The sequence below is a fragment of the Thalassobacter sp. 16PALIMAR09 genome (genome assembly GCF_000765485.1).
GTDB classification, from domain to species: domain Bacteria; phylum Pseudomonadota; class Alphaproteobacteria; order Rhodobacterales; family Rhodobacteraceae; genus Thalassobacter; species Thalassobacter stenotrophicus.
This window is the reverse complement of record NZ_JHAK01000003.1, coordinates 344,683-401,342: the sequence shown is the minus strand read 5'-3', so window position 1 is coordinate 401,342 and position 56,660 is coordinate 344,683. Positions and strand designations below refer to the sequence as shown.

Below are 56,660 nucleotides of genomic sequence, written 5' to 3'. Positions count from 1 at the left end.
ATTGGCCATGCTTCCGGTGGAAAACACGACATATGGGCGTGTGGCTGACATGCACCGATTGTTGCCAGATTCGGGTTTACACATCGTTGATGAAGCTTTTGTGCGGGTCCGCATCTGCATGATGGCGATGCCCGGTCAGACCCTTTCACAGATTAAGGTCGCGCGAGGGCACCTGGTGATTCTGCCACAGTGTCGAAGCTTTCTGGCGGACAACGCGATCACCGCGGAACCCCACGCAGACAACGCGGGCGCAGCGGCCGACATCGCCAAAGAGGGCGAAATGGGGGCTGCTGCCCTGGCATCGGAACTGGCTGCTGAAACGTATGGGCTGGAGGTCCTTGCACGCGATATCGAAGATCAAGACACCAACACGACCCGGTTTCTAGTCATGTCACCCACGCCTGATCTGACGCATCGCGGCTCGGACCAGATGCTGACCAGCTTTGTCTTTCGGGTGCGCAACATCCCCGCCGCGCTATACAAAGCGATGGGTGGGTTCGCCACAAACGGCGTCAACATGACCAAGCTCGAAAGCTACATGGTCGGCGGCCAATTCACTGCGACACAATTCTATGCTGATATCGAAGGCCATCCTGAGGACCCCGCCGTGCAACGCGCCATGGAAGAATTGAGCTATTTCAGTTCAATGGTGAAGGTCTTGGGCACCTATCCCGCAGACCCCGACCATATCCGCCACTAACTCAGGCGTATTTCCGCCTCGGTCTCAGCCACATACTCCGCGATCCGCGCGCGGTACCGGGCCAGAATTTGGCCATGCGCCAACTTGAGCGATTGCATCATGATCCGGGCCGGAAGCGTTTTTGGCGCGCCTTGAGTTGTGACCGTCAGGCGTGTTGTGACCGCGTCGACGACTGCCAGCTCTACATCGACCGCAATATCAAAAGCCGCGCCATTGCCCCGGAACCGCATAAGCATGGGTGCCTCCAACGATGTGACGATAAAGCTAACCTCCCGAGAGGCCCCGCGAAAGGCGATCCGCGCGTCCCACTGCGTTCCCTTCTCCACCGGCCCGATTGGATTGCGCCGAATGATGCCACCCTGACCGCGAACCGTTTGTTCCAGCCGGTCAGGATCACACAAGCCGTCGAACGCCTGATAGATCGGCGCGGCGATATCTGCCTTGGCGGTGAGCTTCATTGCCGTAGCCTCATGGAGTTTGGGCGGCTTCGCCGCTTAGTCCAAAGTATCCGCAAGCCAGTTTTGTAACAAGAACTGCGCGATGGAGCCTTTGCGCGCGGGCTTGAGCGCCGGGTTCTCACCCGCGAAAGAGGCCATCATGTCCTCCTTGCTCACCCAAAGGGCATCCTCGATTTCGTCGACGTCCACCGTGATCTCATGATCCAGCGCCTCGCCCCAGCAGCCAAACATCAGCGACATGGGAAAGGGCCAAGGCTGGCTCGCAAGGTACTCAACACGGCCGACGCGCACGCCGGCTTCTTCCCACACTTCGCGGCGTACGGCAGCCTCAAGGCATTCGCCCGGATCCACAAAGCCCGCCAACAGCGAATACATCCCCTCTGGCCAACCGTGGCTGCGTCCAACCAAGACAGAATTTCCGTGCGTGATCAGCATGATTACCACGGGGTCCGTACGCGGAAAATGCATTCCGCCACAGGTGTCACACTTGCGTTGGAACCCTGCTTTGCGGGCCTGTGTCGCCCCCCCGCATTTTGAACAGAACCTATGGCTGCGGTGCCATTCCAAAATCGCCTTGGCCATCGCGGCCAACTCTGCGTCACGTGGGGTCAGGCCCGACATCACCTGCCGCAACTCCGCAAAGGCCGTGCCCTTGGGCAGATCGGGGTGGCTCTGCTCACTCGGGTCAACAAAAGCACCGATCTCAGGCTCATCCGCGCCCAAAGGCTCCCAGTCTGAGACATCGCGCGCGAACAACCCGCCCTGCGCATCCCGGCCCAAAAACACCTCTTCGGCACCTTGCATGGCAACAGGATGATCGGGCGACACCCATGCAAGCGCATCTCGCTCTGGATTCAAAAGGGGTTTGCCCCGCCACAACAGCAACATACGCGCGTCTTTGCGCAGCTTCGCCAATTCCTCGGGGGCCCGGCGAATATCCTCGGCTCGGTCCAAGCCCGAGCCACCAAAAGTCACTGTTTCCGCCAAGCGCATCGCCAATTCCCCCGTTTGGCCTCGGGATGGCACAGCCGATGGGCAGTGGCAACGGGCTTGCGCCGATGCAGCCCCCTGCCCCATCATTAGGACAACCCGTTTCGCCACAAGGAAAACCGTGATGATAAAGCTTGGCACCTATGCCCTTGTGTTGCTGACCTTGGCCGCCGCATTCACCAAACCCACGCCTGAGGCCGTGGAAGGTTTGCTAAAGGCGCGAACGTTGCAGGCCGTGCAAGACGCCGAAGTGAATCTAGCCGATATGGGGCTGGACGGCGCGATGGTGACACTGTGCAAGCTACAACCCAACGCCTGTTGGGACGTGCTGCGCGGCTTGACCGAAATCACCCACGAGGATCGGTACGTTTACGCCAAAATCGGGATTGATGGCCCCGGTGATCCGCAGGTGTGTTACGGGGCGTTTCGACAATTGATCTGCCTGTAGCTCGGGGCGGCTTGCAGAATCTTTGGGCATTGCTTAGGTGGGCGGTGAGGGGTTGGCGCGGGCAAGCGCCTCGCCAACCTGGTCAGGTCCGGAAGGAAGCAGCCACAACGAGCCCCGCTTGGGTCGATGTCCAATCCCTCACCCCAGCGCACAACGGTGCGCATCGCAGTTTCGCCGAAAAATCGGCTGAAACGACGCCATCGCACAAAATCACAAACACATACGCTGGACGCCCCACGCACGCGCCCCTATCCTGCGACCTAAGCCGAGGGAGCCACAATGTCCGATCAACCCGCCTATCAGGTGCTTGCCCGCAAGTATCGCCCTGCGACTTTCGCCGATCTGATCGGTCAGGAGGCGATGGTCCGCACCCTGCGCAACGCTTTTGAGGCGGACAGGATCGCGCAGGCCTTCATCATGACAGGTATTCGCGGCACCGGCAAAACCACCACCGCGCGGATTATTTCCAAGGGGATGAACTGCGTTGGCCCTGACGGAACGGGCGGCCCCACGACGGACCCTTGCGGGACCTGCGAACACTGCGTTGCCATTTCTGAGGGACGGCACGTCGATGTTATGGAAATGGACGCCGCATCACGCACCGGCGTCGGCGACATCCGCGAAATTATCGACAGCGTGCACTACCGCGCGGCTTCTGCTCGCTACAAAATCTACATCATCGATGAGGTTCACATGCTCTCGACCAGCGCGTTCAACGCGCTGCTCAAGACGTTGGAAGAACCCCCTGCGCACGTCAAATTCATCTTTGCCACGACCGAAATCCGTAAAGTCCCCGTCACGGTTTTGTCCCGGTGTCAGCGGTTCGACCTGCGCCGGATCGAACCCGAGGTTATGGTCGCACACCTGCGCAAGATCGCCACGGCTGAGAATGCAGAGATTGCGGACGATGCGCTGGCGTTGATCACCCGCGCCGCAGAGGGGTCTGTCCGCGATGCGATGTCCCTGCTGGATCAAGCGATCAGCCACGGCGCGGGCGAAACGACCGCGATACAGGTCCGCGCGATGCTTGGGCTGGCCGACCGTGGCCGCGTTCTGGACCTGTTTGACATGATCATGCGGGGCGATGCCGCCGCGGCGTTAACCGAACTGGCGCAGCAGTACTCGGACGGGGCGGACCCGTTGGCGGTGCTGCGCGATTTGTCGGAAATCACGCATTGGGTTTCGGTCATTCAGATTACGCCTGAAGCTGCCGAGGACCCCACAGTTTCACCAGATGAACGCGCCCGGGGCCAGTCCATGGCAGCAGGCCTGCCCATGCGCAGCCTGACCCGGATGTGGCAAATGCTGTTGAAATCACTCGAAGAAGTTTCTGCCGCGCCAAATGCGATGATGGCAGCCGAAATGGCGATCATCCGTCTGACCCACGTGGCAGACCTACCGGCACCCGACGACCTAATCCGCAAGTTGCAAAAGGACCCGCCCGCAGGCCAAGCCCCTGCGACCCGCGCCCCCAACCCACAAGGCGGCGGCCCACGCGGCCCGATGAACAGCGTCACGAATGTGGTGTCCGGCTCTGGCGCCCAAGCCGCACCCGCCGCAGCCCCCACACCGGGGCTGGAGCGGTACAACCAGTTTAGCCAAGTGGTTGAGCTGGTCCGTCAGCACCGCGATGTGAAACTATTGGTGGAAATCGAAAGCTATCTGCGGCTGGCCAATTACGCCCCCGGGCGCATTGAATTTGAGCCCACGCCAGAAGCCCCAGCCGACCTAGCTGCTCGGCTGTCTTCGCGGCTACAGGGCTGGACTGGCCAACGCTGGGCGATTTCGGTCGTGAACGCCGGCGGTGGCAAAACAATTGCCGAAGACCGCGACGCAGAAGCCGCCGCCCTAGAGGCCGAGGCCAAAGCGCATCCCATGATGGCCGCCGTTTTCGATCTATTTCCAACGGCCAAAATCCTTGAAATTCGAACCCCAGAGGCGCTGGCCGCACAAGCCCTCGCCGATGCTTTGCCGGAGGTACCCGACGAATGGGATCCGTTCGAAGAGGAGTGATCCTTGCCGCGTTTGCGGCCATACCCGCACCCGCACTCGCCGATATTTGCGCCCAAGTCCGGCCCAATTGGACCGGCTCAGAGGCCACAGCCCTAACCGAGGCCGTGGCGCTGTTTGGCACGCCACCCAGCCTTTTATTGATCGTAGCGACCGCGCTTGTGGTCCGCTTTCGCAGCCAGTGGGGCGGATTGGCGGTCGTTGTCGCGTGGGCGATGTGGACGTCTGCCGTGGCCTTGAACGGGAATGCGCAACTCGCGCAAGCCGCTATCGAGGGCTGCGTCGGGTCCCCTGCCCTGTTCCTGATCGGGGTCGCACTGATGTGTGCCGGGACAGTTTTGTATACGCTGCCAAAGTCCACCCGGCTCTAGGCGCAGCACAGCTTCGTCACTGCGACACCTTAATCTGTCTGTTTGGGCTGGCGAATGGGGGCGACGGGGGTTACCTTGTCAACCAACTTGGACACCCGGACAAAGAGGCAGTTTACGATGCTCAAAGGACTTGGTCAGCTTGGCGATATGGCCGGCATGATGAAAAAAGCGCAGGAAATGCAGACAAAAATGGCTGAGATGCAAGATAATCTCGCCAACATCACTGTGACCGGCGAAAGCGGCGCGGGCCTTGTGACAGCGACTGCCACAGCCAAAGGCGTGTTGACGGGTCTCGATATCGACCCGTCGATCTTTGACCCCAATGAAAAAGAAGTCGTCGAGGACCTGATCCTTGCCGCCATCAATGATGCGCAAACAAAAGCCGCCGCAAAGGCCGCCAGCGAAATGCAGGAACTGACCGAAGGCATGGGCTTGCCCGCGGGAATGAAGCTGCCATTCTGAGCCGCGAACCCTGATATGGCGACGGACGACCTGTCTGACCTCAACGCGCTGATCGAAATGATGGCCAAGCTCCCCGGGCTTGGTCCCCGATCTGCGCGGCGTGCTGTGCTGCATTTGATCAAAAAGCGTGACACGCAGATGCAGCCGCTGTCCCGCATGTTGACCCATGTGGCTGAGACCGCACGTGCCTGCCTAAATTGCGGCAACATCAGCACCTTAGAAGTCTGCAGCATCTGCGCCTCTGAAAAGCGCGCCAATGGTCAGATTTGCGTCGTAGAAGAAGTGTCGGATCTGTGGGCCATGGAACGCTCGGGCATGTTCGGCGGGCGCTACCACGTTTTGGGCGGCACACTGTCACCGCTCGACGATATCGGACCCGAGGCACTACGCATGCCCCGGCTCAAGGACCGGATCACAGGCGAAGCCGTGCAAGAGGTCATTCTCGCACTGAACGCCACCGTGGATGGTCAAACAACGGCGCACTACATCGCGGGTGAGCTGGCCCATACAGGCGTCGCAATGACCACCCTTGCCCAAGGCGTGCCCATCGGCGGGGAGCTCGATTATCTAGATGACGGCACCATTTCTGCCGCGCTTTCGGCCCGCAAAGAGATGCCTCGCTAAGCAGCACTGACAATTTTTTGACAACCACCGATTGTATGCGCACTATGCTCACGCATATCGTATCAAAAAAATCGTTGCTCATGTTGTTTATTATGGAATTTTGGACCCTCGTGCTGTTGGCAGCCCTTGGTGCATTAGCGTTAGTGGGCCTCGTGTACGCCATGCAACTGCGGGCACTGCTTGCGGATACGCGCACCCAAGTTGATGCGCTTAACTCGCAAAACACCGACCTTGTCGACGCGCTTGAGCGGGACGACCTGACGTCTGCATACTCCCGTAGCAAATTGTTTTCGCTCATTGAAAATGAAGGCCGGTCGGATGATGTCCACGTGTTGTGCATCGATCTCGACAATCTTGGCAGCGTGAACGACGGGCACGGGTTTGATACGAGCGACCGATTGCTCGCGGCAGTTTCCAGTGCCTTAATTGATCTGGTGGGGAACACCGGCACCGTTGCGCGCACGGGCGGCGATGAATTTTGCGTCGTCCTAAACACCCCCGATCTGAAGGAGGCGCAACTTACGGCGGTCAGAATTGGCATGGTGATCGCCAAAACGTCAGTGCCCAGCGGTGAGATTTTGGTAAGCCGCAGCGCCTCCATCGGGATTGCGCCCCTGTACCCCGATCAAAAGCTGATCAGCGCAGTAATCTTGGCCGAAGACGCGCTAGCACTGGCCAAATTGGAAGGGCGCAATCGGGTCAAGACCGCTGATGAGGAACTCCTGAAAACGCGAACAAAACGAGCGTCGAGGCCCACAATCGAAGAAATCCAAAATGGTTTGAACCGCGATGAGATGACTTATTACGTGCAACCCATTTGGGATATTCATGCTGGCAAACCCGTCGGGGTCGAGGCTTTGCTTCGTTGGGTGACACCCGAAGGCGAGGTTCACCTCCCCGAAAGCTTTGTTGATACGATGACGGATGCCCATCACCTTGATCTTAAACTCCCGCTTGAAGCCGCGAGCCGCACAGCCAACGCCTTTACCCAAGACCCCCCCGGCATGTTTTGCGCATTCAACGTGTCGAACAGCTTTCTTGAGCGCGGCAATGAGCTGGCGCCCGAATGGATCAGTGAACTGTTGAACGGCGTCCCGCCCGAGCGGATGGTGTTTGAGATTGTCGAAAGCGCCGTTATTCAAGACCCAGAGGGCGCGAAACGTATGCTTGAAGCGCTGCGTGAAGCCGGTGTTCGCGTCGCCCTAGATGACTTTGGACGCGGGTTTTCCAACCTTCAGCGCCTGCAAGAATTTCCGGTCGATATCGTCAAAATCGACCGCCATTTCATCACGGACCTCCACAATAACGCCCGCAATGCAGGGATATTGGATGGCCTGATGGAAATGTCTCGCACGCTCGAATTTGAAATCATCGCCGAGGGCGTTGAGACGGAAGCCCAGCTGGAAACCGTCCGCACCTCTGGCATCCACCTTGTGCAGGGTTACCTTTTGGGTCGGCCAGCACCCGTCGATGAATGGCTCAAAAGGCTGTCCTAACTAGCGCATCGGACTGAACAGGGCGTCATTTTGGCGACAATCGCGGATCACATCGGCCCCACATCTGCGCGGCTCAAGGTCCTTGGTCAGGCAGACACGGACCTCCTGAATGCGTCGGGCCTTGCAAGTGATCGTCACTTGATCGGCCCGCAAGGATGGGTTGGCCTGCAAAAACGCCTCCTCAACCAAACGCGCGGGCAAGGTGACCTCTCGGTCTAGATCACGCAGCATTTCAGGCCGCTGGATTGCGTCGTATGCCGCGCGTGATGCAGAAAAATACGCCTGAGGGTTCAACCCAGAACAACGCCCATGCTTTTTCCATTGATGCCACGCCAAACCAGCGGACCCCATGATATCAGCCATCCCGGCCGTCTCACTTCGGGTCGCCTCACGGTGAGGCGTACGGCAATAGCTGGGCCAGCCACGAGAATACTGGGGCCACAGCCCGTGCAAAGTGAACCCAAATCCACGCCCCTGATCGCACTGCGACGAGCCGCGCGCATCGCCTTCGAGGGCACACCACGTTGGCGTCCAACTCAGCGACAACACATAATAATCGAACACGCCAGCCTTTGGTTCATCAGCATGCACCACGCCTGCCAACATCAACAACGCCATGATCCAACGCATTTTTGCTTCCCTCCGGCCTATCTAGAGCATATATACCGCTCAAGTTCCCCAAAAAGCGAGAACCCGCGGTCGACAGATCGCCGCCCAGCCGGGCGACGGGACAGCTATGCCGTAAGGAGAGACACGAGATGAACAAACCGATCATGGCAAAAGCCACTGCCGTTTGGCTGGTGGACAACACCACGCTCAGCTTCAAGCAGATTGGCGATTTTTGCGGCCTACACGAGCTGGAAGTACAAGGCATTGCGGACGGCGATGTGGCCACCGGGGTCAAAGGGTTTGACCCGGTCACGAACAACCAGTTGACCCAAGATGAAATCGACGCGGCTGAAAAAGATCCGACGCAGAAGCTAAAGCTCAAGTTCAATCCCGCCGCTGTGGGTGAGGAAAAACGCCGTGGGCCCCGCTATACGCCGCTGTCAAAGCGTCAGGATCGCCCCGCATCCATCCTATGGCTGGTAAAATTCCACCCCGAACTTAGCGACGGCCAAATCTCGAAGCTGGTTGGGACGACAAAGCCAACCATCCAAGCCATCCGAGAGCGGACCCACTGGAACATCCAAGGTATTCAACCGATTGATCCGGTTGCTCTGGGGCTATGCAAACAGTCCGAGCTTGATGCAGCCGTTCAAAAGGCCGCCAAAAAGCTCGCCGCTGAGGGCAGCATCATGTCCGATGATGAGCGTCGCAAACTGGTTTCCACCGAGCAAAGCCTTGAGATGGACAGCGAGCCAAAGATCCCCGCTGCTATTTCCGGCCTAGAAACCTTTACGCTCTCTGATGATCCGCGTGAGGACGAAGGTCCTGAGCTTGATGCCGACAGCCTGTTCAACCTGCCGGAAGCGAGTGCAGACGAAGACGACGAACAGCCATAAAGCGCTGTTCTATTGATTGTATTAACGGTTAAACGCCGCGCGGTTCATCCTGCGCGGCGTTTTTGCGTGCCCGCATCCACACCGCGCGCACTTGCGATTTCATGCTCAAGCGCATCACGCAGAATGTTGCTATCGTCCTGAATGGATGCCAACTCCTTGCGCGTCCGCTCCTGAAAGCCGTCGAGTTGACGCATAATGTCGTCAATACCGCCGCCCTGTTGACCGATACGTGCACTTTCGATTTGGCCAATGATACTGGTCACCGAAAGCCCCGAGAGCGTCCGCGTCAACCGTTTGCACGTGTTGTGAAATTGCGTGATCTCTTCAACCATGTGTTGAAGCCCACTTTGCAGGTAACGTTCCTCTAACTCCGACAGGAACTTACCCTCTGCCTCAATCACGGCAGTGTCATCGCCAGCCTCAAAGATATCAATCACTTCGTTCTGGATTTGATTGGCGCATGTCACAAACAATCCATTGTGAATCTCAGCCGCAACCGTATCGGCGCGCGCTACAAATGTGGCAATTCCGTTCCGAATTTCTTCAATCATATCACTAAAACTCTGTGAAATTACGCTGAGCGGAAGCGCCTGTTGGCCCATCTGCGCCGCGACGACCCCCATGTTAATTGGCGATGTCTTTATGTTGGCAAACCCCGCAACGATTTTGGTGCTAGAGGCTTCAATCCGGCTTAGCGCATCCAACATATTGCGATAGCGCGTCATCGCAGGATTATCTGTGCGCGTCATGAAGGTGTTTCGCGCCTCAACCTCCTTGGACAAGGCATGGGCCATAAACGTCGGGTAATCCCTAAAGCCAAGTGCTTTGATTTCCTCCAAGAACAGTGCAGCGCTGGCCTGTGGTTCTAGCTTTTCAGCGTTTTCCTTGGCGCGTATACGCTCGTAAACCTCAATTACTTTGGGCTTCAACTCGCTCAACGGCTTTAGCCGCACGGAAAGGTACCCGCCTGAAATCGGTGTGATAATTGCAAATACCCAATAGGGCTGCCCATTCTTCGCACGATTTTTAATGTATGCCCCAATCGGCGTTCCCGCTTTCAAAGCCTCCCAAAGGATCCAGAAAACGGCACGCGGCATGTCGGGATGTCGTACGATTTTATGCGGTGCGCCGGACATCTCCTCCCACGGATAATGACTGGTGCGCAGAAACACGTCGTTGCCGAACAATACGACCCCGCGTTCATCCGTTCGTGAAAAGAACAGCTCATGCGGCTCAAAGGTGACTTCTTCCTCACGGGTACCGGAGGATTGGGGCGTGGCGTTTGACATGATCGACGACTCGAATGAGGGGCACGCCACATGCCTAGCGGACAAAACCTCTCAATCGGTTAACGGCAGCAGAAGCGCGCCAAATACGATCAGTGCGCCGCGCCATCCACGGGGTCAAGAAGCGTGCGCCCCCCATCCACTGTCAGGATTTGCCCCGTCATAAAGCCTGCCCCGTCACTGGCCAAAAACTGAGCAGCATCAGCAACTTCACTTGGCTTTGCGATACGTCCCATCGGCGTGCCTGCACAGATAGCGGGGCGTAGATCGCTGTCTTCTTTCAACGACGATTTCAACGATGCGGACATCACCGAACCAAACGCTACAGCATTCACGCGGATGCGCCGAGGCGCGAGCGCAACGGCTAGCGACCGCGTCGCTTGATCAAGCGCGGCTTGCGAGATCGAGTAGCCCAGCAAATCCGCCTGCGTCCGACGCGCGGCAATAGAGCTGATGTTGATGATCGAACCAATAATCCCTTCATCCCGCCCATCGTTTTCTGCCTGCGTTATCATACGCTTGGCCACCGCTTGGCTGAGCCTAAGGGACGTCATTAGGTTCTGCTCAAGCAAGGCCATCACAGTGCCGTCTTCTGGGTCTAGCGGGTCCGTTTTATCTACCTGCCGGGAGGCGTTGACCAAGATATCCACCTGATCAAATGCATCCACCGTTGCCGACAAAAGGTTGGCTACCGTTAACCTTTCGCGTAGATCCCCGGCGAAAAATTTCATGTTCTCAGAGCTGTCGCCGATCTGTTCAGCCAGACCTGCTTCATCGCGATCCGCGCACATCACTTTGGCGCCGCGTTCCTCAAAATGCCGCGCAATGGCCAGACCGACGCCGTTGGCCGCACCTGTCACGATTGCCGTCTTGCCACTGATGCTCAGCGCCATAATCTACCTCTTTACCGGTCTTTTGGCCGAAATCACCTTATAACCGCCCGTCTCGGCCAAGACCACAACCTCAGTAAAAGCGGTACGCAGCGTCGTCTCGTATGGCAGGTGGCGGTTTGCCACCATAAGGAACTGGCCCCGTGGCGCGATCAACCGCGCCGCCTGGGAGATAAAGGCCTGCCCCAGCGCGGGCACGGTGTCCCGGCCAATGTGAAACGGCGGATTCGAAATGACCGTCTCGTAACGGCCCGTCCAATCCCGCGCATCAGCCCAATGAAAAGCTGCACGCGCGTCCGTAACATTATCGCGGGCGCAGGCAAGCGCGGTCCAGTCAGCCTCGACCAAATCAATGCTGGTGACGGCGGGACAGTGCGCCAACACCTCTGCGGACAAATACCCCCAACCCGCGCCCAGATCACAAACTGTGCCCTTTAGCGGTGGCAAAGCCGCGACTAATGCGCGTGAACCGGGGTCGATCCCATCAGCCGAAAATACGCCCGCCCGGGTGCTGTAGCCATCGACCGTCTGCGGCGCGGCGGCCCAACCGTCGGGGGCCTGCCCTGGGTTGGGGAAAGCAAAGACTTTGCCATGTGCCTTACTGAACGCAGGCCCCACCTCGGCCATTTGACGGCACAGCTTCAACACCGATTCGATGCCGGCTTCCTTAGGGCCGTCCACGATAATAGTTGCCCCCTTCGGCGTAACCGCACAGGCGCTGGCAATCAGGTCGAGAGTTTCTGCCTTGGATTTCGACACGCACACCACCGCCGCGACGGCCTGCTCATCGGGAGCGTCCGTAGCAGTTATAATTTTGCGCGCCTTAAGCGCCTGATGATCGGGGAAAAATCCCTGAACCGCCGTGATCCGCGCGGGATCGACGGGACCAAAATCAAACGCCCCATCAGGATGGAACACAACAACGGGGCCCGCGTCAGGCAGGTCAACATGCCCGCTCAGGAGCGCCAAGGCGAAACGAGATTTCATAAGATACGGGGGCCTAGTCTTCTTTTTCCATGGTGCACTGCAAAGGGTGCTGATTGCGGCGGGCAAAATCCATTACCTGCGCGACTTTTGTCTCTGCAATCTCATGGCTGAAAACGCCTACAACGGCCATGCCCTTCTTGTGCACGGTCAGCATAATTTCCACGGCTTGCGCATGGCCGATCTGAAAAAAGCGTTCCAAGACGTGCACGACGAATTCCATCGGCGTGTAATCGTCGTTCAAAAGCAATACCTTGTACATCGGCGGCTTAGCCGTCTTGGGCTTTGTGTCGGTGATGACGGAGGTATCGCCATCGTTTTCCGAAGGCGTGTCGGACATCATGATGGTCTGGGTCAACAAGGGACACCTCTTGAGCATACGGTAAACTGCGGCTAGCCCCGTAATATAAGAGCATGTGCGCCCCTGAAAAGGGGCAGTAAGGAGAGAATGGCACGGAAAGTCTTAACAGTTGGTTTAGATGCCGATGACACGCTGTGGCATAACGAAACTTTCTTTAAGCTCACTGAGGCGCGTTTTCGGGATTTGCTCGGCGATTATGCCGAGGCCGACCACCTCGCGGAGCGCCTGCTAGAGGCCGAAAAACGCAACATTCACCACTATGGGTTCGGCATCAAAGGCTTTGTGCTATCGATGATCGAAACCGCCATTGAGGTAACGGATAAACGCGTTCCCGCCCATGTAATTTCGCAAATTCTTGAAGCGGGCCAAGACATGCTCGCCCACCCTGTTGACCTACTGGACGGGGTGCAGGACGCTGTAGAAACGCTAGCCCAGAACCACCAATTGATCCTGATCACCAAGGGCGATTTGCTTGATCAGGAACGTAAGATTGCGGCCTCTGGCATTGATCACCTATTCACCGCTGTTGAAGTCGTTTCCGACAAAAACACGACCACATATGCACGGATATTCTCGCAACACGGCGCAGGGCCCGAGACGGCATTGATGGCGGGTAACTCAATGAAATCAGACGTTCTTCCCATGATTGAGGCTGGCGGGCATGGTGTCTTCATTCCCTTCGCCGAGGCGTGGGCGCTAGAACATGCGGAGGCCCCCGAAGCCCACCCGCGTTATCACACACTAGGGGCTTTGGCGGATTTGCCAAACCTCATCCAAGACCTGCAAGACGACAGTTAACTCAGCGATGATTATATGGGGCGGGCCGGAGCGATCACGCCAAACCCCATGGCGGTCATTTAGACACTCAGATCGCCTGTCGATAATGGCTCGCCCAACCGGCGCGACACAGCCCCCTACAGCGACACATACAACGCTGAGCAAAGCTTGAAACGTTCTAGGCAGAACGACGAACACCAAACCAAATTTTCGTTCGTCGCGCCACCACCCGAGCCAAACACCATCACCCCAAACACCGGCAGACAAACCGCATGTGCCCTGCGGCGACCCGCCGCAGGCATCATCGCGACTTATCTACCTGAAAAGCTGAACCTAAGTCGTTTCACCCAACCTTAAGAACGATTTTCCCGATATGCTCCGATGCTTCCATCCGCGCATGAGCCGCAGCCGCCTCTGCCAGTGGGAATTCCGAATCCATCACCGGCTTGATCCGACCCGATGCGTAAAGCGGCCAGACATGCGCCAACAGATCGGCTGCGATCTTTGCCTTAGCTCCGTCGCTTTGGGGGCGCAGGGTTGAGCCGGTGATCGTTAGTCGCCGCATCATCACTTGCGCGAAATTCAGCGCGACCTTCGAGCCTTGCAAGAAGGCAATCTGCACCAAACGCCCGTCGTTCTTGAGCGCACGGACATTGCGCGGCACGTAGTCCCCGCCGACCATATCAAGGATCAAATCCGCGCCACCCTCGGCCTTGAGAACCTCAACAAAATCAGCATCGCGGTAGTTGATCGCACGCTCTGCCCCAAGGTCCAGACAGGCAGCACACTTCGCATCAGACCCCGCAGTCGTGAACACACGAGCACCCATCGCAGAGGCCAACTGGATGGCCGTCGTACCGATGCCCGATGACCCACCATGGACCAAAAACACCTCACCCGCTTGCAGCCCGCCGCGCGTCATAACGTTGGAGTAAACCGTAAATGCCGTCTCACACAGGGCCGCGGCTTGATCCATTGGCATATCGCCCGGAATGGGCAGCGCGTGGTCTTGGCGGGTCAGCGCGTATTCCGCATAGCCCCCGCCCGGCAGCAACGCAGTCACGCGATCGCCGACTGACCATTTGGACACATTGGGACCAACAGCCGCGACTGTGCCTGCGGCTTCTAGCCCCGGCAAATCACTGGCCCCCGGTGGAGGGTTATAAAGGCCCGCACGCTGCAACGCATCGGGACGGTTCACGCCTGCGTAAGCAACCTTGATCAAGATTTCGCCCGCACCCGGAACCGGCACATCCCGTGTGGCCGACCTTAGGACCTCAGGCCCACCGGGCTGAGTGATTTCAACAACTTGCATTTGTTCTGCCATAGGGGCCTCCGTCGTTGCCCCTTGGTAGCAGCCGCCTTCACGAAGCGGAAGGGTCGCGCCATTGGCCCGGAAGGTCTGAGCGGGACAGCTTGGAGGGAGCTTTCACCTTGCCCAGCGCCCACAGCGGCCCAGCAAAGACCTTTGCAAACATCGGGTTGTTGAGCATGGCACCCTTAACCTTTTCGAACTGCATCACATTGTCGATGCGGCGATCCAAAAAGTCCCAAGTGGCGGCATGATCTTCACTCTCATCCCCGAGCCAGAACAATACGGTCGATCCATACACTGCCGACAGAATCGAACGCTTTGTGTACCAATTGTAATCCTCAGACATATCGCCGAGTGTGTCCCAGATGGCGTCACAAGTACCCCAAACCGCCTTCGCCCCATCCGCTGCATAAAGCGGCAGCGCAAACAGCGTGGTGCCCCGGCGCACAGCCTCTTTGTGCGGCTCCGCCAGTTCCAGCCGCAGGCGCACCGCATGTGCCACCCGGTCCCGGAACCGCATGTCATAAAGATCCCGCGTTTTGAGTGCGGCAACCATCTGGGCATCACCGCGTTTGTGAAACGCCAACGCCAAATCAACGGCCCCACGCGGGAACGCAGCCTTGGCGGCTGCGGGCACTGCGCCGCTGTCTTCCATCGCCGCCTCAAACGTCGCCTGCGACCACCCGTCAAACGCGACGTGGGGCAAAGCGGCATCAATCATCTTGTCGGTCAGGTTGGTCATTCGCGATCCTCCATTACTGGACATGTAGCCAGGACGTTGTTATAGGCCAGCTTCCTGCTTTTTATAACTCTAACTTAGGAAGGTGGTGACAACCACATGCAGGTCAGTGTTCGCGACAACAATGTCGATCAGGCGCTTCGTGCCCTGAAAAAGAAGCTGCAGCGCGAGGGTGTGTTTCGGGAAATGAAGCTCAAGCAACATTTCGAGAAGCCCTCCGAGAAAAAAGCGCGCGAGAAGGCAGAAGCAATTCGCCGGTCCCGTAAGCTCGCTCGGAAAAAAGCGCAACGCGAAGGGATGCTCTGAGCATTTCGTCGATTGTCATAGAGAACCCCCGGTGCCTTCAGGCTCGGGGGTTTTTCTTTGCCCGGGCTTTAGCCAGCTGCTGCGGCCTTGGCCGCCTGCTGGGCGCGGTACCGCAAAACATCTGAATTCGAATCGGGGCTGTCGTCAAAGATCTTCCGCTCCGATACGCCGGGCAATTTGGCGAAATCTTCCATGACTTGCACCGGAAAGTAGGACGGAGACATTTGCGGCAGGCCAAGTGCCTGCAAAATACGGCTGGTGGTAATGGCGCAGGTCGCGTTACCCGCGGCCCCGTTGGCCTTGACCAATGCCAGTGCTTGGTCAGCCACTTCGGGGCTTACCTCGACCTCTTGCAGCACCACATGAAACGTCTCACGGGCGTGGTAGTCGAGGTAAAAGTCATAAACCGTCGGGTTCATACCAAAGAGCACGTCATTGCGCTCTGGTACTGTGGGGTGCCACCATGTGCCGGCGGGATCCCACAACACACGCTCAGATCCGTTAACCAACAGGGCCGAGTGTCCGCCATTGCCAGATCTGTTGTTGATGGCTGTGATCAACGTCAGCGACGTCGGCCCGTCATGCGTATAACGGGCCTGTGTCACCGCGCTGTCATCCGCCCACTTCGGCTCAGCCGTGCAGGCGCTTAGCGCGCAAAGGGCGGCAATAACTGCCAGCCAGCGCATTGGCTTAGCGCGCGAAAAGCGCGAGAAAAATCAGAACTGCGATGATTGCGACAACAGTCCACTTTGTGAATGTCACAAAGCCTTCGAATGTCTTTTCATGCACTTCGGTGTTCATGCTGCCGTGCTTGTGCTCTTCTGCCATTGGTCGTCTCCCAGATTAAGCTTCTGTCCGTTGCGCCGTCGTTAGCCGATTGCGCGGCCCCTGTCACGGGGGACTGGCGCGCGAAATCGGCGCAGCTAGGTGTTTTCCTCAAGCGCGGCGGCCAATTGAAATCCGATACGCATCGGCTCGGGCTGTTCTTTGGGCTTTGGCAGAGTGCGCAGCATCACGTTCAACTGATTTACATGCTGGATAAGCTGCGTTTTCGCACCCGCCTGATCGATCCCGTAAAAGGTGATGATATCGGGCGCATAGAACCCGACGCCCTGAATGCGCAGCACGCCCATGTCACCCCCGGTGAACCCCATCGCAACTTCATGCTCGGCATCCAACTGTTCCTCAAAATTCTTGAGGTACATGATGACCCGCTGATAGGCCCATTCGGCGGGGCTTTTCTGATCTACCGGCTTTTTGCTGACCGCTTCTGGCACGGGGGCGGCTTCGGCGCAGGGCTCCGCGGGGTTTGCATGCACCGCGCCACGTCTCGTGAGCGCCGCTGCCTCAAGCGCCTCTGCCGTTGTCTGTGTCTCGTTCATCGCCGTTCCCCTTGGCTTGCCAGACGTAAACGCCATCCGCCTGTGGTGTGCGTGTGATGTCCCCACGTTTCCACAGGTGGTTGAGGTGCGCAATGGTTTCGACAAACGCGAGGCCATAGATGCCAGACGTGATCTTGCGCTTGAACAAAGGCGCAAAACACTCGCCGCCCAAGCGTGGGGTTTGTAGGTGGTCCAGCAATCGGTCCAGCGCGCCATGGTGGTTTTGCGCCAATTGCGCCATCCGCAGGGGCAGCCCCGTAAACGGCAGTTTATGCCCCGGCAGCACCAATTGATCGTCCCGCGCACGCGGTGCCAGACGGGCACATGCATCTAGCCATTCGCCCACGGGGTCAGCCTCAGGCTCAGTGGCATAGACCCCAATGTTGGGAGAGATCGACGGCAAAAGCTGATCACCGCCCAGAACCAACGGCCCATCCACCTCATACAAAACCGCATGATCCGCGGCATGGCCTTGGCCCAAGGCCACATCCCAATCACGCCCCCCAAGGGTGATCCGATCGCCCTCATCCACACGGGTAAAGCCCAGCGGTAGGGGGTGCACGCAATCGGCAAAGTTAAACGGCCGCTCGTTGGTGCGCTGCGCAAGCACCTGTGGGTCCATACCATTCACGCGCCAAAACTCGAGCGTTTCGGGCGCAGGCACATCTTGGGCATCCAGCGTCAGCATCCGCGCCGTAACATAGCTGGTGCGGGTACAGATCAGCTCCGCCCCACGCGCCATCAACCAACCCGCAAGACCAATGTGGTCAGGATGATAGTGGGTGACGAACACACGCGTCACCGGGCCATCCAATTGCGCCATCAACCCCTCAAGAAGGGCACGCGCACGTTTTGTGTCAAAGCCCGTGTCCACCAGCGCCCAGCCATTCGGCTCCCGCAGGAAGTAGACATTCACATGATCCAGCGCCATCGGCAGGGGCAATCTGGCCCACAACACGCCCTGTGCGACCTCAACCAAAACGCCCTCGTCAGGGGGCGTTTCCCACGGATACCTGATGCCAATTGGCGCGTCTTTCATCCCGGTATCCTTACGTGGCTAAATCCTCTGCACTCAGGGCATACAGGTCCGTCGCGCCAAGCGAAACCTTCCCCAGTTCCGCCATCGCCTCTGGCAACGCCCGAGAGACATAGATTTGCGCAAGTTTGGCGTGTTTGCCCCCGGCCCGCGCCCCCTTGAGATGGGTCCAACTGCCGATAATGCGCGCGAAAGCCGCCAGATAGTGGACCGCACCGGCGAACCGTTCATTTAATGGTTGTTCCAGCAGCCAGTCCGTCACGTGGCGCAATTCGGTCACGGCCGCGCGAAGTGCGGGGTGATCCATCGCGTTTATTTCGTCCATCAGGGCAAAGGCCGCGTCGCCCCCATCCGACAGTTTACGGCCCACCAGGTCCATCGCCTGAATCCCATTGGTGCCTTCATAAATCGCGGCCACGCGGACATCGCGCAGATATTGCGCGGCACCGGTTTCCTCGATGTAGCCCATGCCCCCGTGCACTTGGATGCCCGTGTCCGCCACCGCGATCCCGACATTGGTGCAATAGGCCTTGGCGATAGGCGTCAGCAGTGCGGCTCGCGCATTCCAGGCGGCCTCACCCGTGGCCGTCGCCATGTCGATGGACACCGCGCATTCAAAGGCAATCGCACGGGCGGCGGCGGTATCGGCCTTCATCCCCGCCACCATCCGGCGCACATCCGCGTGGTCAAAAATGGCCGTCGCGCCCTTGGGCGTCTGACCCTGTTTGCGATCCAGCGCATAGGCGAGCGCATGTTGCGTTGCGGCCTCAGCCACGGACACGCCCTGCATTGCCACGCCAAGCCGCGCGTTGTTCATCATGGTAAACATAGCGGCCATGCCTTTGTGCGGCTCACCCACCAGCCACCCCTTGGCACCGTCATATTGCATCACTGCCGTGGGGCAGCCGGCCTGCCCCAGCTTATGCTCAAGGCTCACAACCTTGAGCGTATTGGTGACACCAAGAGTGCCATCCGCATCGGGGATCAGCTTGGGCACCATGAACAGGCTAATACCTTTGGTCCCCTCAACCCCATCGGGCAAGCGGGCCAAAACCAAGTGGCAGATATTCTCCGTCAGGTCGTGATCCCCGCCAGAAATATAGATTTTCTGCCCCGTAATCGCATAAGTGCCATCACCCAAAGGCTCCGCCTTGGACCGCAACGCGCCGACGTCACTGCCCGCTTGCGGCTCCGTCAGGTTCATCGTGCCCGCCCATTCGCCCGAAATCAGCTTGGGCAAATACAACGCCTTCAATTCATCTGAGGCATGATGCTCTAGGGCTTCAATCTGACCTTGGCTCATCAAGGGGATCAGGTTCATCGACAAACACGCGGACCCAATGAATTCATTCACCGCCGTCATCAGCGTGAGCGGTAGGCCCATGCCGCCATACTCTGGGTCAGCGGCCATCCCGACCCAGCCACCCTGCGCAATCGCGCCGTAGCCTTCGATAAAACCGGGGGGCATGCGCACTTTGCCATTTTCAAGCCGCGTGGGATGCGTGTCGCCCACTCGGTTCAAAGGGGCCAAGACATCTGCCGCCATGCGCCCAGCTTCGGACAGAATCGCATCGACCATCTCATCGCCGGCCTCAGCAAAGCGCGCAGTCGCGCTGACTTGATCAAAACCAACGACCGTGGACAAAAGATGACGAATTTCGGAGACAGGCGGCGTGTAGGACATCGGGCTCTCTTAGGTTGGACGCTTTTCCTCGCGGTGCGCGAGCGGTATGGATGTTTTGGGCAAACCTAGGTCGCCCTTCGGCGGCCAATCAACAACAACGCAGCGTTACATATTTTCAGATGACCGAAATCCTGACCCCAGAGGCAAATGGCCTTGCCCGCGCAGCCGCATTTCTGCGCGGTGGCGAGCTCGTGGCCTTTCCAACGGAAACGGTGTACGGCCTTGGGGGTGACGCCACAAACGGACGGGCCTGCGCCGGGATTTTTGCCGCAAAGGGCCGGCCCAATTTCAACCCACTGATCGTCCATGTCCCCGACCTTGCAGCGGCCCACGAATACGCCGCGATTGAGGGGCCATTGCTGCGCCTCGCACAGTCCTTTTGGCCGGGGCCTGTCACGATTGTGGCCCCTTTGCGGGCCGGTCACGGATTGTCCGATTTGGTCTCAGCGGGCTTGCCATCCGTTGCCCTGCGCGTGCCCGTGCATCCACTGGCCCAAGCGTTGTTGCGCGAAGCGGGCCGCCCCTTGGCAGCGCCATCGGCCAACCCCTCGGGCCAGATCAGCCCGACGACCGCCGCCCACGTCTATGCGGGCCTAAACGGCAAAATCGCGGCGATACTGGACGGCGGCGCATGTGCCGTTGGCCTCGAATCGACCATTCTGGGCGGGGATCCCGTCCGGTTAATGCGCGCAGGTGGACTGGCCGTTGAAGAGGTTGAAGCCCAGCTCGGCCACCCCCTGCCCGAAGACACAACGCCCGGAAAAATCCAAGCGCCGGGGCAACTGAGCAGCCACTATGCACCCGATGCGCCCGTCAGCCTGAACATCACGAATCGGCACGCAGGACGCACGTTGATCGGTTTCGGAGATGTTATGGGCGACCTCACTCTCTCCGAGGGCGGTGATCTGGTCGAAGCCGCCTCGCGCCTGTTCGGGGCCCTGCACACGGCGGATGCCCTGGGGCTACCGATTGATGTAGCACCCATCCCGAACGTAGGCTTAGGCCGCGCGATCAATGATCGACTGACCCGGGCCGCAGCACCCCGCGGTTAACCTTTCGCGTGCGCTTCGATATAGTTACGCAGTTCTGACGCCTCATGGCGGGCCTCCCGCAGCCCCTCCATCGCGGCGCGCAACTCGGCCTCCGTCTGGGACAGCTGACCGCTCAGCTCTGCTTCGCGCTGTTGCATATGACTGACCGCCTGATCGCGCATTTCTTCGGCGTCGTGTAACGCTTGGGCCATATCTTCCAGCTCGGCCACATCCGATTTCGTCACGCGGCTGAACTTGCTGACCAACCACGAAGCGAACCAGCCCAGCACGAAAGCAATAAACAGAATGATGGCAATAGTGGTGACAAATTGCGTGTTATTCATCGGCCGCAGCCTCCTGAGATGGGTCAGCGGTTTCGCCCGCGTCTGGGGCCTCGGTACTTGCGGCGGCCTCAGCCGCCAACGCAGCGGCCGGGACCGGATTTGGGATCAGACGGAATGCGATACGGCGGTTCGCCTCACGGCCTTCTTCGGTCCCGTTATCCTCAATCGGTTGGGTCTCACCGTAGCCCACGGCCTGTAGGGCGGCGGGCTCAACACCCCGATCCACAAGCGCCGACCGCACCGCATCAGCGCGTTGTTGGCTGAGATTGAGGTTCATTTCCTCACGCCCCTGACTGTCGGTGTGCCCGCCAATTTCAACGCGAATACGGTCGCAATCCTCAAAGGCGGCGGCAAGCTTTTCGACCTGATCCACGGCAGAACTGTCGATGTCGGCAGAGCCCGGCTCAAAGGTGATTTTCTTGACTTCCAAGACCGCGTTCATCCGCGCGACGCATTCCTCGGGCGTTGGGATATTCGCGGTAGGATCAAGCAATTCATCATAGATGACGGCCACGGAAAAATCTGCACTTTCGCCCAGCTTGGACGACAGAATACGGGACATGTCTGCGCGGGCCGTGCGCGATCCGGTATCGCCGCGCACCTCAACGGTGCTGGGCTGCACGATCAGCGTGCCGTTGTTGAGATGGCTCAGCGCCTCTAGCCCCGCAAACACACGCGCAGGCCAGCCGTTGGGCAGTTCGGGGTCCTGCCGGGTGGCGATGTAGGTGTCTTCACTGCCGAGATACGCGCGCGCAAAGCTAAGCACCGCAGCCTCTTGCGCCACATCGCTCAGACGGCCGCGCATTTGCACGATCCCTTCGGGGGAGCGGGTCGCCACAAACTCAGGCACCTCTGCTTGGACGGCACTGCTTTCTGGTTTCGGAGGCAGCACAGAATGCAGCGAAAACACATCCGGCAGGTCGCTTTCCAATTGCCCAATCGTGCGATCAAACGTCGATTGCGGTGTGGTATCGGCGGCAATCAGTGTCACATCTGCGTCCGAAAAGGTGATCGTACCACCACCTAAATCGTCCAACGCGGCAATGCCCAGCGAAACAGCGTCAGCCCACGATGCCGACGGCACGCCAAGCCCAACAACACAGTCCGCCTTGCCCTCAAACCCTACGCCAGCCGCGGCGCGCACGATCTGATCACGGGCTGCATCCGTATCCGCCGAGCAGGCATCAAACGCCACTGCATCACCATCCTTGGTGAACCGCAGGGTAAACGGGGTAATCACCGGGCGCGGTGCCGAAATCGACATCGCCAGTGCGATGCCTGCGGGCGCGCGCCGGGCAATTGCCGCCTCTAGCGTTGCCTTTTGTTCTGCACTGTCGGCGATGGCCGTGATCTCAACCCGGTCTTTTGACACCGATATTTTCGAACGCGGCAGATCCCGAAGACTACGCAACGCGAAATCAACGGCATCAGCCCAGTTTTCGGGCACATCACGTGCGGTTTGCTCAACCATGTCGGTCACAGGCACCTCAGCCCCGAGGTTCGCAAGCCCTTCGGACAACTGCGCGCGACCACCATCAGACGGCACCAAACCAATCAACGAAATGCCCATGTCATTGCGCAAAATCTCAAGCGAGAACCGAGGCGGCGCAATGCTTTCGGGATCGATGACGTCCATCGCATCCACAATCCGACCGCTGCCCACAACCGTGCCCGCTACGGTGATTGCGCGAAAGCGCGCGGCCTCAGACGGGGCGGTGCCGGTGACATTCAGGATCAAACCGTCGGGATAGACCTCAACCCAATCCAGCGCCTCTTGGGCAAACACCTTATCCAGAGCCTGAACCGAGCGGGTTTCGATCCAGTCCGCACCAAAATGCGCTGTCCCCCATGCCGCAGCACCCGCAACGGCAAAGCAGGCAGTGGCAATCACTGTTGGCAGGCGTGACATATAAACCGAAGGCTCCCTAGGTGGCCTTCCATTTAGCCCCGGCTGTAGCGCACTGCAATCACAGGAACACGGCTGCGGCGAAAAACAGCGCAGTGATCAGGCCCGCGTCGCGATTGCTCCGAAAGATGCGCAAACAATTGGCAGGGTCCGTGATATCCAGCCGCCCCAGCTGCCACGCCATATGCCAGCCAAACCCCCAAACACCCCCAAGCGCCAGCACAAGACCCAGCACATTAGCTGTCGGCGCAAGCGCCATGATCACCGCAGCCCCCATCAGGAGAACCGTCAAAACAAGGAAAAACCGCAGCCACTTGGGTGAGTTGTCCGCAAACAGCCGCGCGGTGGATTTCACCCCGATCAGCGCGTCATCCTCACTGTCTTGGTGCGCGTAGATCGTGTCATAAAACAGCGTCCACGCGATGCCTGACAGGTACAACAGGATCGGCACCCACCCCACGCTGCCCGTGTGTGCCGCCCACGCCAGCAATGCGCCCCAGTTAAACGCCACGCCCAAAAACACCTGTGGCCACCACGTAAACCGCTTTGCGAACGGATAAATCGCCACGGGCACCAAGGCCAAAACGCCCAGCGCAATCGCCGTTAGGTTAAACGTGATCAAAATACAGAATGAGATTAGACACTGCGCAACCGCCCACAAAAGCGCCCGTTTGACGGTCACCTGCCCGGACGGAATGGGCCTGGACCGGGTGCGTGCCACTTTGCCGTCGATATCACGGTCTGTGATGTCATTCCACGTACATCCCGCCCCACGCATCAAAAACGCGCCAATCGCACAACCCAGCACAATCCACAGATCAAACCACCGCGGTCCGTGGGTCGCCGCAGCCAAGGCCACGCCCCACCAGCATGGCAACAACAACAGCCATGTCCCAATGGGACGGTCTGCCCGAGACAGCCGCAAATAGGGTCGCGTCCACGCCGGGGCACGGGTATCAACCCAGTTGCCCTTGACGGCATCGGCAACCTGCTCTTGAGGTGGGGGCGCAATCTGAGACATCGGGGAGCCTTTCATGGCGCAAAGCAAAGTCAGGGTGTTTGTAGACCAGCCCTTGGGGGAGGCGCAAACAGTCGCGGTCTCCGCGGATCAGGCGCATTACCTTTTTGGGGTGATGCGGCTCAGCGTGGGCGATGTGATCACCGTGTTCAACGGGACCGATGGCGCCTGGGCTGCCGAAATCGTGGACGCGGCCAAGCGCCGGGGTATGCTTTTGTGCAAGGAACAAACCGCGCCACAGCACATGCCCCCGGACCTGTGGCTGTTGTTCGCGCCAATCAAAAAGGCCCGCACCGATTTCATCGTGGAAAAGGCGGCAGAATTGGGCGTGGCCCGGATTTGTCCAGTGCAAACACGCTTCACAAATTCCGAGCGTATCCGCCAAGACCGCCTTCAGGCCCACGCGATTGAGGCTGCCGAGCAATGCGGCGGGACCTTCGTGCCGCACGTCAGCGCTTTGGAAAAGCTGGACACAGTTCTGGCGAAGTGGCCCGAGGATCGGCAATTGGTGTTCTGCGACGAAAGCCTTGTGGGCACGGCATCGTCACTCGCGGCCGTGCGCCAAGGCCCCGCAGCCATCCTGATCGGGCCAGAGGGCGGTTTTTCACCAGAGGAACGCACCCGGCTACGCGCCGCACCCTTTGCCACCTCGATCAGCCTTGGCCCCCGCATTCTGCGCGCAGACACGGCGGCAGTTGCGGCTCTGACCTTGTGGCAAACCACCGTCGGAGATTGGGCGTGAACGTGCAATTGCACCTATTCTACGCCAGCCAAACACCTGCGGCCCTGATCCTACGCCAAGCGCAGGGCCCCCTATGGCGACTGATCGGCTGGGATAGGGCGACGGATACCCTGTCACCGGGGCAATGGATGCAGCACGACATCCTTGTTGATCGCTGCGCGCTCTCGCCTGATGGGTTGCATTTCCTGTATTTCGCGGTTGATGAGCAGTGGGATCGGCCCTCCAAGGGCGCCTATACCGTGCTCAGTGCCGTGCCCAATTTCGACGCGCTCGCGCTATATCCCCAAGGCGATGTGCAGGGCGGCGGCGGGTATTTCGTGGATAACACGCACTACGTGATCCAAAGCCCAACCGGCACGCCCGATCTGGTCGGCAAAGCACCCGGCCTTAAACGGGTCAATTCCATGAGCGGGGCGGCCATGACGCCACGTGCCGCGCGCGGGTTCGGCAAACGGCGCAATGTCACAGCCCCCAGCCCCCAAAACTACACAACCGAAGGCGGCAAATTATTTGCCCCAGATAGAAGCATGATCGTAGACCTCACACAGATGGAGACCCCATGAGCTGGCTCCGCCCCGAAGCCGTTGCACGCCTGAAACAATGGCGCGAAACGATGATTGGCACCGCCGTCACCTGCATAGGCGGTTGGATCGCGTTCACGTCCTTTGGGCTGGGTGTATTGGCGGGCGGGGTCATTGCCCTGATCGGCATATCGCTCATTTTCACGGGCACACGCCACGCATTATTCCGCACCGACACCGAAGCACCGGGCATCGTTGAGGTGACCGAGGGGCGGATCACCTACCTTGGCCCACTTGCTGGCGGCACAGTCGCACTCGCGGATTTGCGTGAGGTCAGTTTTACCCGAACCCATGATGGCAATGCGTTTTGGCGGCTCACCAGCCATGAACCACAGCCCCTGATCATCCCTGCGGGCGCGTCGGGCGTTGATGTCCTACTGGATACGTTCACCGCGCTGCCGCAGTTCGACACCGGGTTGATGGTCCGCGCTGTGCAATCACGCACACCAACCGCGCGCACAATTTGGCACCATCCTGCGCATGCCCGCACGCTCAAGCCCTTGACTTGACCCGCCAGAGCGCTCAGTCGTGGCCCACTCCGCTCCGGCGGGACAGCTACCCTTTCGGAGACGCATATGTCCATTCCCCAGTCCGGCGGCGCGCCGATCACTCACCACGACCAGCTCGCACAATATCTTGCGGACGGGTGCAAACCCAAAGAAGACTGGCGGATCGGCACCGAGCATGAGAAATTCGGCTATTGCAAAGACAGCCTCAAGCCGCTGCCCTACGACGGTGATCGTTCCATCAAGGCGGTGCTCGAAGGACTGCAACACCGCTACGGCTGGGCCCCGGTTTTTGAAGGCCCCCATATTATCGGCCTCGAAAAAGACGGCGCGAACGTCAGCCTCGAACCCGGCGGCGCACTGGAACTTTCTGGTGCCCCCCTCGAGACGATCCACCAGACATGCGATGAGGTGAACACCCATTTGGCCGAGGTCAAGGACATCGCCGATGAGATCGGCGTTGGCTTTATTGGCTTGGGCGCCGCCCCAATTTGGTCGCACGAAGAAATGCCTTTGATGCCCAAAGGGCGTTACAAATTGATGAACGCCTACATGGAGCGCGTCGGCACCGCCGGGACATCCATGATGCGGCGGACCTGCACCGTGCAAGTGAACCTCGATTTCGAGTCTGAGGCTGACATGGTGAAAAAGATGCGTGTGGCGATTGCGCTTCAGCCTGCGGCCGTCGCCTTGTTCGCGAACTCACCGTTCTTTGAGGGCACGCTGAACGGCCATAAATCGTGGCGTTCCCGCATTTGGCGGCATCTGGACGATGCCCGTACCGGCATGATCCCGTTCGTGTTTGACGACGGTTTCGGGTTTGAGGCCTGGGTACAATACGCGCTCGATGTGCCGATGTATTTTGTATACCGCGATGGCGAATATATTGACGCGCTCGGCATGTCGTTCCGCGATTTTCTCAAGGGTGAGCTGCCTGCTCTGCCCGGAGAAAAACCCCTGATGAGCGATTGGGCGGACCACCTGACAACCTGTTTCCCCGAAGCGCGGTTGAAGAAATTCATCGAAATGCGGGGGGCCGATGGTGGCCCGTGGCGTCGGCTCTGTGCCCTGCCCGCATTTTGGGTTGGGCTGACATATGACCAAGGCGCGTTGGATGCCGCATGGGATTTGGTCAAGGATTGGGATGCCGAAACACGCGAAGAGTTGCGCGTCGCCGCCTCAATCCATGGTCTTCAAGCCGAGGTAAACGGCCTGCGGATGATCGATATCGCGCGCGAAGCCGTCGCCATCTCAGAGGCTGGCCTCAAAGCCCGCGCCCGTCCCGGTGTTGGCGGGCTTGTCCCGGATGAGACCCATTTCCTCAATGCCCTCAAGGAATCCATTGAGACCGGCAAAGTCCCCGCTGATGAACTAGTGGATGATTACAACGGTCGCTGGAACGGGGATTTGACCCGTATCTTCGCCGATCACGCCTACTGATCAGCGTCGCCCCGATCCCGCACGCGGGTTCGTGCGTAGAAACACGACCTCTAGCCGGTTGTTGCGATAATCCATCGGCCGTTCAGTCTTGGGGCTACGATCAGCATGTCCCGTGACACGCTGAATCCGCCGACCTTCGAACCCTGCCTCGATCAGGAGCATCCGCATCCTGTTTGCACGGCTGCTCGACAGATCCCATGAGATATCACGTGCCTCAACAATGGGGCGCGCGCGTGTGTAGCCTTCGATGGCCGCACTGTTGGACACCATCGTCGCCACGCGATTTATCATCTGCGCAAGCGCAACCAGTTGCGGGCTTGGCGTATCACTGCCCGGCTCGAACAAACGGTTGTCGGGCAGATCAAAAATCTCAACCACCAGCCCCTCATCCGTAAGCCGCGTTTGTACGTGCGTCAGGGCCAATTCCTCAACCAGACTATCGCCCCCCAACCCCAACAGGGTACTTTCAGCCGCAGCCAACTCCCCTTCTTCCTTTGCGGCCGCTTCTTCAGCCTCCGCGAGGGCCTGCATCGTGCCTGCCGTCCCAAATGCCTGCTGCACGACGCCCTGATCCTTGCCAATCCCGCCCACGCCATCACGCGCCAAGGTTTCTTGCGAAAACGCGCTAGAGCCCCCCATCGCGCCATCCCCGCCCCCAGATATTCGCGCAATCGGGATTTCCGGGCTGAAATAGTCCGCAAGGCCCTTGCGCTGGTTCTCTGTGGTGGCATTAAGCAGCCACATCAGCATAAAAAACGCCATCATTGCGGTCACGAAATCCGCATAGGCAACCTTCCACGCGCCCCCATGGTGCCCCCCACCACTGATGACTTTCTTGCGCTTAATGATGATGGGGCGTTCGAAATCGTTGGACATAGCACTCACAGAGGTTTCGCTTTGCCAAAGGCGTAGCAACACTAGATGAACACTCGATTAATCGTGCCACCGAAAGCCACAAATATGCGCCTGTTAACCACGTTGGTTGCTCTTTTTGCCCTCACAATTGGGGTCTTTCAGCTTGAGCAAGAGCGCGCGGGAATCCCTCGTGAAACCGCGCAAGTGGACACAACGCCGGTCACAATATACGGCGCGGGTCCTGGCCCCGCTGTCGTGATTGCACACGGTTTTGCAGGGTCGCGCCAGTTGATGGAAGGCTACGCATTAACGCTCGCGCGCGCGGGATATTACGCCGTCAGCTTCGATTTTGAGGGGCATGGCCGCAACCCAATCCCGATGTCCGGCGACGTGACCCAAATCGACGGCACGACCCGATTGTTAATGGATGAAACCCGCCGCGTGATCGACTTTGCACGCACGCTACCGGGGGTGGATGGACGCATCGCGCTGCTTGGACATTCCATGGCCACAGACGTCATCACCCGCGTCGCAGTTGCGGATAAAATCCCAACAGTTGTGGGAATTTCCATGTTTTCAGAGGCTGTTTCCAGCACCGAACCGGCCCGCCTTTTGATGATATCCGGCCAAGCCGAGGGGCATCTGCGCGACGCAGCCCTGAACGCCATATCGCTCGTCGGCCCAGGCGATGAGGGCCAGACTGTGGCCCAAGGCTCAACCATTCGGCGCGCCGTCGTGGCACCGGGGGTGGAGCATGTCGGTGTCCTCTATTCACAAACCGCAAAGCGCGAAGCCCTCGCGTGGATCAACGCTGCATTTGACCGCGACATCACCCCACCAGTCGCAGCGACCGGCGCGTGGATTTTGCTCACCCTTGCGGGCATCGTCGCATTGGGCTGGCCATTGGCCCGCGCCGTGCCCCAAGGCGCAGCCCCGCCCGCCGTTCCCGCCCGCACATTCCGGCTCGCAACGCTGGTCCCGGCGCTCGTAACGCCGCTTATCCTCGCGCCGTTCGAGTTGCGTTTTCTACCCGTGTTGGTTGCCGATTACCTTGCCGTACATGCAGCCGTTTACGGTATTTTGACACTCGCCATACTGCGCATAGGCGGTGTTCGGCTAACAGGCGCGCGCATGCTGCCCTTTGCCCTTTTGCTGTTCTGGGGGCTGGTCCTTTTTGGCGGCTTTCTTGACCGCTATGTCGCAAGCTTTTTCCCAACGGGCCCGCGCATCGCGATCATCGCGGCAATCAGCTTCGGCACAATCCTCGCGCTACTGGCTGAGGCCACGCTCACCCAAGCCGGAAGCGCATCGTTTACGCGCAAAACCGCCGCACGGATCAGCTTTCTTGGCTCACTCGCGATTGCTACGGCCCTCGATTTTGAGCGTCTATTTTTTTTGCTACTTATCCTGCCGCTCATCGGATTGTTCTACGCGAGCTTTGGCGTGATGGGCGGCTGGGTTGGCCGCCGCAGCGGCGCGGTCCTGGCTGTGGGGGCGGGCCTCGGCCTGTGCCTTGGCTGGGCGCTAGGCGTCAGCTTTCCGATGTTTGACGCGGGCTAATAGCCTGTCATTTCTAGATATCCGCGGCCCTGATGCGTCCCGACGGCGGTCACTGGCCCCTCCCAATAGGGAAACAGCGTCGCCTGCCAACTGTCATCGTTAATCGCACGTGTCGTGATATCCAGCCCTTGGGATGGCAGCTCAACTCGCCAATCCACAGGCACATTGCGGCCCGCAACTTTCGCAGTGCGAATAGGCGTCAGGCGCAGATCGTTTGACGGCATCACCGCACCATCTGGCGTGATCCAGCTGGCGTAGGTGAACGATATGCCCGCCTCATCCCGAAGGCCAAAGCCCATCAACCGTTCGCCGCCCTCAAAGTGCAGCGAAAACCAATCCCAACCGAGTTGCCCCGCATCAAGCGGCTGCGACGACCACTCCCGGTCGAGCCAGCCCTGCCCTGTGACCGCCACCTCGCCATCCGGCAGGTTCAACACACCGCTGACCTCATAAAAGGGCTGCGAATAATAGTAGCTCGCCTGCCCGCTGTTGGATTTCACCGAAAATCCGTTGTCGCCATGAAACACCAGCGGCCCCGTCGCAGTGAGGTCGAGGGCATAGGTCGCGCCCTCCAGCGTTGCCGTCAGGTGCAAGGCATCCAGCGCGTCGCCGGTCACAGCGCGGCTTTGCATGGTCCAATCGTCTATCCAAGCGGCAAAGGGCGCGGGCGTGACACCCGCCTGCCCGATCCCGCCACGCGCCAAACGCTCGCCCGTGAAATGCGCCTTGGGCGTAGTGATCCCGGCGTGGCCCATCCAGACCTGCACGTCCCCTTCGGGCCGCAAAGCGGAGCGGAACAGCGTCCATTGCACGCCATAGGTTTCACCATCTTCGCCCTCTAGCACGGCCGTCAGGTACCACCACTCAATGCGAAAATCAGGGTGTGGGCCGTGGTCTTGGGGAAATGTGAAACTGGGCGCGGGCGTTGGCAGCGCATACCCCTCTGCCTCTTGGCCAAGGCCGGCAAACCCCTGCGCAGACGCAATCATGGGCATACAGATCAGCCAAAGGGCCGCGCATATGGCTCTAACGGGCATGGGCAAACACCTTCAACAATTCGGACGGAGGCAGTTTTGCAATGCTGCGCATCGGCAAGGCGGCAGCAAGGGCCGCCCCCACCAGCGCCCACAGCAACAACTGCGCCCAATCCCACGGGAACACCTGCATCGGAAGGCGCCAACCAAACGCCTCAACATTCACAATCGCCAGCAACACCCACGCAAGCCCCAAGCCAACCGGCACCGCCAGCACCGCCGTCAACAGCGCAAGCACAAGCGCGCGCCCCATTTCCAGCGTCGCAAGGTGGCGGCGGGTCAGCCCCAGCGCCCAAACCGGCGCAAGCTGCGGCAACCGCATCGTGGCAACCGTCGTCAAAGACGCCCACAGGGCAAACCCCGCAACCCCAAGCGTCAACACATTAAGCGCGCGGGTCACGAGGAAAGTCTGCTCAAACACCTCAAGGGAGAACGCCTTGACCTCCTCTTGGTTGATCGTGTTGTCGGGCGGCAGGCCAAAATCCATGACGATGCGATCGCGCAAGGCGGCAGGGGCCTCTGCGCTGATCGCAAAGCGCACTGGTGATATGTCCGGAAAGCGGGCCGAGAACGTATCATAGCCGATGATCGCTTGCCCCGCAGGATTGCCGTAGTCGGAATAGACGCCCACGATCTGCATGCGCCAATCGGGGGCCAGCGTCAGGGTCGCCCCGGTCCAAAGGTCATCGCGGCGCGCAAGCTGTTCGTTCACCAACACACCCGTGCCCGCAGCGACCCGGTCCCAGACATCCGGGGCACCTTCCAGCAAAGGCCAATGATCGCGATAGGTCGCGTGGTCTTTGATGCCGAACACTTCACCGGGTGTGCCGCCGAGGGTGATATCGGCGGAGATGATCGGCAAAATAGCGCGGACATCATCCGCAACAAAATCCTGAAACGCGGCGGCCTCGGCGGGGGTGCGTGTGGTGACATAAAGATCAGAGGCCAGCCGTTGGTCGAGCCAGCCAATGAACGTGCCCCGAAAGGACCCGACCATGGTCGACACCCCCACGTTCGCCGAAAGCGCAAGCAAGAGCGCCATCAACGCAAGCGAAAGTGCTGGAATTTGCTGCCGCGTATCCGCCCAGACCCAGCGGGTCACGACCCCTGCGCCAAAGCGTGACAGGCCCCCGATAATCAGGGCCAAAGCCGTCGGCACCAAAAGGGCCGCCCCCAACAAAAGCGCCGCAAGACACGCAAACCCCGCGACCAAACCATCCCCCGCAACGCCCAGTATCAACGCCGCAGAAAGTAGCCCAAGGCCCCCGAACGCCTGTAACCTTGCCGTGCTGGCATTGGCCCGCGCCCACGCGCGCGGCATTGCCGGTGCCAAAATGGGCAGGCGTGAGAGCTGCCACAGGCTGCTGCCCGCAGCCCCCGCAGCCCCGATGTATGCCATGACAAATCCCGTCAGCCACCAGATCGGGCTCAGGCTTAGGCTACCGGACACCGACGCGCCATAAAGCCCCGACAGGGTCGCCGCGACGCCGGGCAACAGTGCCGCTGCCACAACGTAGCCCAGGACAATCCCAAGGCTGCCGCCTATAGTCGCGAGGACAAACGCCTCAGCGGCCAGCAGCCCCACAAGTGCGCGCTGCGGCAACCCCAAGGCACGCAAGGTCCGAAACAGCACCCGCCGCTGTTCAAACGCAAGGCCAATGGCCGCGTGCACGATGAACAGCCCCACTGCAAACGAGAGCAACCCAAACGCCGTCAGGTTCAGATGAAAACTATCCGTAAGGCGCGCGATGTCGGAACCCTCACTCGGTGCGCTCAGCGTATAGCCGGCGTCCAGATCGGACAGCGGCGTGCGGCCCTGCGGTTGGTTTTCGAGCACAATGATCGACGAAAGCGTATCGCTCCGCAAAAGCTGCATTGCGATGCTCAGGTCAGTCACCAGCCGCCCCGGCGCAATCGTGTCCAGAACGCGGGCGGGCGGCAGCCCATCGGGCAGTCGACCCACCGTTTCGGGATGGACGAACACAACACCGGGCGGCACCAAAAACGCGCTCAAATCACCTGCGCCGCTAAGGTCCGGCACCGCGGCCCCTTGCGGGGCGGTGAAAGGATCAAAGCCCAGCACCTCTAGACCAGTGCCGCGCAAACCACCCTGCGCTATGGGCGACACAAGCCATCCCGCCCGACGCAGCGCCACAAAATCCGCCAACCGCAACGGCCCATCCGCGCGGGCGATCTGTTGCAGATTGGTCTGGCCCAGCGCGCTCGCAGCCCGGTCATAGCTGACCCGCGCCTCGGCGTTGATGGCCTGCACCCCGGTCCACAACCCGGTGGCCAGCGCCAAGCCGATGATCACCACAAGCAGCTGCAACCGATGTCGCGCCCAATGCGACCACAGCGCCTGCGCGCCCGCCCGGATCACGCGATCACACCTGCACGCAGTCCGACCTGACGGTCCAGCCGCGCCGCCAGCCGCATCGAATGCGTGACCATCAACAGACCCGCCCCTGTCTCCGAGACAAGCTCTAACAACAGGTCCATCACCGCATCGCCTGTTGCCTCGTCCAAGTTGCCGGTCGGTTCATCCGCCAGCACCAGTTTGGGCTTTGCGGCCAAGGTTCGCCCAATAGCGACCCGTTGCTGTTGCCCGCCGGATAGCTGCTCGGGGAAGCGGGACAAAAGCGCGCTTAGGCCCAAACGCTCCGCGAGGTGGGCGGTCCATGCTGCATCATGGTGCCCGGAAAGGCGCGCATGAAATGCCAGATTGGCTGCCACATCCAACGATGGGATCAGGTTGAACTGTTGAAATACGACCCCAACCGTGCCCCGTCGCAGCGCCGCGCGCCCCGGATCATCCAGACCTGCGATATCCGTGCCCGCAATGCGGATATGCCCCGCATCGGGCACGTCCAATCCACCGATCAAATACAGCAACGTCGATTTGCCCGAACCGCTTTCCCCGGTCAGGGCAAGGCTCGTGCCTGCCGCCAACGACAGCGACACCCCCCGCAAAACTTGCAAGGGGCCTTCACCCGTTTCGAAACTTTTGGAGACATCGGTCGCGTGCAGTAATTCCATGTCCCGTCAGGTAGACCCCTAGGCCCGACGTTCAACACCAATTGACGCCGCACCTTCCGCCCCCTAGCGATGATCCCAAAGGGAGGCAGACATGACACAGCCAAATATTCTGATCTTCATGGTGGACCAACTCAACGGAACGCTGTTTCCCGATGGCCCTGCCGAATGGCTACACGCCCCCAACCTCAAGCGGTTGGCCGAACGCTCGGTCCGGTTTGCCAACGCCTACACCGCCTCACCGCTGTGTGCGCCCGCGCGGGCCAGCTTTATGTCCGGGCAACTGCCATCCCTGACGCGGGTCTATGACAACGCCGCCGAATTCAGCGCAGAAATCCCAACCTATGCGCACCATTTGCGCCGTGCGGGATACCAAACCTGCCTCTCGGGCAAGATGCATTTTGTCGGCCCCGACCAGTTGCACGGCTTTGAAGAACGCCTCACCACCGATATCTATCCCGCCGATTTCGGCTGGACCCCCGACTACCGCAAACCCGGGGAACGGATCGACTGGTGGTACCACAACATGGGATCTGTCACCGGCGCAGGGGTGGCAGAAATCTCAAACCAGCTGGAATATGACGACGACGTTGCGTTTCAAGCGACACAAAAGGTCTATGAATATGCCCGTGGGGCAGACGCACGGCCTTGGTGCCTGACGGTCAGCTTTACGCACCCCCACGATCCTTATGTCGCCCGCAAGAAATACTGGGACCTCTATGAGGATTGTGAGCACCTCCTGCCCGAGGTGCGCGATTTGGGCTATGACAACCAAGACCCCCATTCCCAACGTATCTTTGACGCGAACGACTGGCGCAGCTTTGATCTGTCGGAGGACAACATCAAACGTTCCCGCCGTGCGTATTTCGCCAACATCTCCTACCTCGACGACAAAATCGGAGAGGTACTAGAGGCCCTCGAAGGCACCCGACAAGAGGCCGTGATCCTATTTGTCTCAGACCACGGCGACATGCTGGGTGAGCGGGGTCTGTGGTTCAAAATGTCCTTCTTTGAAGGGTCCGCCCGCGTGCCATTGATGCTGTGCGCACCCGACATCGCGCCCCGCACCGTGACCGAGCCGATGTCGACCATCGACCTCTGCCCAACCTTGTGTGACTTGGCGGGGGTTTCGATGGATGAGGTCGCGCCTTGGACCGAAGGCACATCGCTTTTGCCCTTCGCCCGAGGCGAGATCCGCACCGCCCCCATCGCGATGGAATACGCGGCAGAGGCCAGCTATGCCCCGATGGTCGCCCTACGCTATGGCCAATGGAAATACACCCGCTGCACGTTGGACCCAGAGCAATTGTTCAACCTTGATGACGACCCGCATGAGTTGACCAACCTTGCAGATGCCCCTGCTCACCAAGGCACGCTGACCTCACTGCGGCATAAGTCCGAGGCACGCTGGGACCTTGCGCGTTTTGATGCCGAAGTCCGCGCCAGCCAAGCCCGCCGTTGGGTCGTCTATGAAGCCCTGCGCGAGGGCGGCTATTATCCGTGGGACTACCAGCCCCTGCGCCGCGCATCCGAGCGGTATATGCGCAACCACATGGACCTGAACGACGTAGAGGAGTCCAAGCGGTTCCCCCGCGGGGAGTAGCCTAAAGCGCTTCATGTTAAGAATAGGCAAGGATATGTCGCAAACGCGCGTGTGAGCCCCAACAGGCCCCCGTAATTAAGGGCCCAAAGGGAGAATTCTATGCGCACCCATGCCCAAGCAGTTGTCATCGGGGGCGGCGTTATCGGCTGCTCTATCCTCTATCACCTTGCCAAACTGGGCTGGACCGACAGCGTGCTATTGGAGCGCGATGAGCTGACCTCTGGCTCAACGTGGCACGCGGCAGCCAACATCCACGGCTTGCACGACAACACCAACATCACGCGCATCCAGAACTACACGATGGACCTGTACAACGCGCTAGAGGCCGAGACCGGCCAATCATGCGGCGTGTTCCAGCCCGGATCACTGTATCTGGCCCAGACCGAAGCGCGCGAACACCAGCTGCGCCTGCAAGCGGCCAAAGCGAAATACTACGGCCTGCAATTCCACGAAGTCACCCGTGATGAGGCCGAGCGCCTGCACCCGCTGGTCAACTATGACGGCATTCGTTGCATCATGTTCGAACCCTCCGGCGGGAATGTGGACCCCTCGGGCGTGACCAACGCCTACGCCACCGGCGCGCGGCAAATGGGGGCCGAAATCCTGCGTTTTACGCCCGTGACAGGCACCGAACAGCAGCCAGACGGCACTTGGATTGTGCGCACACCAAAGGGCGATATTCGCACCGAATGGGTTGTGAACGCAGCCGGTCTTTGGGGCCGTGAGGTTGGCAAACTGGCCGGCCTTGATCTGCCCCTGCAGCCGACTGAGCACCAGTATTTCGTGACCGAAACGATCCCGCAAATCGCGGGCATGGACAAACGTCTGCCATCGGTTGCGGACCGTGACGGCGAATACTACCTCCGCCAAGAGGGTCAGGGCCTTTTGGTCGGCGCTTATGAGCGCGACCTGAAATTCTGGGCCGAGGATGGCACACCCCAAGACTTTGGCCACGACCTGTTTGATGGTGACCTCGACCGGATCGAAGACAACATCATGCGCGCGATCGACCGCGTCCCCGTGGTGGGTGAGGCCGGGATCAAGCGGATCATCAATGGCCCGATGATCTGGTCCCCCGATAGTAACGTGCTGTTTGGCCCCGTGCCCGAACTGCGCAACTACTTCTGCTGTAACGGGATTATCCCCGGGTTCTCACAGTCAGGTGGCATGGGCCTGATGGCGGCCGAGTGGATCACCCGCGGCGAAAGCAGCTATGACATGTTCGCGTGGGACGTGGCGCGTTTTGGGGACTGGGCCGATGCGGCCTTCACCAAGGCCCGTGTGGGCGATCAATACGCGCACCGCTTCTCGATCCACTTCCCCAACGAAGAGCGGGAGGCAGGCCGCCCCGTGCGCACCCGCCCCGTCTATGAAATGCAAAAGGACCTCGGCGGCGTCTTTGGCCTGAACTACGGCTGGGAACATCCCGCATGGTTTGCGGACACGCCGGGCACCAAGGACACGAACGGTTTCACCCGCCAAAACTGGTGGGGACCCGTGGGCGACGAATGCCGCATGCTGCGCGACCACGCCGGCATCATCGACATCTCAAACTTCGCCAAATATTCGGTGCGGGGTGCAGGGGCCTCGGACTGGTTGGACGCGATTTTCGCCAACAAGATGCCCCGCGCCGTGGGCCGGTCCTGCCTGACACCTCTGATCGGGGTGAACGGCGGCATCGCAGGTGATTTCACCGTGACCAAACTGGGTGAGGAAGACTTCCTCATCATCGGGTCCGGCGCGGCGGAGCGGTATCACCAGCGGTTCTTTAACGCGGTTGAGCGTCCCGAAACGGTCGCGTTCGAAAGCCAAACCCAAGCCATGTGCGGCTTTAACGTGGCAGGCCCCAAAAGCCGTGACTTGCTTGCGCGGCTCACCAACGCGGACCTATCAACCGAGGCGTTCCCCTTCATGCGGTCCGCGCGGATCACATTGGCCGGGATCGATCTGGTCGCCCTGCGGGTCAGCTTTACCGGTGATCTGGGCTGGGAATTGCACTGCCGGACCGAAGATCAAGTGGCCCTTTACACCGCGCTCTTGGATGCCGGGCGTGAGCTGGGCGCAGGCCCCGTCGGCAGCCGTGCCCTCATGTCGCTGCGTATCGAAAAGGGCTATGGCTCCTGGAGCCGCGAATACTCCCCCGAGTATTGGCCACAGGAAGTCGGGTTCGAACGTCTGTGCAAGTTGGACAAGGATTTCCTCAACAAGGACGCCTACGTCGCGCTCAAGGACAATCCCGCGCGTGAGATGCTTTCGATCATCGAAGTGCTTGACGTCACGGACGCGGACGCCACTGGTGGGGAGCCTATTTTCCTCCCCGACGGGACGCCCGTGGGCCGCGTCACATCCGGCACCTATGGCTATACGGTCGAAAAATCTCTGGCGCTTGGGTTCCTCAAGGGTGTTGAGCCGGGCGCGGAGATCGATGTGATGATCTTGGGCAAACCCCACCGCGGCATCGTACTGGCCGAGCCACCTTTTGACGCTGCAGGTGCGCGCCTGCGCGCCTAGGCCACCCGGTTCCCGCCGCGCGTTTGAACCCGCGCGGCGGACATTTTTCTCGTTTGGAACGAATGCCCCACGGCTATTCCGCCGCCTGAAGCGGCACAACGTTTTCGGCGCAGGCGGTCTTGGGCAACCGCAAAAAGATCACCGCACCGTTCGTGACGTTGTGAGCCTCTAACGCCTTGGTCAACGTGGTCGCGGTGCAATCAAACCGCTGCTCATTAGCCCTTTGCGCGTCTGCCACGACCGACACTTGGATCAGATCGCGCCATGGCACCCCGTGCAACGCGACTTCAATGTCGGGGCCTGCGCGCACCCCCATATAGACCGCGACGCACGTGCCGGGCCGCAACAGCGGCAGCCAGTCTGGTGCGACAGCCCCATCCGCCAAATGACCCGTCGCGAACACGACCGTATCCACGTCATCGCGTGAGGTCAGGACCGTCCCGCCAGAGGCCGCCGCCCCACTGGCAGCCGTAACCCCGGGCACAATTTCCAACGGCAGGCCCGCGTCCTTTACGGCCGCGATCTCTTCGGCGGCGCGACCAAAAATGCCGGGATCCCCAGCCTTAAGCCGCACAACGCGCTGTCCCTGCCGGGCTGCGGCTACAAGGCTGGCGGTGATTTTCGCTTGGGGCCATGCGTGACATCCGGGGTGCTTGCCAACGTACACACGCTCCGCGTCGCGGCGGGCCAGTTCCAACACCTCTGGGTCAATCAAGCGATCGTAGAAAATGATATCCGCCTCTTGAAGGCGCTGCACACCGCGCAGCGTGATCAAGTCCTTGCTGCCCGGCCCTGCCCCGACCAGCGCCACGCTGCCACCGGTTTCTGCGTGTATATTGCCAGTCTGGATCGCGTCCTTAATCAGGCGCGCGGCCTGCCGCTCTGCGCCCCGGCCAAACGCCTCACGCGGGGCGCCCGTAAACACCCAGCGCCACAAATCGCGCCGGGCACGGGGGCCAAGCCGGGCCGCTGCAGCCCCCCGCAAGCGTCCTGCAAGCGAGGCCAAATCGCCTAGGCCCGGCTCTAGCATCTGCTCCATCCGGGTCTTGATCTGGCGGGCCAAAACCGGCGCAGTGCCCTCGGTGCCGATGGCCACGACAACCGGATCGCGGTCCACGATAGAGGGAGTAATTGCATCACACAGCTCTGGCTGATCGACCACATTAACCGTCGCACCCGCGATCTTGGCCAAATCATGCAACGCGGCATCCATCCCGGGGCAACCCGTCGCGATGAAACACAACGCAGTATCCGCAAAACTGGCCGGGGTGATTGGCCCCGCGCGTTGAACGACACGGCCCTGCGCCGCGAGTTCGGCCAATTCCGGCTCTAGTTGCGGGGCGAGCACCTCAATCACCGCTTCGGTTTTCAGCATCAATCGCGTTTTCTGCGCGGCCTGTTCGCCGCCCCCCACAATCACAACACGGCGTCCCGCCATCTGAAGAAACATCGGAAAGGTTTTCATGCGTGCACCTTTTGTTGAACGTTGCGATTGCTCCAAAGGTCTTGGGCCAAGTCTTGGCATTCCTTGAGAGTGGCCTCAGCGCGAAGCCCCCAAAGCGCGAGCGCAGCCGTCCCTGTCACAGTCGCCTGTGCCTGCGCGCTCTGGAGGTCACCCCGCCAAAGGGTTCCAATATTCAGTGTCATTTCCGGATCATGCAGACGGCGTGGTTGCGCCAAAAGCGCGGGCGCTGTCGCCTGTGCATGTGCCCCATCGCGCAACCCAAACAACGCAATATCCTTGGTTGGGTTACGCTCAAACTCACCGCCGCCGCCTTTGATGATCACAAGGTCCTGCTGACCCAACATCTCGGCGGCGCAGGCCTGAAGGCTGCGGTAGGACGGGTGAAACACCCCCTGCACCGACACACGCGCCTGCGACGGATTCCACATCCGCAGCACGGTGTTCCAGCATGAGCGTAGGCCAAAAGCATCGCGTAGCCGCAGGATGCGAAACGCCTCGGGGCAAAGCGCTTCAAGGGGGCTGTAACGCACCTGAGGGCCTGCATGCTCCAATGCCTCCCGCACACATGCATCAGGCATTTGATGCGAATTCCAACCGTGCATGGACACCGAATATCCGGCCTGCGCGACCAAGCGTGCGGCCAGCAAAAACAAGGGCGCGCCACGGGTCCGGCCCGCAGCATAGCTGGGCCAATCAAGGTCCGCTGTGGGCAAGACCCCCGTGACATGGTCTCGCAAAGCGGCCGTAAAGCCCGCGATTTCTTCGGGCACTTCGCCCCTCAGCCGCAGCACCATCAACAAGGCACCGACCGCTTCAGGATCAGCCTGTCCGCGCAAGATAATGGTCATGGCATCTTGGGCCTCTGCCATCGTGAGGGGCCGCGCGCGCCCCTGCCCACGGGCGACAATCCGAACGTAGGGTGCGATGCTCATTCGGCGGCCATCGGCAGGGCCGCCTCGTGCAAAAGGGCCGCCAACTCTGGCTTGCACGAACCGCAATTGGTACCCGCACAGGTTTGCGCGCCCAAGGCTGCAACAGTCGTGGCCCCACCCTGTACCGCTGCCAAAAGCGTGTTGCGGCCCACGTCAAAACACCCGCACACGGTCGCACCCGGATCGGGCTGCCCCGCCGACGGACGCCCGGCCAAGACCCGAAACGGGTCAGCCTGTGTCCCGATCAGGGCCACCACATGACTGCGCGCCAAGGCGATTGGTGTGGGACCAGCATAGAACACACCCACCAAGGTGCCCGATTTGGTGAACGAAATCGCCGTTGTACCCGCCTGAGCATCGGTCACGCTGGCCGCTGTCGCATTGGCGCAGCCGGTGACGCGGCGGGCGGTATCTTCCCAATTGAGGGGCAGGCAACGCCCCGCTAGCTCCACCTGCGAACCGGTCCGGGTGCGGGCAACGGCGCTATAAATCTCGCTTGGCTGCATCTCAGTGGCGCTGGCCGCAAACCCGTACCAAGCGGCTGCGAATTTGCGCAATTCCACTGCACCCGTTTTGGACGCCGGCTGGCCAGAGACCGGATCAACCTCTGGGCGGATAAGGCTGTTGATCGTGCCACTCGGCGCCTTTTGACGGGTCCAATGCATTGGCGCAAACACCTGCCCCGGCGTGGCGCGCGGCGTGATCAATGCCCGTAGGATACTGTCGCCGCAGGTATTCTCAACGGCGACCAAATCCCCCTCGACAACGTCGATTTGCGCCGCATCTGAGGGATGTATTTCAAGGTACGGCTCCGCAAGATGCGCCCCAAGGCGCGGGGCTTTGCCCGTGCGCGTCATAGTGTGCCATTGGTCCCGGTTGCGGCCCGTATTCAGGGAAAACTGAGGGTTTTGACTTAGTTTTGGGGCGGAAATGGGCAACATCTTGGCCTTGCCATCCGCATGATAGAACCCGCCTTCCGCAAAGAACCTTGCACCATTGCGGGGCCATTGGGTCGGCATCAAGTTGGCGTAATCCACATCTGCAAAAATGCTCAGATCTAGGTCACGATGGAAACGCTGTGCAGCATCACCAAGGGCGATGTATTCGGCGAAAATTTCAGCGGGGCTGGTATAGTCAAACCCAGAAAACCCCATGCGCCGCGCAACATCGGCCACAATATCCCAATCGGGCCGACACTGTCTCGGCGTGGGCAAAAACGCGCGCTGGCGCGAAATCCGACGCTCCGAATTTGTGACGGTCCCGTCTTTTTCGCCCCACCCCGTCGCGGGCAGCAGCACATCAGCCAGATCACCCGTATCCGTACGGGCCATGATGTCCGAAACGACCACGAACGGCACGTTTCCGATGGCCTCCGCCACGCGGTTGGCATCGGGTAACGACACGGCTGGGTTCGTGGACATGACCCACAACGCCTTGATCTCACCGCGCGCGCAGGCATCAAACAGATCGACCGCCTTAAGGCCCTGATGGTCGCTGATCGTTGGGCTGTTCCAAAACGTTTGAACCGCATCGCGGTGGGCGGCGTTGTCGATATCGAGGTGGTTGGCGAGCATATTCGCCAAACCGCCGACCTCACGCCCGCCCATCGCATTGGGCTGGCCCGTCGCCGAAAGCGGGCCACAGCCGGGCTTGCCGATCCGACCCGTCGCAAGGTGGCAATTCAGGATCGCGTTTACCTTGTCGGAGCCGCAGGACGACTGGTTCACGCCCTGACTATAGAGCGTGACGACCTTTTCGGTGCCGGTCCACGCGGTATAAAACGCCTCCAGCTCCACCGGGCTGAGGCCGGTGTCCGCAGGGTTGCTTAGCCGGGCGGAAGCCACGGCATCCGCATAGCCATTAATGTATGCATTAATGTATACATTATTTTGTGCGCCCTGATCGGCGATATGGGCGAGCAATCCGTTGAACAGCGCAATGTCCCCGTCCGGCGCGATGTTCAGGTGCATGTCGGAAAATTCAGAGGTCGCCGTGCGCCGCGGATCGATGTTGATGATCCGCAGATTTGGGCGCGTTTTCTTGGCCTCAATGATGCGCTGAAACAGTACTGGATGGCACCACGCGAGGTTGGAGCCGACGAGCACGATCAGATCGGCCTCCTCCAGATCTTCATAGGTTTGCGGCACCGTGTCAGATCCAAACGCCCGTTTGTGTCCCGCAACCGAGGACGCCATGCACAGCCGAGAATTGGTGTCGATGTTGGCCGAGCCGATGTAACCCTTCATCAGCTTATTCGCGACGTAGTAATCCTCGGTCAGCAATTGGCCCGACACATAGAACGCGACGCTGTCAGGGCCGTATGTGTCTATTGCGGCTGAGAATTTTTCGGCCACTTGACCCAGCGCGGTGTCCCAGCTTGCGGGCACCTTATCCACCATCGGGGTCAGCAAGCGGCCCTCAAGGTCAATGGTTTCGCCGAGCGCAGAGCCCTTGGAGCACAGCCGCCCAAAGTTGGCCGGGTGGTCCGGATCGCCTTGAATAGTGCCGTCCGGCGCGGCCAAAACCCCGCAGCCAACGCCGCAATAGGGACAGGTGGTGCGCGTGAGTTCGGTCATTCCGCCGCCACTTTCCGCGATCGCAGGAACGTGGCATCGAGCAAGATGCGCCCCCCCTCAACCCGCGCAGGATAGGTCGCGACTTGCCCCTCATCCGCGCCCTGCGCTTGGCCCGTTTCCAGCGAGATAACCCAATTGTGCAATGGGCATGTCACGGCGCGCCCGTGCACAATACCCTCGGCCAGAGGCCCTTGCTTGTGCGGGCATGCGTTGTCGAGCGCGAAAACCTCATCCGCGCCAGTGCGGAACACTGCGACGCAGCCATGGGCCGTTTTAACCATGCGCGCGCCGCGTTTCGGAACCTCATCAAGGGCGGCGATATCGATCCAGTTGCTCATTCCGCAGCCTCCAATGATAGGTCAGCAAGGGGCTGGTATTGTTGGGCTTTTGTTGCCGCATGCTCCGCCCAGGGGTCCTTGCGATAAATCGATTGGCTGAGTTCAAACCGCTCAACCAAGGCTTGGCGGTTATCTAAATCATCCACGACCTGCGCGATGATCCAGTCTAAGCCCACCTTGGCCATCCACTTGTAAATCCGATCCAGATACTTGGCACCCTCACGGTACAACTGCGTCACGGCGCAGATGACGTCGATCACCTCCTGCTCTGTCGCGACCTGAACCAACAGCTCGGTCTCTTTGACGTCCATGCCCGCCGCGCCGCCGATTGAGATTTGATAACCGCTATCAACGCAGACGACACCGATGTCCTTACACGTCGCCTCGGCACAATTTCGGGGGCAGCCAGATACGGCCAATTTGAGCTTATGGGGTGTCCACGACCCCCACAGGATTTTTTCCAACTGGATGCCAAGGCCAGTCGAATCCTGTGTGCCAAAGCGGCAATGATCCGTCCCAACACACGTTTTCACAGTGCGCAAACCCTTGGTATAGGCATGCCCCGAGACCATGCCCGCGGCATTCAGATCGGCCCACATTGCGGGCAAATCTTCGCCGCGCACGCCAAGCAGGTCGATCCGCTGGCCGCCCGTCACTTTGACGGTTGGGACATCGTATTTGTCTGCCGCATCAGCGATGGCACGCAATTCGGCGGGGGTTGTGATCCCGCCCCACATCCGAGGCACGACCGAAAATGTGCCGTCTTTTTGGATGTTGGCGTGTTTACGTTCATTAATGAAACGTGATTGAGGGTCGTCGCGATATTCGAGCGGCCAATCCGCAAGCAGATAGAAGTTAAGCGCCGGGCGGCAGACATGGCATCCGCAGGGTGTTTTCCAACCACAGGCCTGCCACACGGCAGCCATGGAAGTCAGCTTTTGGGATTTGATCATGCGGCGCACGTCTTCATGGGTCATGTCGGTGCAGCCGCAAACGGTGGCGGCGGCAGGGGCTACGAAATCGTCGCCCAGTGTGACCGCAAGCACCTGCTCGACAAGCCCAGTGCAACTGCCGCAAGAGGCGGAGGCCTTGGTCGTGGCCTTGATGGCCACTAGGTCGCCTGCGCCCGCTGTGATCGCGTCTTCGATGGTTCCTTTGCACACGCCGTTGCAGCCACAAATCTCCGCATCACGCGGTAAGGCTGCAACGGCTGAGAGCGGGTCCACAGAGCCGCCTCCTTGAAACGCGGGGCCAAAAATGACGGTTTCGCGCATCTCTTCGATGTTGGTTTTGTCGCGGATAAGGCCAAAGAACCAATTGCTGTCGGCGGTGTCGCCGTACATGACGCAGCCGACCAGAATATTGTTTTCAATGACCAAACGGCGATAGACACCGCGCGATGGGTCGCGAAAGACGATGTCTTCGCGACCTTCTCCGTCGGCAAAGTCGCCCGCTGAAAACAGGTCACATCCTGTGACCTTTAGCTTGGTCGAGAGGTCCTTTTGCACGAACGCTGCGGGTTCGCCCAACAGCGTTGCTGCCGCCACCTTGGCCTGATCATACAGCGGCGCCACAAGGCCAAAAATCGCCCCGTCATGTTCCACACATTCACCAACGGCCAGCACATCGGGATCGGATGTGAGCATCTGATCGTCCACGTGAATGCCCCGCCCCACAGCCAGCCCGGCCTCCTTGGCGAGCGCCACGTTGGGACGGATGCCAACAGCCATCACCAAGAGGTCACAGGGAAGCTCAGTGCCGTCATCCAGCAGCAGGGCGCGGACGTGGCCGTCTTGACCAAGTATCTCCTTGGAATTGGCGGCGCATTTAACAGTGATGCCTTTTTCGACCAGCGCTTTGCGCAGCAAGAAGCCTGCGGCCTCGTCCAACTGACGCTCCATCAACCATGGCATGATATGCACCACGGTCACGTCGACCCCGCGTGCGGCCATGCCTGCGGCGGCCTCTAGACCCAAAAGTCCGCCACCGATGACAACCACCTTGGACCCTTGCCCCATGGCCATCATCTGCTCGGTGTCTTCCAGATCACGGTAGGCGATGACGCCCTTTAAATCATGGCCCGGAAGCGGGATCATGAAGGGATTGGAGCCTGTGCCGAACACCAGTTTGTCGTAGGAGATAACTTCACCATTTTCCGCCGTAAGCGTCTTGGCTGCGCGGTCAATCTGGGCCACCCGTTCACCGAAACGGCAGGTGACATTGTGTGTGGCATAGAAGGCCGCGTCGTGGGTTACGATTTCTTCATAGGTCTTATCACCACTCAGAACCGGGCTGAGCATGATGCGGTTGTAGTTTCCCCGCGGCTCTGCGTTGAAGAGGGTGATATCGTAGGCAGAGGGCGCGGCCTCTACGAGGTGCTCAATCACACGGCCAGAGGCCATGCCCGCACCAATAATGACAAGTTTTTCAGTCATTTTTGCTTCCTTTTATGCGCCCGACGCGCGGTGCGCGCAGGGCCAAAGACATGACAGGGCTGCAGGAGGGCGAAGGTCACTCTGCCGCCACGGCCTTGGGTTTGTCTAACGTTGGGGATGCCGTTTTCGACGTGTTGCCGTGTTCATATTCCTCAAGGAAATCGAGAACTTCTTGGCGGTAAGTGTAATAATCGGGATGTTCCAACAGCGCCTTGCGGGTGCGTGGGCGCGGCAGGTTCACATCCGTTATTTTGCCAATGGTCGCTTGGGGGCCGTTGGTCATCATGACGACACGATCCGCGAGCAAGATGGCCTCATCCACGTCATGGGTCACGCAGATCGCGGTGACTTTGGTGCGCGACCAGACCTCCATCAGGACTTCTTGCAATTCCCACCGTGTGAGGCTGTCGAGCATGCCGAACGGTTCATCCAAGAGGAGCAGTTTGGGCGACAGTGCAAAGGCACGAGCGATCCCAACGCGTTGCTTCATGCCGTTCGACAGGTCCGAGGCTTGCTTGTCCATACTGTCGGCAAGACCCACGCGTTCGAGATAGTATTCGACCACATCCTGACGCTCGGCGACCGAGGCCTTGGGGTAAACCTTGTCCACGCCGATTGCGACGTTTTCCTTGGCTGACAGCCATGGGAACAGGTTGGGCGATTGGAAGACCACGGCGCGTTCGGGGTCTGCGCCCTGCACGTCCCAGCCATCCAAACGGATGTTGCCCTTTGATATCGGGTTAAGACCTGCGGCCATGGTTAACACGGTTGATTTCCCGCAGCCTGAGTGCCCAATCAACGAGATAAACTCGCCCTTTTTGACCTTCAGATCGAAATCCTCAACCACCGTCAGGGGGCCTTTGGGCGTGGGGTAAACCTTGTGCAATTCGCGGAAGGTTAGATACGCATCGTCTGGGCGGATGGATTGCGACGCCTCGGCGACGGCCTTGGGCACGCTGTGGATGGGCGTGACGTTGGGCAGTCGTTTCGTGCCCTCCACCTTCGCCTCAATCCCTGCGTCCATCAGGTAACGCGTCACGTCGGCGCGCAATTTTTTGAAGGCCGCGTTGTGGTTCATCTCCATCCGGTCGCGCGGACGCGGCAGGCTGACGGGGAACTCTGCGCCGAGCGTCCCATCGGGGTTCAGCGCGATGATCCGATCCGCGAGAATGATCGCCTCATCCACGTCATTGGTGATGAGCACGCAGGTTTTTTTGTCTTTCTCCCAGATACGCTCAATCTCATCGGCGAGGTTCGCGCGGGTGAGCGCATCAAGCGCCGAAAGGGGTTCATCCAGCAGCAACATTTCAGGCGACATGGCCAGCGCGCGCGCGACGTTAACCCGTTGACGCATCCCCCCCGACAGTTCCGCAGGACGGCGGGTGGCCGCGTGGCTAAGGCCGACCATCTGCACGTAATGGTCCACTTTGGCCTGTTTTTCCGCCTTGGATAGGCTTGGGAACATCGTCTCAACCGCGAGCATCACGTTGCCGTTCACCGTCAGCCACGGCATCAGTGAGTAGCTTTGAAAGATGACGCCGCGTTCGGGAGAAGGCTCGGTTATTAACTTATCCTTAAAGGTGATTTCACCCGATGTTGGCATCTCAAGACCCGCCATCAGATTGATCAGCGTCGTCTTGCCCGTGCCCGAAAACCCGAGGAGCACGAGGAACTCGCCCTCCTCAACACTGAGAGTGATGTCCTTGAGAACGGGGCTTTCGCCATAGCTCTTTGAGACGTTTTTGAACTCCATCATACCCATGCCGATCACCGATTGTTCGAGAACGTGAAGGCGGATTGCAGGGCGTACATCAGCCGGTCCAATAGGAAGCCGATGATCCCGATGGTCAGCACCGCGACCATGATCCGTGCGAGTGATTGGCTGGAGCCGTTTTGGAATTCGTCCCAGACGAACTTACCCAGTCCTGGGTTCTGCGACAGCATTTCTGCCGCGATCAATACCATCCAACCCACACCGAGCGACAGGCGCAGACCGGTGAAGATCAGGGGCAATGCCGAGGGTAACACCAGCTTTACGATCTTGGTGTAGGTGTTCATTTTCAGCACCCGCGACACGGACACGAGGTCATTGTCGATGCTGGCCACGCCAAGCGCCGTGTTGATCAGCGTGGGCCAGAGCGAGCAGAGCGTTACGGTAATGGCTGACACGAGGAACGACTTTTCGAACCAACCGTCGTTGTTGGTATAAAGCGCCGAGACAATCATCGTAACGATCGGCAGCCATGCCAGCGGCGACACCGGTTTGAAGATCTGGATCAACGGGTTGAGCGCCGCGTTCGCGGTGACGGACAGGCCCGCGGCGATGCCCAGTGGGATGGCGATGATGGAGGCAATCAGAAAACCGAAGAAGACCGTTTTGATCGAGGTCCAGATTTGATCGTAGTAGGTTGGTTTGCCCGTATAAATCCGCTCGCGAACGCGGTCTTCACGGCCCTCAGCAATGAGGGCGGCGTTGCGTTCGTCTTGGCGTTCATAGAACGCAGCTTCTTTTTCCTTTTCGCGCTGCACGTCGGCATGCAGAACGCCCACCTGTTCCCACACCTCTGCGGGTCCGGGCACGGCCCCGAGCGAGGTTTGAACCTTGGGTGCGAGGGCGCCCCAAGCGGCCAAAAACAGAACGATGGCCAAAACCGGCACACCGGCCAGACGCCAGATATCTTTGATTTGCGCCTTGGGGTTATCACCGGCGGCGGCGCGCAGGATGGGGGTCACCCAGCCAAGGCCAAGCACGATGAGATAGGCGTCGGCCTTGTTGATACGCGTAAAACGGCGGGCGCGGCGGGCTTCGGCCTCAAGTTGGGAGGGGTCGATAGCTGTCATTTCGGAGGGTCCTTTGGCGGGAAGAAAAGATCACCTGCCCCGCGCGGCCACGGGGCAGGTAAGTGCGGCTCTAGCCTTGGATTTCGTTGTCGATGATTATCTGATCGCCCTTGAGCCCGATGGGCAGGCTTTGCAGATAGGCGTTGGGCGCGCGGCCGTCATAGGCGATGCCGTCGATGATATCTTCGGCGGGGGTCGGTGCCTTGAACCCGTCGCTGTCCCACGGGAAGTCGGCCTCATTCGCCATGCCATCGTCCACCAACATGCGCGCAGCCTGGAGGTAGATATCGGGGCGGTAGACGGATTTTGCGGTGTCCATGAACCATTCGTCGGACTTTGGCTCAGCGATTTGGCCCCAACGGCGCATTTGGGTCAGGTACCAGATCGCGTCGGAATAGAACGGGTAGGTCGCGTTGTAGCGGAAGAACACGTTAAAGTCCGGTTGGGGCCGCGTGTCGCCTTTTTCGAACTCAAAGAACCCGGTCATGGAGTTGGCGATCACGTCGTAATCCGCGCCCACGTATTCCGAGCGGGACAGAATTTCGACGGCGTCAGGGCGGTTTGCGTTGTCGTTTTCATCCAGCCAGATGGCCGCGCGGATCAGCGCTTTGGTCAATGCGATGGTGGTGTTTGGATTTTCCTCAGAGAATTCCTTGGTGATGCCAAAGACCTTCTCGGGGTTGTTTTTCCACAGCTGATAATCGGTGATGACCGGCACGCCGATGCCTTTGAACACGGCCTGCTGGTTCCACGGCTCACCCACGCAGTAGCCAAAGATCGTGCCGGCCTCCATCGTGGCGGGCATTTGTGGTGGGGGTGTCACGGACAGCAGGACATCTGCGCCGATCTGGCCTGTCACGTCGTCGGGCGAGTAGTAGCCCGGCTCCAACCCACCGGCGGCAAGCCAGTAGCGCAGTTCGTAGTTGTGGGTCGAAACGGGGAACACCATACCCATGTTGAAGGGGATGCCTTGGTCCTGATAATCCTCAACCACGGGCTTGAGAGCGGCTGCCGAAATGGGGTGCTGCGGGCGGCCATCAGCCATCGACGGGATGTTGGGGCGCATCTGGTCCCAAATCTCATTTGAGACGGTGATCGCATTGCCGTTCAAATCCATGGAGAACGGCGTGATGATGTGGGCTTGCGTGCCGTAGCCGATGGTCGCGGCCAATGGCTGGCCGGCCAGCATGTGTGCGCCGTCCAATTGGCCGGAAATGACCCCGTCCAACAGGACCTTCCAGTTGGCCTGCGCCTCTAGGGTGACGAACAGGCCTTCGTCCTCAAAGTAACCGTTTTCATAGGCCACAGCGAGCGGCGCCATGTCGGTTAGCTTGATGAAACCAAACGTTAATTCATCTTTTTCTAACTCAAGGAAATCAGCGACCGCCGCAGACGCCATGAGCGACGCCGCGATGGAAAGGGAAAGGAGTGACTTCATGGGGCTATGTCCTTTGTCTGTGTCCGTCCGGGAGGAGGCCGGAAATAAAAAAAGCCGCGTGTAAAACGCAACGGGGGAGGATCCGTCGGCTTACAAGCGGCTTTGCTTTATGTTTGTGGCGCCTGCGTCGGGGCCACTGAAACTGTCTACGGACACCGTTGCCCGTACGTTATTGATGTCAGATGGACCTGATTTGACGCAAGGGGAGCGCGTGAAAGGAGCCAGTTTGTCACGCTGCAATGCAGCATGTGCATAGAATTTGATCAGTTCTCTGGGGTGAAATCGAAAATTTTATCATCAAAGAAAGCGTCCGGGCCCAAAATCATATGACCGCGGGTTGAGGCGACGGCCGTGGCGTGGCGCATGATTCCTTCGACTTTTTCTGACCCACCCGGAAGGTCCGCGCCCACGGGGCCTAGAACATCGCGATAGATATCAGAGCGAAAACAAGCCTTTGCGCGCTGGATGCCATGAGCATCGGCCCCAAGGTGCTGCGCGATCCAAGCCGCCTGCGACCGCCATGGGAAATGTGCGGCCTGCGAATCGAACAATAAGAAGCGGTCCACGTGGGCAGGCGAATGATTTACGCCCGGTGTAATTTGCCCGGTGATTGCGGGATCAATCAATTCTGCGGGAAGGTTAAGATGCTCGCTCCGCGCGAGGATTTCCACCGCCAGCGGCTTGTTGCGCGGCGTGTCCAACCATTTGGCCGCCGCATAGACCGCACGCATCAAGTGCCGGACCTTGGCCGGGTTTTCCGCGACCCAATCGTGCCGCGCGGCCAGCACTTTTTCCGGGGCAAAGGCCCAAGTGGCGCTGCCCGGCAGGACCAGTTGCGCCACGCCGCGCGCGACGGCCGCACTGCCCCACGGCTCACCCACCCAAAAGGCATCGATAAAACCATCCGCAATGGCATCGGCCATGCGCGCGGGCGGGACCGTGATAATCTCAACCTTTGGGGAGGGCTGGTTGCGCAGGAAATACTCAAGCAACAACCGGTGCATGGAGTAATGGAACGGCACCCCCACGCGCAATTTGTCAGTCTTGAGCGCGGCTAGCCCCGCCGCAACGCTGCGCGCATCGCCAAAGGTCGCGCCAAGCTGATCTGCGATGGCGTTTGAGACACCAAAAATCGTCCCGTTTACGGACAAAACCATCAGCGCGTCGATTTCACCGGGCAAACCGCCCAAGCCCAACGACATCGCGATTGGCATTGGCGACAACAGGTGTGCTGCATCCAAATGGCCCAGCGCCAGCATATCGCGCGTTGCGGACCATGACGGTTGCGCGACCAGTTCAAGCGCGATGCCTTCGTCCTCGGCAAAGCCCAGCTCTTTGGCCACAATCAACGGCGCGCAATCGACCAACGGCACGTAGCCACACGTGAGGACCGTCAAGCTCATCCCAACAAATCCGCAGCCGTCACGAGTGCCTGGGCCACATCAATCACCTTGCGCCCCTGATCCATCGCGGTTTTGCGCAGCAGTTGATACGCTTCATCCTCGCTTAGGGCGCGTTGGCGCATGAGGATCCCCTTGGCACGGTCAATCGTTTTGCGGTCACCCAGCGCGCGTTTGGCGGCATCCAGCTCCGACTGCATTTGGCGCATGATCTGAAACCGCGCGATGGCCGTTTCGAGCACCGAGCGAATGCGGTTCATCTGCAACCCATCGACGACATAGGCACTGACGCCTGCCGCAAGGGCGGCCTGTGTCAGCCCCTCATCCGTGCGATCCACAAACAGAGCCACAGGGCGTTCGCGGCTTTCGGTGGCGACGGCGATCTGCTCAAGCGTGTCGCGGTCAGGATTGGCCAAATCGATCAACACGATGTCGGGGGTATGGGCCGCGATCTCACGCTCTAGCCGTGAGGTATTTCCGATGGCCCGCGCGTTGGGCCACCCCGCTTCCACCAGCGCATCAATGATATTGCGCGCACGCTCCTGATCTTGCTCAACCACCAATATCCGGAGGGTGCGGTCGATCATTTACACCAACACCTCTTGGTACAATTCATCCCGTGTCAGCGCGTCGGCGCGTTTGTCGAACACGACCTCGCCCCGGTTCATGACCGTGAATGTCGCCCCCAGATCGAAGGCGAAATCGAAGAACTGCTCCACCAGAACGATGGCCATATCACCCTGATCGCAGAGGATTTTGATGACGTTACCGATCTGTTTGATGATGTTGGGCTGAATGCCCTCGGTCGGTTCATCTAGCAGCAAAACGCGTGGCTTTGTGATCAGGGCGCGGGCGATGGCCAACTGCTGTTGCTGACCGCCGGACAGATCGCCGCCGCGCCGATCAGTCATTTCCTTGAGGACCGGAAACAAATCATAAATCTGCTCGGGCACGTAGTGTTGCGCCTTGGGTAGGCATGCAAATCCGCTTTCGAGGTTTTCCAGAACGGTCATCATCGGAAAGATTTCGCGCCCCTGTGGGACATAAGCGATGCCCGCGCGCGCGGCATCAAATGCCGATGGATGGTTCAGCACATCCCCGTCCAGCGCGATGCTGCCGTCCGCATAAGGATGCCGCCCGGCAATGGCCTTGAGGAGCGAAGTTTTCCCCACCCCGTTGGTGCCCATTACGCAAGTGACCTCGCCCACTTGGGCGCTGAGGTTCACGCCGTGAAGGATTTGGCTTTGCCCGTATTTCAGGGTCAGGTCTTTGATTTCCAGCATCTTATCGCCCCAGATAGACGTCGATAACGTCTTGGTTTTGCGTGACATGATCGAGCGAGCCTTCGGCAAGGACCGAGCCTTGGTGCAGCACGGTGACCTTGCATTCCAACCGCCGCACGAATTCCATATCGTGTTCGACCACGATGACGGCGCGGGTTTTGGCGGCGCGTTTCAACAAATCGGTCGTATGCTCACGCTCGGCAGGGGTCATCCCGGCGGCGGGTTCATCGACCAGCAAAAGCCGCGGGTCTTGCGCCAGCAGCATCCCGATTTCGAGCCACTGCTTTTGCCCGTGGCTCAGCGCGCCAGAGGTTTTGTCGAGAACATCGGTTAGCCCGATTTCATCACTGATTTCCAACACCCGGGCCTCGGAATTGTCGGCCTTGCGCTTGAACAACAGATCAAAGGGGCCGCGCGGGTTTTTCAGTGCCATCGTGATGTTTTCGCGCACGGTCTGTGCCTCAAACACGGTCGGTTTTTGAAATTTACGACCGATACCGGCCTGCGCAATCTCGCTTTCGGACATTTTGAGCAGGGATTGGGACATCTCTCCCCAGAGGACTTTGCCCTCATCGGGGCGGGTTTTTCCGGTGACGATATCCATGAACGTCGTCTTACCCGCGCCATTGGGTCCGATCACGGCGCGCAGCTCTGGCTCTCCGATCTGGAGAGAGAGGTTGTTGATCGCCCGGAACCCGTCAAACGTAACCGAGACGCCAGAAACTTCGAGAAGTGAGGCCATTAGACGTCCCCTTTCTTACGCAAGGTGAGCAGGTCGATGAGCCCGCCAATGCCCTTGGGGGCGAACAATGTGACGACGACAAAGGTAAAGCCCAGCAGGACCAGCCACCAATCCGTCCACTGGATCGTGTAGAACCCAAGGTTGATGTTAGGCGCGCCGCCCCCGGTGAACCACGACGACATAAGCGAGACGACCGCCGCACCGATGACCGCACCGTAAAGCCGCCCGCGTCCGCCAATAGCCACCCAAACCGCCAGATAGATCGACGCAATCGGCGCGATTTCGGCGGGGTTAATGATGCCCGCCTGCGGGTAATAAAGCGCACCCGCAATGCCCGCGACCATCGCCGTAAGGGTGAACACGAACAGTTTGTAGCCTTCGACGTGGTAGCCAAGAAACCGCACGCGCGCCTCATTATCGCGGATGGCGCGGATAACTGAACCGAGCTTGCCGGAGGTGATCCACGCAAACAGCACATAGCCCGCGCCCAGCGCAAAGGCCGAGGCCCAGAAGAACCAAAGCGACAGCATGGCTTGGGGCACATCATCTAGGCCGGGGATGTTTTGCAGCCCCGAAAGCCCGTTGTTGCCCCGCAGCCCCGTGTCGTTCTGAAAGAAGTAGAGCGCGAGCGCCAGCGTCATGGCCTGTGTCAGGATCGACAAGTAAACACCGGTCACGCGGCTACGGAACGCCAGCCAGCCAAAGACTAACGCCAAGAGCCCGGGCACCAGCACCACCGCCAGCAATTGCAGTGTCAGCGAATGGGACAGCGTCCAGATCACCGGAAACTCAGAGGACCCCACTACGCCGAAAATCTGTGTGCCGACGGCTTGTGTGATCTCCTCCGGGGTGGGTGGAATGACCGCCCCCGAGAGGCTTTCGACCACGATATCCTCGGTCCGGGCGTACATCAGCCACATCCCAATCGCGTAGCCGCCAATCCCGAAGAACGCGAAGTGGCCCAGCGACAGGATCCCGCAATAACCCCAGACAACATCCATCGCGATGGCCACCAGGCACAGGCACAGGGTCTTGCCCAGGGTTTTCAGGAATGAGGTTGAGATCACGGCAGAGCCCGTCGCCTCGGACATGATTGTCACGACGACTGTGAACACAGCCAAACCCAGCAAGAACCACAGAACCGACGGGTTTTTTCCAATAAACGTGCGCTCCATCAGTCGTCTCCCGCGGCGCGGCCCTTGAGGGCGACAATGCCCCTAGGCCGGAATTGAATGAACAAGATCACCAGAAGGATCATGTAGGTTTGTGCGGCCAGCGTGTTGGACGGGTTGAGCCATTCGATGCCCTTTTGGCCGAAACCAATCAGCGTGGCCCCTGCAAGTGTACCCCACACGTTGCCCACGCCGCCCACGACAACGGTCATAAAGCTTTGGACGATGTAGTCGGCGCCCATCTCGGAGGTGACTTTGGCGTATAGCCCAATCGCCACCCCTGCGATGCCTGCGATGCCTGAACCAAGGCCAAAGGTCATCATATTGATCCGGTCCGGATTGATGCCCATGCTTGACGCCATTCCAGGGTTTTGGGTGACGGCGCGGACCTCTAGGCCGAGGCGCGTGCGTTTGAGAATAAACAAGATCAGCCCAAGGAAGATGAACGCCAGCACAAAGATCGCGATGCGAATATAGCTGATCTGCACCACATCATTCAGCACCCACGCCCCAGCCAGCCAATCGGGGGACGTCAGAGGACGGGCCTGTGTGCCAAAGATATTCTTGGCCAGCTGTTGCAGCGCGATTGAGATACCAAAGGTCGCGAGCAACGTTTCAAGCGGGCGGTGGTACAGATGCCGGATGACCAATCGCTCCATCAGGACCCCGGCCCCGAATGTCACCGCAAAGGCCAGCGGCAGGGCCACAAGGATGGAAACGGTGTAGTTGGGGATGAACTGCTGCACCACAAAGCCGGTGTAGGCCCCCATCATGATAAATTCACCGTGGGCCATGTTGATGACCTTCATCACGCCGAACGTGATGGCCAGCCCGATAGCCGCGAGGAAAAAGATGGACGCCAGCGACAGCGCATCCAGCGTCAGGTCGACGAAGGTGGCGCGCCCAACGCGGGCCTCGACCTCGGCCAAGGCGGCCTCGGCAGCGGCGGTCACGGTGGCGTCGTCTTCGTCGTACAGCGTGTAGAAGACATGCGCATCAATGGCTGAGTCGCGATAGGCTGCGGTGATCAGTTCAGGTGCGAGATCAGCCGCTGCGAGGGCCGCATAAGCCTGTTCGCGCGCCGGGATCGTGTTGAGTTGAGCAAGGGGCACTCCACCAACGCGGCCTGCATCGATGTTCGCCTCTAGGACGGCGCGAATTTCGCTCGCGGTTTGACGGGGGGGCGCAAGCTTGGCGGCCACCAGTTCGGCATATGCCGCCTCGGGGTCCTGCATGGGATCGCGCAACGCGGCAATGTTGCCTGCGGGTTCCTGTGTTGCGACGCCATCCTTGGTCGTCAGGATTTGGTTCAGCACTGCGCGGGTTTCGACGGAAATATCGCCCGAAAGCCCTTTGATCGCGGCGATACGCTCCGCCGGGTCATCCGAGAACCTAGCGGCCAAAAAGTTGGCGAGTTGCTCTTTGCGGGCGCGTAAATCGGGGTCGGTTTCCCCCGCGATGGAGGCCCGCAGGGGCGCGAGTTGCTCTGCCGTGCCGCGCCGGGCGATGCTGTCAACGGCCGCTTGGCGGCGCGAAATTTCGGGGTCGGACAGCTGGAATTGCACAAGAGCCGTGCCAATCGCCCGGCGCACACCGCCATTGGGGCGCACTTGGGAAAAGGCCTCTTTCGCGCCACTGAGGGCTGCGCCGGTATCGACGTCCTTAAGGGTCAGCGTCTCGCCTTCGTCCGTGACGATAAAGAACAAACCATCATCGCGCTGCCAAACGTTGCGTTCAGCCCATTGCTCAAGAAAGGGGGTGGCTTGGGGAAGTCCGGATGCCACAAGGTCATCCAAAACGATGGCGACACCGCGTCGAGAGGGTTTTGCGACCTCATCTACGTGGGTCTGAAGTATACCCTGCAAAGTCTGTGCGTGCGCTGTGAAGCTCCCGCATAAAACAAGCAAAGTTGCAAAAATTAGGCGGCGCATAGATAGGGGCTTTCCGTTTTTATTGGAAACCCGGGCGCGGTGAAGGGAGGCCGCCGCGCCCGGATCTCAGAGGTGTTTAGTAGTTGGAGGTCAACTGAACGCAGGTTTCAGTTTCGGTG

Annotated in this window: 54 protein-coding genes and 1 other RNA gene (2 of these 55 only partly in view); 19 read left to right on the top strand and 36 right to left on the bottom strand. The window is 59.8% G+C overall.

The genetic code is table 11. The features are described 5' to 3' along the window. A protein-coding gene (locus PM04_RS09345) for a prephenate dehydratase (protein ID WP_038005897.1) crosses the window boundary here: on the top strand, positions 1–700 show its 3' portion. 140 nt of this gene lie to the left of the window's left edge; the window shows 700 of its 840 coding nt (coding positions 141–840); its start codon lies beyond the left edge, outside the window; the stop codon is at positions 698–700. On the opposite strand, the gene PM04_RS17380 is transcribed toward PM04_RS09345, so the two are convergent. Both PM04_RS17380 and nudC read right to left on the bottom strand, forming a co-directional pair. Further along, positions 697–1,158, bottom strand: coding sequence for a hypothetical protein (locus PM04_RS17380; RefSeq protein ID WP_052068330.1), 462 nt, complete (start codon positions 1,156–1,158; stop codon positions 697–699). The two genes, PM04_RS09345 and PM04_RS17380, sit on opposite strands and share 4 nt — an antisense overlap. A 36-nt stretch (positions 1,159–1,194) precedes the next feature. Then, a complete protein-coding gene (gene nudC / locus PM04_RS09335) occupies positions 1,195–2,151 on the bottom strand; it encodes an NAD(+) diphosphatase (RefSeq protein ID WP_038005896.1) in 957 nt (318 codons plus the stop codon). A gap of 121 nt (positions 2,152–2,272) precedes the next feature. On the opposite strand from nudC, the gene PM04_RS09330 reads away from it, so the two are divergent. The 7 genes from PM04_RS09330 to PM04_RS09305 all read left to right on the top strand — a co-directional run bounded on the left by PM04_RS09330 (position 2,273) and on the right by PM04_RS09305 (position 7,559). After that, the gene (locus PM04_RS09330) at positions 2,273–2,596 is read left to right on the top strand and encodes a hypothetical protein (protein ID WP_038005895.1); all 324 of its coding nucleotides are present in this window, start codon (positions 2,273–2,275) and stop codon (positions 2,594–2,596) included. Positions 2,597–2,642: 46 nt separating this feature from the next. Beyond that, positions 2,643–2,740, top strand: an RNA gene (gene ffs, locus PM04_RS17660) — signal recognition particle sRNA small type. A gap of 135 nt (positions 2,741–2,875) precedes the next feature. Next, positions 2,876–4,609, top strand: a complete 1,734-nt coding sequence (locus PM04_RS09325; protein ID WP_038005893.1) for a DNA polymerase III subunit gamma/tau — start codon at positions 2,876–2,878, stop codon at positions 4,607–4,609. Next, on the top strand, positions 4,585–4,977 hold the full coding sequence (locus tag PM04_RS09320; RefSeq protein ID WP_152594007.1) for a hypothetical protein: 393 nt from the start codon (positions 4,585–4,587) through the stop codon (positions 4,975–4,977). Before PM04_RS09325 ends, PM04_RS09320 begins: the two co-directional genes overlap by 25 nt. 117 nt (positions 4,978–5,094) lie before the next feature. After that, complete coding sequence (locus PM04_RS09315) at positions 5,095–5,439, top strand: YbaB/EbfC family nucleoid-associated protein (protein WP_038005890.1); 345 nt, start codon at positions 5,095–5,097, stop codon at positions 5,437–5,439. A gap of 15 nt (positions 5,440–5,454) precedes the next feature. Further along, on the top strand, positions 5,455–6,063 hold the full coding sequence (gene recR / locus PM04_RS09310) for a recombination mediator RecR (RefSeq protein WP_038005888.1): 609 nt from the start codon (positions 5,455–5,457) through the stop codon (positions 6,061–6,063). Positions 6,064–6,155: 92 nt separating this feature from the next. Continuing rightward, a complete protein-coding gene (locus PM04_RS09305; RefSeq protein ID WP_161785695.1) occupies positions 6,156–7,559 on the top strand; it encodes a bifunctional diguanylate cyclase/phosphodiesterase in 1,404 nt (467 codons plus the stop codon). Here PM04_RS09305 and PM04_RS09300 read toward each other — a convergent pair whose 3' ends face one another. Further along, positions 7,560–8,189, bottom strand: coding sequence for a ribonuclease T2 (locus PM04_RS09300; protein WP_038005885.1), 630 nt, complete (start codon positions 8,187–8,189; stop codon positions 7,560–7,562). A gap of 128 nt (positions 8,190–8,317) precedes the next feature. On the opposite strand from PM04_RS09300, the gene PM04_RS09295 reads away from it, so the two are divergent. Then, a complete protein-coding gene (locus tag PM04_RS09295; protein WP_038005884.1) occupies positions 8,318–9,064 on the top strand; it encodes a DUF1013 domain-containing protein in 747 nt (248 codons plus the stop codon). Between the two features lie 44 nt (positions 9,065–9,108). Here PM04_RS09295 and PM04_RS09290 read toward each other — a convergent pair whose 3' ends face one another. The 4 genes from PM04_RS09290 to clpS all read right to left on the bottom strand — a co-directional run bounded on the left by PM04_RS09290 (position 9,109) and on the right by clpS (position 12,567). Beyond that, entirely contained in the window at positions 9,109–10,353 is a 1,245-nt protein-coding gene (locus PM04_RS09290) for a PAS domain-containing protein (RefSeq protein ID WP_038005883.1), read from the bottom strand. Between the two features lie 89 nt (positions 10,354–10,442). Continuing rightward, positions 10,443–11,243, bottom strand: coding sequence for an SDR family NAD(P)-dependent oxidoreductase (locus PM04_RS09285; RefSeq protein WP_038005881.1), 801 nt, complete (start codon positions 11,241–11,243; stop codon positions 10,443–10,445). Positions 11,244–11,246: 3 nt separating this feature from the next. Next, on the bottom strand, positions 11,247–12,227 hold the full coding sequence (locus tag PM04_RS09280; RefSeq protein ID WP_038005879.1) for a class I SAM-dependent methyltransferase: 981 nt from the start codon (positions 12,225–12,227) through the stop codon (positions 11,247–11,249). A 13-nt stretch (positions 12,228–12,240) separates the two neighbouring features. Beyond that, positions 12,241–12,567: an ATP-dependent Clp protease adapter ClpS gene (gene clpS / locus PM04_RS09275; RefSeq protein WP_038006070.1), complete on the bottom strand. Its 327-nt coding sequence runs from the start codon at positions 12,565–12,567 to the stop codon at positions 12,241–12,243. Positions 12,568–12,672: 105 nt separating this feature from the next. Between clpS and PM04_RS09270 the strand changes: the two genes are divergently transcribed. Next, entirely contained in the window at positions 12,673–13,383 is a 711-nt protein-coding gene (locus PM04_RS09270; RefSeq protein ID WP_038005878.1) for an HAD family hydrolase, read from the top strand. Positions 13,384–13,705: 322 nt separating this feature from the next. Here the strand turns inward: PM04_RS09270 and PM04_RS09265 are convergent, their stop codons facing one another. Both PM04_RS09265 and PM04_RS09260 read right to left on the bottom strand, forming a co-directional pair. Further along, positions 13,706–14,689, bottom strand: coding sequence for an NAD(P)H-quinone oxidoreductase (locus PM04_RS09265; protein ID WP_038005876.1), 984 nt, complete (start codon positions 14,687–14,689; stop codon positions 13,706–13,708). A gap of 37 nt (positions 14,690–14,726) precedes the next feature. After that, the gene (locus PM04_RS09260; protein ID WP_038005874.1) at positions 14,727–15,419 is read right to left on the bottom strand and encodes a COQ9 family protein; all 693 of its coding nucleotides are present in this window, start codon (positions 15,417–15,419) and stop codon (positions 14,727–14,729) included. Positions 15,420–15,515: 96 nt separating this feature from the next. Here PM04_RS09260 and rpsU point away from each other — a divergent pair, with 96 nt between their 5' ends. Continuing rightward, entirely contained in the window at positions 15,516–15,722 is a 207-nt protein-coding gene (rpsU, locus tag PM04_RS09255) for a 30S ribosomal protein S21 (RefSeq protein ID WP_038005873.1), read from the top strand. A 68-nt stretch (positions 15,723–15,790) separates the two neighbouring features. Here rpsU and PM04_RS09250 read toward each other — a convergent pair whose 3' ends face one another. The 5 genes from PM04_RS09250 to PM04_RS09230 all read right to left on the bottom strand — a co-directional run bounded on the left by PM04_RS09250 (position 15,791) and on the right by PM04_RS09230 (position 19,824). After that, positions 15,791–16,408, bottom strand: coding sequence for a hypothetical protein (locus tag PM04_RS09250; RefSeq protein WP_038005871.1), 618 nt, complete (start codon positions 16,406–16,408; stop codon positions 15,791–15,793). A gap of 4 nt (positions 16,409–16,412) precedes the next feature. After that, positions 16,413–16,550 carry an aa3-type cytochrome c oxidase subunit IV gene (locus PM04_RS09245; RefSeq protein ID WP_038005869.1) on the bottom strand — a complete coding sequence of 46 codons (138 nt, stop codon included), beginning with the start codon at positions 16,548–16,550 and terminating at the stop codon, positions 16,413–16,415. A 95-nt stretch (positions 16,551–16,645) separates the two neighbouring features. Then, on the bottom strand, positions 16,646–17,104 hold the full coding sequence (locus PM04_RS09240) for a DUF6173 family protein (protein ID WP_038005868.1): 459 nt from the start codon (positions 17,102–17,104) through the stop codon (positions 16,646–16,648). Further along, on the bottom strand, positions 17,070–18,143 hold the full coding sequence (locus PM04_RS09235) for an MBL fold metallo-hydrolase (RefSeq protein ID WP_052068332.1): 1,074 nt from the start codon (positions 18,141–18,143) through the stop codon (positions 17,070–17,072). Before PM04_RS09235 ends, PM04_RS09240 begins: the two co-directional genes overlap by 35 nt. 10 nt (positions 18,144–18,153) lie before the next feature. Further along, on the bottom strand, positions 18,154–19,824 hold the full coding sequence (locus PM04_RS09230) for an acyl-CoA dehydrogenase (protein WP_038005867.1): 1,671 nt from the start codon (positions 19,822–19,824) through the stop codon (positions 18,154–18,156). A 119-nt stretch (positions 19,825–19,943) separates the two neighbouring features. Here PM04_RS09230 and PM04_RS09225 point away from each other — a divergent pair, with 119 nt between their 5' ends. After that, positions 19,944–20,876, top strand: coding sequence for an L-threonylcarbamoyladenylate synthase (locus PM04_RS09225; RefSeq protein WP_038006066.1), 933 nt, complete (start codon positions 19,944–19,946; stop codon positions 20,874–20,876). Here PM04_RS09225 and PM04_RS09220 read toward each other — a convergent pair. The 3 genes from PM04_RS09220 to ubiA are packed head-to-tail and all read right to left on the bottom strand — an operon-like array spanning position 20,873 to position 24,126. Then, a complete protein-coding gene (locus tag PM04_RS09220; protein WP_038005866.1) occupies positions 20,873–21,199 on the bottom strand; it encodes a hypothetical protein in 327 nt (108 codons plus the stop codon). The two genes, PM04_RS09225 and PM04_RS09220, sit on opposite strands and share 4 nt — an antisense overlap. Next, entirely contained in the window at positions 21,192–23,108 is a 1,917-nt protein-coding gene (locus PM04_RS09215; protein ID WP_052068333.1) for an OmpA family protein, read from the bottom strand. The genes PM04_RS09220 and PM04_RS09215 overlap by 8 nt, the downstream gene beginning before the upstream one ends. Before the next feature lie 58 nt (positions 23,109–23,166). Next, complete coding sequence (gene ubiA / locus PM04_RS09210) at positions 23,167–24,126, bottom strand: 4-hydroxybenzoate octaprenyltransferase (RefSeq protein ID WP_038005865.1); 960 nt, start codon at positions 24,124–24,126, stop codon at positions 23,167–23,169. A gap of 13 nt (positions 24,127–24,139) precedes the next feature. Here ubiA and PM04_RS09205 point away from each other — a divergent pair, with 13 nt between their 5' ends. From PM04_RS09205 to PM04_RS09190, 4 genes are all read left to right on the top strand, one after another. After that, on the top strand, positions 24,140–24,865 hold the full coding sequence (locus PM04_RS09205; protein ID WP_038005863.1) for a 16S rRNA (uracil(1498)-N(3))-methyltransferase: 726 nt from the start codon (positions 24,140–24,142) through the stop codon (positions 24,863–24,865). Continuing rightward, positions 24,862–25,428, top strand: a complete 567-nt coding sequence (locus PM04_RS17375) for a hypothetical protein (RefSeq protein ID WP_052068334.1) — start codon at positions 24,862–24,864, stop codon at positions 25,426–25,428. Before PM04_RS09205 ends, PM04_RS17375 begins: the two co-directional genes overlap by 4 nt. Then, positions 25,425–25,955 (top strand): hypothetical protein, encoded by a 531-nt coding sequence (locus tag PM04_RS09195; protein ID WP_052068335.1) that lies wholly within the window; start codon positions 25,425–25,427, stop codon positions 25,953–25,955. The genes PM04_RS17375 and PM04_RS09195 overlap by 4 nt, the downstream gene beginning before the upstream one ends. Positions 25,956–26,021: 66 nt before the next feature. Further along, positions 26,022–27,392, top strand: a complete 1,371-nt coding sequence (locus PM04_RS09190; RefSeq protein ID WP_038005861.1) for a glutamate--cysteine ligase — start codon at positions 26,022–26,024, stop codon at positions 27,390–27,392. Here PM04_RS09190 and PM04_RS09185 read toward each other — a convergent pair whose 3' ends face one another. After that, entirely contained in the window at positions 27,393–28,268 is an 876-nt protein-coding gene (locus PM04_RS09185; RefSeq protein WP_038005860.1) for a flagellar motor protein MotB, read from the bottom strand. A gap of 84 nt (positions 28,269–28,352) precedes the next feature. Between PM04_RS09185 and PM04_RS09180 the strand changes: the two genes are divergently transcribed. Then, a complete protein-coding gene (locus PM04_RS09180) occupies positions 28,353–29,807 on the top strand; it encodes an alpha/beta fold hydrolase (protein ID WP_038005859.1) in 1,455 nt (484 codons plus the stop codon). Here the strand turns inward: PM04_RS09180 and PM04_RS09175 are convergent. The 3 genes from PM04_RS09175 to PM04_RS09165 are packed head-to-tail and all read right to left on the bottom strand — an operon-like array spanning position 29,804 to position 33,877. Then, a complete protein-coding gene (locus tag PM04_RS09175; RefSeq protein ID WP_038005857.1) occupies positions 29,804–30,844 on the bottom strand; it encodes a lipocalin-like domain-containing protein in 1,041 nt (346 codons plus the stop codon). The two genes, PM04_RS09180 and PM04_RS09175, sit on opposite strands and share 4 nt — an antisense overlap. After that, positions 30,834–33,218 (bottom strand): FtsX-like permease family protein, encoded by a 2,385-nt coding sequence (locus PM04_RS09170; RefSeq protein WP_369793306.1) that lies wholly within the window; start codon positions 33,216–33,218, stop codon positions 30,834–30,836. Before PM04_RS09170 ends, PM04_RS09175 begins: the two co-directional genes overlap by 11 nt. Beyond that, complete coding sequence (locus PM04_RS09165; RefSeq protein ID WP_038005854.1) at positions 33,218–33,877, bottom strand: ABC transporter ATP-binding protein; 660 nt, start codon at positions 33,875–33,877, stop codon at positions 33,218–33,220. The genes PM04_RS09170 and PM04_RS09165 overlap by 1 nt, the downstream gene beginning before the upstream one ends. A 91-nt stretch (positions 33,878–33,968) precedes the next feature. Here PM04_RS09165 and betC point away from each other — a divergent pair, with 91 nt between their 5' ends. Together betC and PM04_RS09155 are read left to right on the top strand one after the other, a co-directional pair. Beyond that, entirely contained in the window at positions 33,969–35,477 is a 1,509-nt protein-coding gene (gene betC, locus PM04_RS09160; protein ID WP_038005853.1) for a choline-sulfatase, read from the top strand. Positions 35,478–35,576: 99 nt separating this feature from the next. Then, positions 35,577–37,988, top strand: a complete 2,412-nt coding sequence (locus tag PM04_RS09155; RefSeq protein ID WP_038005852.1) for an FAD-dependent oxidoreductase — start codon at positions 35,577–35,579, stop codon at positions 37,986–37,988. Between the two features lie 73 nt (positions 37,989–38,061). Here PM04_RS09155 and cysG read toward each other — a convergent pair whose 3' ends face one another. The 15 genes from cysG to urtA all read right to left on the bottom strand — a co-directional run. After that, positions 38,062–39,453: a siroheme synthase CysG gene (gene cysG, locus PM04_RS09150; RefSeq protein WP_038005851.1), complete on the bottom strand. Its 1,392-nt coding sequence runs from the start codon at positions 39,451–39,453 to the stop codon at positions 38,062–38,064. Next, positions 39,450–40,385, bottom strand: coding sequence for a glycosyl transferase family protein (locus tag PM04_RS09145; protein ID WP_038005850.1), 936 nt, complete (start codon positions 40,383–40,385; stop codon positions 39,450–39,452). The genes cysG and PM04_RS09145 overlap by 4 nt, the downstream gene beginning before the upstream one ends. After that, positions 40,382–42,961, bottom strand: a complete 2,580-nt coding sequence (locus PM04_RS09140) for a nitrate reductase (protein WP_052068336.1) — start codon at positions 42,959–42,961, stop codon at positions 40,382–40,384. Before PM04_RS09140 ends, PM04_RS09145 begins: the two co-directional genes overlap by 4 nt. Continuing rightward, positions 42,958–43,299: a nitrite reductase small subunit NirD gene (nirD, locus tag PM04_RS09135; RefSeq protein ID WP_038005849.1), complete on the bottom strand. Its 342-nt coding sequence runs from the start codon at positions 43,297–43,299 to the stop codon at positions 42,958–42,960. The genes PM04_RS09140 and nirD overlap by 4 nt, the downstream gene beginning before the upstream one ends. Continuing rightward, positions 43,296–45,734: a nitrite reductase large subunit NirB gene (nirB, locus tag PM04_RS09130; protein WP_038005848.1), complete on the bottom strand. Its 2,439-nt coding sequence runs from the start codon at positions 45,732–45,734 to the stop codon at positions 43,296–43,298. The genes nirD and nirB overlap by 4 nt, the downstream gene beginning before the upstream one ends. 76 nt (positions 45,735–45,810) lie before the next feature. After that, entirely contained in the window at positions 45,811–47,496 is a 1,686-nt protein-coding gene (locus PM04_RS09125; RefSeq protein WP_200880343.1) for an ABC transporter ATP-binding protein, read from the bottom strand. A 5-nt stretch (positions 47,497–47,501) separates the two neighbouring features. Continuing rightward, on the bottom strand, positions 47,502–48,575 hold the full coding sequence (locus PM04_RS09120; RefSeq protein WP_038005846.1) for an ABC transporter permease: 1,074 nt from the start codon (positions 48,573–48,575) through the stop codon (positions 47,502–47,504). Positions 48,576–48,645: 70 nt separating this feature from the next. Then, positions 48,646–50,013, bottom strand: a complete 1,368-nt coding sequence (locus PM04_RS09115) for a CmpA/NrtA family ABC transporter substrate-binding protein (protein WP_038005845.1) — start codon at positions 50,011–50,013, stop codon at positions 48,646–48,648. Between the two features lie 263 nt (positions 50,014–50,276). Further along, positions 50,277–51,416 carry a CmpA/NrtA family ABC transporter substrate-binding protein gene (locus tag PM04_RS09110; protein WP_038005844.1) on the bottom strand — a complete coding sequence of 380 codons (1,140 nt, stop codon included), beginning with the start codon at positions 51,414–51,416 and terminating at the stop codon, positions 50,277–50,279. Further along, a complete protein-coding gene (locus tag PM04_RS09105) occupies positions 51,413–51,997 on the bottom strand; it encodes an ANTAR domain-containing response regulator (RefSeq protein ID WP_038006057.1) in 585 nt (194 codons plus the stop codon). The genes PM04_RS09110 and PM04_RS09105 overlap by 4 nt, the downstream gene beginning before the upstream one ends. Positions 51,998–52,000: 3 nt before the next feature. Then, positions 52,001–52,696: an urea ABC transporter ATP-binding subunit UrtE gene (urtE, locus tag PM04_RS09100; RefSeq protein ID WP_038005843.1), complete on the bottom strand. Its 696-nt coding sequence runs from the start codon at positions 52,694–52,696 to the stop codon at positions 52,001–52,003. A 1-nt stretch (position 52,697) separates the two neighbouring features. After that, positions 52,698–53,438, bottom strand: coding sequence for an urea ABC transporter ATP-binding protein UrtD (gene urtD, locus PM04_RS09095; protein WP_038005842.1), 741 nt, complete (start codon positions 53,436–53,438; stop codon positions 52,698–52,700). After that, positions 53,438–54,613, bottom strand: a complete 1,176-nt coding sequence (gene urtC / locus PM04_RS09090; protein ID WP_038005841.1) for an urea ABC transporter permease subunit UrtC — start codon at positions 54,611–54,613, stop codon at positions 53,438–53,440. The genes urtD and urtC overlap by 1 nt, the downstream gene beginning before the upstream one ends. Next, entirely contained in the window at positions 54,613–56,541 is a 1,929-nt protein-coding gene (gene urtB / locus PM04_RS09085) for an urea ABC transporter permease subunit UrtB (RefSeq protein ID WP_038005840.1), read from the bottom strand. Before urtB ends, urtC begins: the two co-directional genes overlap by 1 nt. A gap of 76 nt (positions 56,542–56,617) precedes the next feature. Next, positions 56,618–56,660, bottom strand: the 3' portion of a protein-coding gene (gene urtA, locus PM04_RS09080) for an urea ABC transporter substrate-binding protein (protein ID WP_038006054.1). The gene runs 1,220 nt beyond the window's last position; the window shows 43 of its 1,263 coding nt (coding positions 1,221–1,263); its start codon lies beyond the right edge, outside the window; it ends in the stop codon at positions 56,618–56,620.

Excerpts from the sequence above, each read along its gene's own strand:
- PM04_RS17380 (WP_052068330.1), bottom strand. The coding sequence starts at position 1,158 with ATGAAGCTCACCGCCAAGGCAGATATCGCCGCGCCGATCTATCAGGCG.
- nudC (WP_038005896.1), bottom strand. The coding sequence starts at position 2,151 with ATGCGCTTGGCGGAAACAGTGACTTTTGGTGGCTCGGGCTTGGACCGA.
- PM04_RS09330 (WP_038005895.1), top strand. The coding sequence starts at position 2,273 with ATGATAAAGCTTGGCACCTATGCCCTTGTGTTGCTGACCTTGGCCGCC.
- PM04_RS09325 (WP_038005893.1), top strand. The coding sequence starts at position 2,876 with ATGTCCGATCAACCCGCCTATCAGGTGCTTGCCCGCAAGTATCGCCCT.
- PM04_RS09320 (WP_152594007.1), top strand. The coding sequence starts at position 4,585 with ATGGGATCCGTTCGAAGAGGAGTGATCCTTGCCGCGTTTGCGGCCATA.
- PM04_RS09315 (WP_038005890.1), top strand. The coding sequence starts at position 5,095 with ATGCTCAAAGGACTTGGTCAGCTTGGCGATATGGCCGGCATGATGAAA.
- recR (WP_038005888.1), top strand. The coding sequence starts at position 5,455 with ATGGCGACGGACGACCTGTCTGACCTCAACGCGCTGATCGAAATGATG.
- PM04_RS09305 (WP_161785695.1), top strand. The coding sequence starts at position 6,156 with ATGGAATTTTGGACCCTCGTGCTGTTGGCAGCCCTTGGTGCATTAGCG.
- PM04_RS09300 (WP_038005885.1), bottom strand. The coding sequence starts at position 8,189 with ATGCGTTGGATCATGGCGTTGTTGATGTTGGCAGGCGTGGTGCATGCT.
- PM04_RS09295 (WP_038005884.1), top strand. The coding sequence starts at position 8,318 with ATGAACAAACCGATCATGGCAAAAGCCACTGCCGTTTGGCTGGTGGAC.
- PM04_RS09290 (WP_038005883.1), bottom strand. The coding sequence starts at position 10,353 with ATGTCAAACGCCACGCCCCAATCCTCCGGTACCCGTGAGGAAGAAGTC.
- PM04_RS09285 (WP_038005881.1), bottom strand. The coding sequence starts at position 11,243 with ATGGCGCTGAGCATCAGTGGCAAGACGGCAATCGTGACAGGTGCGGCC.
- PM04_RS09280 (WP_038005879.1), bottom strand. The coding sequence starts at position 12,227 with ATGAAATCTCGTTTCGCCTTGGCGCTCCTGAGCGGGCATGTTGACCTG.
- clpS (WP_038006070.1), bottom strand. The coding sequence starts at position 12,567 with ATGATGTCCGACACGCCTTCGGAAAACGATGGCGATACCTCCGTCATC.
- PM04_RS09270 (WP_038005878.1), top strand. The coding sequence starts at position 12,673 with ATGGCACGGAAAGTCTTAACAGTTGGTTTAGATGCCGATGACACGCTG.
- PM04_RS09265 (WP_038005876.1), bottom strand. The coding sequence starts at position 14,689 with ATGGCAGAACAAATGCAAGTTGTTGAAATCACTCAGCCCGGTGGGCCT.
- PM04_RS09260 (WP_038005874.1), bottom strand. The coding sequence starts at position 15,419 with ATGACCAACCTGACCGACAAGATGATTGATGCCGCTTTGCCCCACGTC.
- rpsU (WP_038005873.1), top strand. The coding sequence starts at position 15,516 with ATGCAGGTCAGTGTTCGCGACAACAATGTCGATCAGGCGCTTCGTGCC.
- PM04_RS09250 (WP_038005871.1), bottom strand. The coding sequence starts at position 16,408 with ATGCGCTGGCTGGCAGTTATTGCCGCCCTTTGCGCGCTAAGCGCCTGC.
- PM04_RS09245 (WP_038005869.1), bottom strand. The coding sequence starts at position 16,550 with ATGGCAGAAGAGCACAAGCACGGCAGCATGAACACCGAAGTGCATGAA.
- PM04_RS09240 (WP_038005868.1), bottom strand. The coding sequence starts at position 17,104 with ATGAACGAGACACAGACAACGGCAGAGGCGCTTGAGGCAGCGGCGCTC.
- PM04_RS09235 (WP_052068332.1), bottom strand. The coding sequence starts at position 18,143 with ATGAAAGACGCGCCAATTGGCATCAGGTATCCGTGGGAAACGCCCCCT.
- PM04_RS09230 (WP_038005867.1), bottom strand. The coding sequence starts at position 19,824 with ATGTCCTACACGCCGCCTGTCTCCGAAATTCGTCATCTTTTGTCCACG.
- PM04_RS09225 (WP_038006066.1), top strand. The coding sequence starts at position 19,944 with ATGACCGAAATCCTGACCCCAGAGGCAAATGGCCTTGCCCGCGCAGCC.
- PM04_RS09220 (WP_038005866.1), bottom strand. The coding sequence starts at position 21,199 with ATGAATAACACGCAATTTGTCACCACTATTGCCATCATTCTGTTTATT.
- PM04_RS09215 (WP_052068333.1), bottom strand. The coding sequence starts at position 23,108 with ATGTCACGCCTGCCAACAGTGATTGCCACTGCCTGCTTTGCCGTTGCG.
- ubiA (WP_038005865.1), bottom strand. The coding sequence starts at position 24,126 with ATGTCTCAGATTGCGCCCCCACCTCAAGAGCAGGTTGCCGATGCCGTC.
- PM04_RS09205 (WP_038005863.1), top strand. The coding sequence starts at position 24,140 with ATGGCGCAAAGCAAAGTCAGGGTGTTTGTAGACCAGCCCTTGGGGGAG.
- PM04_RS09195 (WP_052068335.1), top strand. The coding sequence starts at position 25,425 with ATGAGCTGGCTCCGCCCCGAAGCCGTTGCACGCCTGAAACAATGGCGC.
- PM04_RS09190 (WP_038005861.1), top strand. The coding sequence starts at position 26,022 with ATGTCCATTCCCCAGTCCGGCGGCGCGCCGATCACTCACCACGACCAG.
- PM04_RS09185 (WP_038005860.1), bottom strand. The coding sequence starts at position 28,268 with ATGTCCAACGATTTCGAACGCCCCATCATCATTAAGCGCAAGAAAGTC.
- PM04_RS09180 (WP_038005859.1), top strand. The coding sequence starts at position 28,353 with ATGCGCCTGTTAACCACGTTGGTTGCTCTTTTTGCCCTCACAATTGGG.
- PM04_RS09175 (WP_038005857.1), bottom strand. The coding sequence starts at position 30,844 with ATGCCCGTTAGAGCCATATGCGCGGCCCTTTGGCTGATCTGTATGCCC.
- PM04_RS09165 (WP_038005854.1), bottom strand. The coding sequence starts at position 33,877 with ATGGAATTACTGCACGCGACCGATGTCTCCAAAAGTTTCGAAACGGGT.
- betC (WP_038005853.1), top strand. The coding sequence starts at position 33,969 with ATGACACAGCCAAATATTCTGATCTTCATGGTGGACCAACTCAACGGA.
- PM04_RS09155 (WP_038005852.1), top strand. The coding sequence starts at position 35,577 with ATGCGCACCCATGCCCAAGCAGTTGTCATCGGGGGCGGCGTTATCGGC.
- cysG (WP_038005851.1), bottom strand. The coding sequence starts at position 39,453 with ATGAAAACCTTTCCGATGTTTCTTCAGATGGCGGGACGCCGTGTTGTG.
- PM04_RS09145 (WP_038005850.1), bottom strand. The coding sequence starts at position 40,385 with ATGAGCATCGCACCCTACGTTCGGATTGTCGCCCGTGGGCAGGGGCGC.
- PM04_RS09140 (WP_052068336.1), bottom strand. The coding sequence starts at position 42,961 with ATGACCGAACTCACGCGCACCACCTGTCCCTATTGCGGCGTTGGCTGC.
- nirD (WP_038005849.1), bottom strand. The coding sequence starts at position 43,299 with ATGAGCAACTGGATCGATATCGCCGCCCTTGATGAGGTTCCGAAACGC.
- nirB (WP_038005848.1), bottom strand. The coding sequence starts at position 45,734 with ATGACTGAAAAACTTGTCATTATTGGTGCGGGCATGGCCTCTGGCCGT.
- PM04_RS09125 (WP_200880343.1), bottom strand. The coding sequence starts at position 47,496 with ATGGGTATGATGGAGTTCAAAAACGTCTCAAAGAGCTATGGCGAAAGC.
- PM04_RS09120 (WP_038005846.1), bottom strand. The coding sequence starts at position 48,575 with ATGACAGCTATCGACCCCTCCCAACTTGAGGCCGAAGCCCGCCGCGCC.
- PM04_RS09115 (WP_038005845.1), bottom strand. The coding sequence starts at position 50,013 with ATGAAGTCACTCCTTTCCCTTTCCATCGCGGCGTCGCTCATGGCGTCT.
- PM04_RS09110 (WP_038005844.1), bottom strand. The coding sequence starts at position 51,416 with ATGAGCTTGACGGTCCTCACGTGTGGCTACGTGCCGTTGGTCGATTGC.
- urtE (WP_038005843.1), bottom strand. The coding sequence starts at position 52,696 with ATGCTGGAAATCAAAGACCTGACCCTGAAATACGGGCAAAGCCAAATC.
- urtD (WP_038005842.1), bottom strand. The coding sequence starts at position 53,438 with ATGGCCTCACTTCTCGAAGTTTCTGGCGTCTCGGTTACGTTTGACGGG.
- urtC (WP_038005841.1), bottom strand. The coding sequence starts at position 54,613 with ATGGAGCGCACGTTTATTGGAAAAAACCCGTCGGTTCTGTGGTTCTTG.
- urtB (WP_038005840.1), bottom strand. The coding sequence starts at position 56,541 with ATGCGCCGCCTAATTTTTGCAACTTTGCTTGTTTTATGCGGGAGCTTC.